The sequence below is a fragment of the Pseudomonas paraglycinae genome (genome assembly GCF_021601625.1).
Taxonomy (GTDB): domain Bacteria; phylum Pseudomonadota; class Gammaproteobacteria; order Pseudomonadales; family Pseudomonadaceae; genus Aquipseudomonas; species Aquipseudomonas paraglycinae.
The window spans coordinates 222,615-277,531 of record NZ_BQHR01000003.1 but is presented as its reverse complement, the minus strand read 5'-3'; the positions used below and the strand labels follow the sequence as shown (position 1 = coordinate 277,531).

The 54,917-nt window shown below is 62.4% G+C and carries 58 protein-coding genes and 1 riboswitch (2 of these 59 cut by a window edge); of the genes, 28 read left to right on the top strand and 30 right to left on the bottom strand.

The genetic code is table 11. The annotated features are described in order from the left end of the window. Together L6D82_RS05935 and L6D82_RS05930 are read right to left on the bottom strand one after the other, a co-directional pair. Positions 1–587, bottom strand: the 5' portion of a protein-coding gene (locus L6D82_RS05935) for a formate/nitrite transporter family protein (protein ID WP_102685756.1). The gene continues 301 nt to the left of window position 1, outside the view; the window shows 587 of its 888 coding nt (coding positions 1–587); its start codon is at positions 585–587; its stop codon lies beyond the left edge, outside the window. Positions 588–660: 73 nt separating this feature from the next. Further along, entirely contained in the window at positions 661–1,068 is a 408-nt protein-coding gene (locus L6D82_RS05930; protein ID WP_011336338.1) for an acyl-CoA thioesterase, read from the bottom strand. 197 nt (positions 1,069–1,265) lie between these two features. Then, positions 1,266–1,364, top strand: a riboswitch (S-adenosyl-L-homocysteine riboswitch). Between the two features lie 23 nt (positions 1,365–1,387). Between L6D82_RS05930 and ahcY the strand changes: the two genes are divergently transcribed. The 5 genes from ahcY to L6D82_RS05905 all read left to right on the top strand — a co-directional run bounded on the left by ahcY (position 1,388) and on the right by L6D82_RS05905 (position 7,986). Continuing rightward, a complete protein-coding gene (ahcY, locus tag L6D82_RS05925; RefSeq protein ID WP_007961892.1) occupies positions 1,388–2,797 on the top strand; it encodes an adenosylhomocysteinase in 1,410 nt (469 codons plus the stop codon). Positions 2,798–2,989: 192 nt separating this feature from the next. Beyond that, on the top strand, positions 2,990–3,835 hold the full coding sequence (gene metF / locus L6D82_RS05920) for a methylenetetrahydrofolate reductase [NAD(P)H] (protein ID WP_065261847.1): 846 nt from the start codon (positions 2,990–2,992) through the stop codon (positions 3,833–3,835). A 77-nt stretch (positions 3,836–3,912) separates the two neighbouring features. After that, entirely contained in the window at positions 3,913–4,995 is a 1,083-nt protein-coding gene (locus L6D82_RS05915) for a hypothetical protein (RefSeq protein WP_236188350.1), read from the top strand. An 87-nt stretch (positions 4,996–5,082) separates the two neighbouring features. After that, complete coding sequence (locus L6D82_RS05910) at positions 5,083–5,895, top strand: substrate-binding periplasmic protein (RefSeq protein ID WP_085746670.1); 813 nt, start codon at positions 5,083–5,085, stop codon at positions 5,893–5,895. 222 nt (positions 5,896–6,117) lie between these two features. Further along, positions 6,118–7,986 carry an RNA helicase RhlE2 gene (locus L6D82_RS05905; protein ID WP_236188348.1) on the top strand — a complete coding sequence of 623 codons (1,869 nt, stop codon included), beginning with the start codon at positions 6,118–6,120 and terminating at the stop codon, positions 7,984–7,986. A 138-nt stretch (positions 7,987–8,124) separates the two neighbouring features. Here the strand turns inward: L6D82_RS05905 and L6D82_RS05900 are convergent, their stop codons facing one another. The 3 genes from L6D82_RS05900 to L6D82_RS05890 all read right to left on the bottom strand — a co-directional run bounded on the left by L6D82_RS05900 (position 8,125) and on the right by L6D82_RS05890 (position 11,293). Then, positions 8,125–8,703, bottom strand: a complete 579-nt coding sequence (locus L6D82_RS05900) for a YceI family protein (RefSeq protein WP_045121911.1) — start codon at positions 8,701–8,703, stop codon at positions 8,125–8,127. Between the two features lie 32 nt (positions 8,704–8,735). Then, positions 8,736–9,287: a cytochrome b gene (locus L6D82_RS05895; protein ID WP_074692051.1), complete on the bottom strand. Its 552-nt coding sequence runs from the start codon at positions 9,285–9,287 to the stop codon at positions 8,736–8,738. A gap of 215 nt (positions 9,288–9,502) precedes the next feature. Further along, positions 9,503–11,293 carry a flavin monoamine oxidase family protein gene (locus L6D82_RS05890; RefSeq protein WP_236188345.1) on the bottom strand — a complete coding sequence of 597 codons (1,791 nt, stop codon included), beginning with the start codon at positions 11,291–11,293 and terminating at the stop codon, positions 9,503–9,505. 223 nt (positions 11,294–11,516) lie between these two features. On the opposite strand from L6D82_RS05890, the gene L6D82_RS05885 reads away from it, so the two are divergent. Both L6D82_RS05885 and L6D82_RS05880 read left to right on the top strand, forming a co-directional pair. Further along, positions 11,517–12,923: an adenosylmethionine--8-amino-7-oxononanoate transaminase gene (locus tag L6D82_RS05885; RefSeq protein WP_007953301.1), complete on the top strand. Its 1,407-nt coding sequence runs from the start codon at positions 11,517–11,519 to the stop codon at positions 12,921–12,923. A gap of 161 nt (positions 12,924–13,084) precedes the next feature. Beyond that, positions 13,085–13,804, top strand: a complete 720-nt coding sequence (locus L6D82_RS05880; protein WP_236188343.1) for a 16S rRNA (uracil(1498)-N(3))-methyltransferase — start codon at positions 13,085–13,087, stop codon at positions 13,802–13,804. A 4-nt stretch (positions 13,805–13,808) separates the two neighbouring features. On the opposite strand, the gene L6D82_RS05875 is transcribed toward L6D82_RS05880, so the two are convergent. Continuing rightward, on the bottom strand, positions 13,809–14,711 hold the full coding sequence (locus L6D82_RS05875; protein ID WP_236188342.1) for a transporter substrate-binding domain-containing protein: 903 nt from the start codon (positions 14,709–14,711) through the stop codon (positions 13,809–13,811). A gap of 41 nt (positions 14,712–14,752) precedes the next feature. Continuing rightward, the gene (locus L6D82_RS05870; RefSeq protein WP_236188341.1) at positions 14,753–15,994 is read right to left on the bottom strand and encodes a D-amino acid dehydrogenase; all 1,242 of its coding nucleotides are present in this window, start codon (positions 15,992–15,994) and stop codon (positions 14,753–14,755) included. Positions 15,995–16,102: 108 nt separating this feature from the next. Between L6D82_RS05870 and L6D82_RS05865 the strand changes: the two genes are divergently transcribed. Further along, complete coding sequence (locus tag L6D82_RS05865) at positions 16,103–17,014, top strand: LysR family transcriptional regulator (RefSeq protein WP_236188339.1); 912 nt, start codon at positions 16,103–16,105, stop codon at positions 17,012–17,014. Here the strand turns inward: L6D82_RS05865 and trhA are convergent. Continuing rightward, positions 17,011–17,628, bottom strand: coding sequence for a PAQR family membrane homeostasis protein TrhA (gene trhA, locus L6D82_RS05860; RefSeq protein WP_011336351.1), 618 nt, complete (start codon positions 17,626–17,628; stop codon positions 17,011–17,013). The genes L6D82_RS05865 and trhA overlap by 4 nt on opposite strands. Before the next feature lie 141 nt (positions 17,629–17,769). Here trhA and L6D82_RS05855 point away from each other — a divergent pair, with 141 nt between their 5' ends. Then, a complete protein-coding gene (locus L6D82_RS05855) occupies positions 17,770–18,684 on the top strand; it encodes a LysR family transcriptional regulator (protein ID WP_085689645.1) in 915 nt (304 codons plus the stop codon). 137 nt (positions 18,685–18,821) lie between these two features. Here L6D82_RS05855 and madM read toward each other — a convergent pair whose 3' ends face one another. The 15 genes from madM to pilG form a co-directional block, all read right to left on the bottom strand. After that, on the bottom strand, positions 18,822–19,586 hold the full coding sequence (madM, locus tag L6D82_RS05850; RefSeq protein WP_007953314.1) for a malonate transporter subunit MadM: 765 nt from the start codon (positions 19,584–19,586) through the stop codon (positions 18,822–18,824). Position 19,587: 1 nt separating this feature from the next. After that, positions 19,588–20,004, bottom strand: a complete 417-nt coding sequence (gene madL / locus L6D82_RS05845; RefSeq protein WP_064600048.1) for a malonate transporter subunit MadL — start codon at positions 20,002–20,004, stop codon at positions 19,588–19,590. Positions 20,005–20,068: 64 nt separating this feature from the next. After that, on the bottom strand, positions 20,069–20,989 hold the full coding sequence (gene mdcH, locus L6D82_RS05840; RefSeq protein WP_236188338.1) for a malonate decarboxylase subunit epsilon: 921 nt from the start codon (positions 20,987–20,989) through the stop codon (positions 20,069–20,071). Beyond that, on the bottom strand, positions 20,986–21,606 hold the full coding sequence (locus L6D82_RS05835; RefSeq protein ID WP_236188337.1) for a malonate decarboxylase holo-ACP synthase: 621 nt from the start codon (positions 21,604–21,606) through the stop codon (positions 20,986–20,988). Before L6D82_RS05835 ends, mdcH begins: the two co-directional genes overlap by 4 nt. After that, entirely contained in the window at positions 21,600–22,385 is a 786-nt protein-coding gene (mdcE, locus tag L6D82_RS05830; protein ID WP_236188336.1) for a biotin-independent malonate decarboxylase subunit gamma, read from the bottom strand. The genes L6D82_RS05835 and mdcE overlap by 7 nt, the downstream gene beginning before the upstream one ends. Beyond that, positions 22,382–23,233 carry a biotin-independent malonate decarboxylase subunit beta gene (locus tag L6D82_RS05825; protein ID WP_236188335.1) on the bottom strand — a complete coding sequence of 284 codons (852 nt, stop codon included), beginning with the start codon at positions 23,231–23,233 and terminating at the stop codon, positions 22,382–22,384. The genes mdcE and L6D82_RS05825 overlap by 4 nt, the downstream gene beginning before the upstream one ends. Then, complete coding sequence (locus tag L6D82_RS05820) at positions 23,226–23,525, bottom strand: malonate decarboxylase subunit delta (protein ID WP_039767948.1); 300 nt, start codon at positions 23,523–23,525, stop codon at positions 23,226–23,228. Before L6D82_RS05820 ends, L6D82_RS05825 begins: the two co-directional genes overlap by 8 nt. Then, positions 23,525–24,397 (bottom strand): triphosphoribosyl-dephospho-CoA synthase, encoded by an 873-nt coding sequence (locus tag L6D82_RS05815; protein ID WP_236188326.1) that lies wholly within the window; start codon positions 24,395–24,397, stop codon positions 23,525–23,527. The genes L6D82_RS05820 and L6D82_RS05815 overlap by 1 nt, the downstream gene beginning before the upstream one ends. Further along, entirely contained in the window at positions 24,397–26,067 is a 1,671-nt protein-coding gene (gene mdcA / locus L6D82_RS05810) for a malonate decarboxylase subunit alpha (protein ID WP_236188324.1), read from the bottom strand. Before mdcA ends, L6D82_RS05815 begins: the two co-directional genes overlap by 1 nt. Before the next feature lie 99 nt (positions 26,068–26,166). Further along, positions 26,167–26,637 (bottom strand): chemotaxis protein CheW, encoded by a 471-nt coding sequence (locus L6D82_RS05805; protein ID WP_085608864.1) that lies wholly within the window; start codon positions 26,635–26,637, stop codon positions 26,167–26,169. After that, the gene (locus L6D82_RS05800) at positions 26,630–32,545 is read right to left on the bottom strand and encodes an Hpt domain-containing protein (RefSeq protein ID WP_236188323.1); all 5,916 of its coding nucleotides are present in this window, start codon (positions 32,543–32,545) and stop codon (positions 26,630–26,632) included. Before L6D82_RS05800 ends, L6D82_RS05805 begins: the two co-directional genes overlap by 8 nt. 35 nt (positions 32,546–32,580) lie before the next feature. Continuing rightward, a complete protein-coding gene (locus L6D82_RS05795; protein WP_236188318.1) occupies positions 32,581–34,641 on the bottom strand; it encodes a methyl-accepting chemotaxis protein in 2,061 nt (686 codons plus the stop codon). Between the two features lie 13 nt (positions 34,642–34,654). Further along, entirely contained in the window at positions 34,655–35,194 is a 540-nt protein-coding gene (locus tag L6D82_RS05790; protein ID WP_007953327.1) for a chemotaxis protein CheW, read from the bottom strand. 10 nt (positions 35,195–35,204) lie between these two features. Further along, positions 35,205–35,570: a twitching motility response regulator PilH gene (pilH, locus tag L6D82_RS05785; protein ID WP_007953328.1), complete on the bottom strand. Its 366-nt coding sequence runs from the start codon at positions 35,568–35,570 to the stop codon at positions 35,205–35,207. Positions 35,571–35,630: 60 nt separating this feature from the next. Then, positions 35,631–36,035 (bottom strand): twitching motility response regulator PilG, encoded by a 405-nt coding sequence (gene pilG / locus L6D82_RS05780; RefSeq protein WP_007953330.1) that lies wholly within the window; start codon positions 36,033–36,035, stop codon positions 35,631–35,633. A 224-nt stretch (positions 36,036–36,259) separates the two neighbouring features. Here pilG and gshB point away from each other — a divergent pair, with 224 nt between their 5' ends. From gshB to L6D82_RS05745, 7 genes are all read left to right on the top strand, one after another. Then, on the top strand, positions 36,260–37,231 hold the full coding sequence (gshB, locus tag L6D82_RS05775; protein ID WP_236188317.1) for a glutathione synthase: 972 nt from the start codon (positions 36,260–36,262) through the stop codon (positions 37,229–37,231). Between the two features lie 106 nt (positions 37,232–37,337). Continuing rightward, positions 37,338–38,237: an energy transducer TonB gene (locus L6D82_RS05770; RefSeq protein WP_039767939.1), complete on the top strand. Its 900-nt coding sequence runs from the start codon at positions 37,338–37,340 to the stop codon at positions 38,235–38,237. A gap of 59 nt (positions 38,238–38,296) precedes the next feature. Continuing rightward, positions 38,297–38,869 carry a YqgE/AlgH family protein gene (locus tag L6D82_RS05765; RefSeq protein WP_039767938.1) on the top strand — a complete coding sequence of 191 codons (573 nt, stop codon included), beginning with the start codon at positions 38,297–38,299 and terminating at the stop codon, positions 38,867–38,869. Then, positions 38,869–39,306 (top strand): Holliday junction resolvase RuvX, encoded by a 438-nt coding sequence (ruvX, locus tag L6D82_RS05760; RefSeq protein ID WP_007953334.1) that lies wholly within the window; start codon positions 38,869–38,871, stop codon positions 39,304–39,306. The genes L6D82_RS05765 and ruvX overlap by 1 nt, the downstream gene beginning before the upstream one ends. Before the next feature lie 81 nt (positions 39,307–39,387). Beyond that, entirely contained in the window at positions 39,388–39,891 is a 504-nt protein-coding gene (gene pyrR / locus L6D82_RS05755; protein WP_039767937.1) for a bifunctional pyr operon transcriptional regulator/uracil phosphoribosyltransferase PyrR, read from the top strand. A gap of 27 nt (positions 39,892–39,918) precedes the next feature. Further along, entirely contained in the window at positions 39,919–40,923 is a 1,005-nt protein-coding gene (locus L6D82_RS05750) for an aspartate carbamoyltransferase catalytic subunit (protein WP_007913665.1), read from the top strand. Then, on the top strand, positions 40,920–42,191 hold the full coding sequence (locus L6D82_RS05745) for a dihydroorotase (protein WP_236188316.1): 1,272 nt from the start codon (positions 40,920–40,922) through the stop codon (positions 42,189–42,191). The genes L6D82_RS05750 and L6D82_RS05745 overlap by 4 nt, the downstream gene beginning before the upstream one ends. Before the next feature lie 36 nt (positions 42,192–42,227). Here L6D82_RS05745 and L6D82_RS05740 read toward each other — a convergent pair whose 3' ends face one another. Further along, positions 42,228–42,662 (bottom strand): NINE protein, encoded by a 435-nt coding sequence (locus L6D82_RS05740; protein WP_102716719.1) that lies wholly within the window; start codon positions 42,660–42,662, stop codon positions 42,228–42,230. A gap of 249 nt (positions 42,663–42,911) precedes the next feature. Here L6D82_RS05740 and L6D82_RS05735 point away from each other — a divergent pair, with 249 nt between their 5' ends. Continuing rightward, positions 42,912–43,529 (top strand): C40 family peptidase, encoded by a 618-nt coding sequence (locus L6D82_RS05735; RefSeq protein WP_236188315.1) that lies wholly within the window; start codon positions 42,912–42,914, stop codon positions 43,527–43,529. A gap of 47 nt (positions 43,530–43,576) precedes the next feature. On the opposite strand, the gene L6D82_RS05730 is transcribed toward L6D82_RS05735, so the two are convergent. After that, positions 43,577–44,611 carry a type IV pilus twitching motility protein PilT gene (locus L6D82_RS05730; RefSeq protein ID WP_039767934.1) on the bottom strand — a complete coding sequence of 345 codons (1,035 nt, stop codon included), beginning with the start codon at positions 44,609–44,611 and terminating at the stop codon, positions 43,577–43,579. A gap of 56 nt (positions 44,612–44,667) precedes the next feature. Between L6D82_RS05730 and L6D82_RS05725 the strand changes: the two genes are divergently transcribed. From L6D82_RS05725 to L6D82_RS05680, 10 genes are all read left to right on the top strand, one after another. Then, on the top strand, positions 44,668–45,354 hold the full coding sequence (locus L6D82_RS05725) for a YggS family pyridoxal phosphate-dependent enzyme (protein ID WP_236188314.1): 687 nt from the start codon (positions 44,668–44,670) through the stop codon (positions 45,352–45,354). A gap of 23 nt (positions 45,355–45,377) precedes the next feature. Then, on the top strand, positions 45,378–46,196 hold the full coding sequence (gene proC, locus L6D82_RS05720) for a pyrroline-5-carboxylate reductase (protein WP_236188313.1): 819 nt from the start codon (positions 45,378–45,380) through the stop codon (positions 46,194–46,196). A 10-nt stretch (positions 46,197–46,206) separates the two neighbouring features. Continuing rightward, on the top strand, positions 46,207–46,797 hold the full coding sequence (locus tag L6D82_RS05715) for a YggT family protein (protein ID WP_011336374.1): 591 nt from the start codon (positions 46,207–46,209) through the stop codon (positions 46,795–46,797). Further along, positions 46,794–47,081, top strand: a complete 288-nt coding sequence (locus tag L6D82_RS05710; RefSeq protein WP_039767931.1) for a DUF167 domain-containing protein — start codon at positions 46,794–46,796, stop codon at positions 47,079–47,081. The genes L6D82_RS05715 and L6D82_RS05710 overlap by 4 nt, the downstream gene beginning before the upstream one ends. A 189-nt stretch (positions 47,082–47,270) precedes the next feature. Beyond that, the gene (metX, locus tag L6D82_RS05705; protein ID WP_085605883.1) at positions 47,271–48,410 is read left to right on the top strand and encodes a homoserine O-succinyltransferase MetX; all 1,140 of its coding nucleotides are present in this window, start codon (positions 47,271–47,273) and stop codon (positions 48,408–48,410) included. A gap of 7 nt (positions 48,411–48,417) precedes the next feature. Continuing rightward, positions 48,418–49,038 carry a methionine biosynthesis protein MetW gene (gene metW / locus L6D82_RS05700; protein WP_007953362.1) on the top strand — a complete coding sequence of 207 codons (621 nt, stop codon included), beginning with the start codon at positions 48,418–48,420 and terminating at the stop codon, positions 49,036–49,038. A 26-nt stretch (positions 49,039–49,064) separates the two neighbouring features. Further along, the gene (locus tag L6D82_RS05695; protein WP_134022580.1) at positions 49,065–49,499 is read left to right on the top strand and encodes a DUF4426 domain-containing protein; all 435 of its coding nucleotides are present in this window, start codon (positions 49,065–49,067) and stop codon (positions 49,497–49,499) included. Continuing rightward, positions 49,496–50,092 carry an RdgB/HAM1 family non-canonical purine NTP pyrophosphatase gene (gene rdgB / locus L6D82_RS05690; RefSeq protein ID WP_011336379.1) on the top strand — a complete coding sequence of 199 codons (597 nt, stop codon included), beginning with the start codon at positions 49,496–49,498 and terminating at the stop codon, positions 50,090–50,092. The genes L6D82_RS05695 and rdgB overlap by 4 nt, the downstream gene beginning before the upstream one ends. Continuing rightward, on the top strand, positions 50,089–51,294 hold the full coding sequence (hemW, locus tag L6D82_RS05685) for a radical SAM family heme chaperone HemW (RefSeq protein ID WP_102685780.1): 1,206 nt from the start codon (positions 50,089–50,091) through the stop codon (positions 51,292–51,294). The genes rdgB and hemW overlap by 4 nt, the downstream gene beginning before the upstream one ends. 19 nt (positions 51,295–51,313) lie before the next feature. Next, positions 51,314–51,637, top strand: coding sequence for a DUF3392 domain-containing protein (locus tag L6D82_RS05680; RefSeq protein WP_074690154.1), 324 nt, complete (start codon positions 51,314–51,316; stop codon positions 51,635–51,637). A 135-nt stretch (positions 51,638–51,772) separates the two neighbouring features. Here L6D82_RS05680 and trmB read toward each other — a convergent pair whose 3' ends face one another. From trmB to L6D82_RS05660, 4 genes are all read right to left on the bottom strand, one after another. Next, positions 51,773–52,498 (bottom strand): tRNA (guanosine(46)-N7)-methyltransferase TrmB, encoded by a 726-nt coding sequence (trmB, locus tag L6D82_RS05675; RefSeq protein WP_236188310.1) that lies wholly within the window; start codon positions 52,496–52,498, stop codon positions 51,773–51,775. 9 nt (positions 52,499–52,507) lie between these two features. Further along, positions 52,508–53,302 carry a thiazole synthase gene (locus tag L6D82_RS05670; protein ID WP_236188304.1) on the bottom strand — a complete coding sequence of 265 codons (795 nt, stop codon included), beginning with the start codon at positions 53,300–53,302 and terminating at the stop codon, positions 52,508–52,510. Between the two features lie 60 nt (positions 53,303–53,362). Further along, positions 53,363–53,563, bottom strand: coding sequence for a sulfur carrier protein ThiS (gene thiS, locus L6D82_RS05665; RefSeq protein WP_007953386.1), 201 nt, complete (start codon positions 53,561–53,563; stop codon positions 53,363–53,365). Positions 53,564–53,635: 72 nt separating this feature from the next. Continuing rightward, positions 53,636–54,016: a DUF423 domain-containing protein gene (locus L6D82_RS05660; RefSeq protein WP_102685781.1), complete on the bottom strand. Its 381-nt coding sequence runs from the start codon at positions 54,014–54,016 to the stop codon at positions 53,636–53,638. A 74-nt stretch (positions 54,017–54,090) separates the two neighbouring features. Between L6D82_RS05660 and mtgA the strand changes: the two genes are divergently transcribed. After that, positions 54,091–54,813, top strand: coding sequence for a monofunctional biosynthetic peptidoglycan transglycosylase (gene mtgA, locus L6D82_RS05655; protein ID WP_085611980.1), 723 nt, complete (start codon positions 54,091–54,093; stop codon positions 54,811–54,813). Between the two features lie 70 nt (positions 54,814–54,883). On the opposite strand, the gene rpoH is transcribed toward mtgA, so the two are convergent. Then, positions 54,884–54,917, bottom strand: partial view of an RNA polymerase sigma factor RpoH gene (gene rpoH / locus L6D82_RS05650; protein ID WP_007953393.1) — the end only. Its footprint extends 821 nt past the window's final position; 34 of the gene's 855 nt are visible here — the last part of the coding sequence; the start codon falls outside the window, past its right edge; its stop codon occupies positions 54,884–54,886.

The window sequence follows — 54,917 nt, the reverse complement described above, 5'->3', positions numbered from 1 at the left end:
ATCATCCAGACCATGGTGGCGATCATCCAGCCGGAAACGATGCCCTTGGCAAACATCTGACTCGCGTGGTTCTCCATGACCTTGCGGCCGATTTCGAGGAAGGCCTCGTCGGTCTTGCTGTCGAAGATCGGCAGTTCGAGCATCACGTACGCCACCAGAATCGTCCCGCACAGGTTGCCGAACAGCACCACTGTCCAGAGCCGGATCAACCGACCGAAATTGGCCAGGGTCGGTTTAGTCATCACGGGCAGCACGGCGGTCAGGGTGTTTTCGGTGAACAGTTGCTGGCGGGCGAGGATCACCGCGAGAAAACCCGCGCAGTAGCCGAAGCTGGCGATCACCTTGAATTCGTCGCCCTCGGGCAGACGCGAGTTGAGCAGGCCCATGCCCATCAGCGACAGGCCCATGGTCAGCCCGGCCGCGAGCGCCGACCACCACAGCGCAGCGATGCTGCGCTCCAGTTCCTGGTCGCCCTGTTTGCGGATGATTTCATGCAGAACCGCCGCGCGGGGCGGCTGGTTTTTCTCGACTTCGTGCTGTTCCTTGGCCGAGAGATCGGGGGTCTTGCCGTCTGTAGGTGTGGTCATGGCGGGAAACCGGTGGCGGGGTCATAAGGCTACGACACGCGCCGCTCGGCTTCCGTTCGCCGGTGTGACGCGATTACTCGGTAACGGGCACGTCATCCTTGAACTGGTCTTTGACATACCTGATCTCGGTTCGCCCGTGCGGCGCCGGCAAGCCGTCTTCGCCGAGGTTGACGAAGACCATCTTCTCGACGGTCAGGATGCTCTTGCGGGTGATCTTGTTGCGCACTTCGCAGGTCAGGGTGATCGAGGTGCGGCCGAACTCGGTGGCGGTGATGCCCAGTTCGATGATGTCGCCCTGGCGCGAGGCGCTGACAAAGTTGATCTCGGAAATGTACTTGGTCACCACGCGCTGGTTGCCCAGTTGAACGATGGCGTAGATCGCCGCTTCTTCGTCGATCCAGCGCAGCAGGCTGCCGCCGAACAGGGTGCCGTTGGGGTTGAGGTCTTCGGGTTTTACCCACTTGCGGGTGTGGAAATTCATCTTCACTCCTGAGCGTCTTGCCGAATGATGGCGCCATCTTGGCAGACTGAGCGGTCATGCTCCATGAGGCTTCTACTATGGTCGCGATTGGCGATCTTCATCTGGCCGACAGAAACCCTTTGGAAGATCAGTCTAGACGGCTATAATCGCCCCCGTTTCAAAACGGTAACCTTCACTTGCTACCGTTTTCCCGCCACCTGTCCGAGGGGCGCTGCAGCAGGTTCAACCTGTCAGGCTCGGATGGGGCGTTGACCGGCTCAGGCCGGACACTAAACGCACAACGGCGCCCATTCGCATACATTACGAATGGAGGCTCTTCATGAGCGCTGTTATCACGCCTGCAGATTTTAACGATTACAAAGTTGCCGACATGTCCCTGGCTGCCTGGGGCCGTCGCGAAACCATCATCGCCGAGTCGGAAATGCCGGCCCTGATGGGTCTGCGCCGCAAGTACGCTTCCGAGCAGCCGCTGAAAGGCGCAAAAATCCTCGGCTGCATCCACATGACCATTCAGACCGCCGTGCTGATCGAAACCCTGGTTGCCCTGGGTGCCGAAGTGCGCTGGTCGTCCTGCAACATTTTCTCGACTCAGGATCAGGCCGCCGCTTCCATCGCCGCTGCCGGCATCCCGGTATTCGCCTGGAAAGGCGAGACTGAAGAAGAGTACGAGTGGTGCCTGGAGCAGACCATCCTGAAAGATGGCCAGCCATGGGACGCCAACATGATCCTCGACGACGGCGGCGACCTGACCGAGCTGCTGCACAAGAAATACCCACAGGTTCTGGACCGCGTTCACGGCGTGACCGAAGAAACCACCACCGGCGTGCACCGCCTGCTGGACATGCTGGCCAAAGGCGAGCTGAAAATCCCGGCCATCAACGTCAACGACTCGGTGACCAAGTCCAAGAACGACAACAAGTACGGCTGCCGACACAGCCTGAACGACGCCATCAAGCGCGGCACCGACCACCTGCTGTCCGGCAAGCAAGCGCTGGTCATCGGCTACGGTGACGTGGGCAAGGGCTCGGCCCAGTCCCTGCGTCAGGAAGGCATGATCGTCAAGGTTTCCGAAGTTGACCCGATCTGCGCCATGCAAGCCTGCATGGACGGTTTCGAACTGGTTTCGCCGTTCATCGACGGTATCAACGACGGCACCGAAGCAAGCATCGACAAAGCGCTGCTGGGCAAGATCGACCTGATCGTGACCACCACCGGTAACGTCAACGTTTGCGACGCAAACATGCTCAAAGCCCTGAAGAAGCGCGCCGTTGTCTGCAACATCGGTCACTTCGACAACGAAATCGACACCGCTTTCATGCGCAAGAACTGGGCATGGGAAGAAGTGAAGCCACAGGTACACAAGATCCACCGTACCGGCCCGGGCGCTTTCGACGCTCAGAACGACGACTACCTGATCCTGCTGGCGGAAGGCCGTCTGGTGAACCTGGGCAATGCCACCGGTCACCCAAGCCGCATCATGGACGGTTCGTTCGCCAACCAGGTTCTGGCGCAGATCTTCCTGTTCGGCCAGAAGTACGCCGACCTGTCGCCAGCCCAGAAAGCCGAGCGTCTGACCGTTGAAGTACTGCCGAAGAAACTCGACGAAGAAGTGGCCCTGGAAATGGTCCGCGGATTCGGCGGCGTGGTCACTCAACTGACCAAGCAACAGGCTGACTACATCGGCGTGACCGTCGAAGGCCCGTTCAAGCCGCACGCTTACCGCTACTAAGACAAGAGCAGCTGCGAGCTACAAGCTTCAAGCGGCAAGCAAGGTCAAAAGCCGGACTTGCCGTACGAAGCTTGAGAGCTCTGCCCCTATTTCAGAACAGTTTCAGGCAGTAGGTTTCACGCACGAGAGATCAGCGCACCTCCGCTTCTCTCGCAGCTTGTAGCTTGCCGCTCGTAACTGGAGGCTTCCTCCATGTCCCAAGAACGTCGCTACAGCTTCGAGTTCTTCCCGACCAAGACCGATGCTGGGCATGAAAAACTGCTCGCCACTGCCCGTCAGTTGGCCACCTACAACCCTGACTTCTTTTCCTGCACCTACGGCGCGGGCGGTTCGACCCGTGACCGCACGCTGAACACCGTTCTGCAGCTGGAAAGCGAAGTCAAAATCCCCGCCGCCCCGCACCTGTCGTGCGTCGGCGACAGCAAGGACGACCTGCGCGGCCTGCTGAACGAGTACAAGGCCGCCGGCATCAAGCGCATCGTCGCCCTGCGCGGTGACCTGCCATCCGGCATGGGCATGACCAGCGGCGAGCTGCGTCACGCCAATGAACTGGTTGAATTCATTCGTGAAGAAACCGGCAATCATTTCCACATCGAAGTCGCCGCCTACCCGGAGATGCATCCGCAAGCGCGCAACTACGAAGACGATCTCGCCAACTTCGTGCGCAAGGCCCGTGCCGGCGCCGACAGCGCGATCACCCAGTACTTCTTCAACGCCGACAGCTACTTCTACTTTGTCGACCGGTTGCAGGCGCTGGGCGTGGACATTCCGGTCGTTCCGGGCATCATGCCAATCACCAACTACAGCAAACTCGCACGCTTCTCCGATGCCTGCGGTGCGGAAATCCCGCGCTGGATCCGCAAGCAACTGGAAGCCTACGGCGATGACAGCCAGAGCATTCAGCGCTTTGGTGAACAGGTCGTCAGCGAGATGTGCGAACGCCTGCTGCAAGGCGGCGCGCCTGGCCTGCACTTCTATTCCATGAACCAGGCGGAACCGAGCCTGGCGATCTGGAATAATCTGAAGTTGCCGCGCTAAACGATTCAAGACAGTAAAAAGTGCCCTCTTCAGAGGGCCTTTTTACATTTAAAAGTACCAATGGAATATTGTCGTCAATGATCTGCGATTCTTCGAACCCACGCCCTCAACTCGTCTACCTGGTTTTTGGCTCTGAAACCTATCACCAGGAAGCCGTGTTCAGCATCGCGAGTGCCCTGGCCTGGCTTCGTGAATCACCAGATGTGACGATTGATATCCAGGTGTTCAGTGACAATCCGCAGCCTTACGAAAAACTCCCGGTACGAGTGCGTCCCCTCGATGCTGCCACCCGTCAGCGCTGGAGCGAACCTCACGGCTACCACTTCCGCACCAAACACGTTGCTTTGCGAACGGTGCTCGAAGAGTCCGAGACAGCCTTGCTGATCGACACCGACACTTTTTTTCATTGCTCGCCAGTCAAACTGTTCGAACGGGTGCAACCCGGCACGCTGCTGTGCAATGACTACTACTTGCAATACGGCACCAACAAGGAAAACCTGCTCTACAGCGCTCTGTCGAAAACCCTGCTGGAGAGAGGCCTGGCTGACGATCAAATGATGCTGCTCAACTCTGGCGTCATCGGCCTGCATCGCCAAGATGCGCAAGTGCTTGATCGCTCGATTGCGCTGATCGACGAGCTGTTCCCGCTCGCCCAAGGTGCCTACACCCTGGAAGAGTTCTGCCTGTCAGTGGCAGCCTATCGCACACTGGACATCAAGAAGTGTCCGGAGCTGATTCATCACTACTGGAGCCGCAAGCAGCTGTTCAGGGCCAAGGTTCAGGCCTGGGTCGCCAAGCATGGCGACAACCCGACCTGTCAGGCTGCACTGGATGACACCCGTCTCGTTTCCGCGCGACTGCCACGTCCGCCACGTATGCAGCGCATGCTTTACAAAGTCATCACCCTGATGCTGCCCGCGCACCTTCGCCAGTTCATTCGCGAAATTCTCTACGGTTGCTATAAGCACCCCAACGAATTCGACCAGGCCTGCGCACCGGTGTGGTGGGAAAAGGCACTGAAAAACCAGCAGGAAAGGATTGGCAAGAAAGTTTGTCAGCATTTGCTGGAAGAATGGTTCAGCAGAAGACTGGTCAGACTGGTTCTGGGCTCGCGCTACACGACAATTCATCAGCACCTGCTCAATTCATCCGGCAAATAGCGGCATCGCATCGAAACTCTTCGCTTGCAGCGTTAAACATGCATGCCAGAGCTTCTCATCAGGCGATTCGCGTACTAACCTCAGGCCATGCCTGTCATTGTCCAGTTGCTGAGCGTTTTGCTGTTTACTTGCCTGAGCTTCGCTGCTCGGGGCGAGAAGTTGCGCATTGTCACCGAGCCATGGGCACCGTATGTCTATGAACAAGGCGGCAAGAATCTCGGGCTGGACTACGAAACCACCGCCATCGTATTCAAGCGCTTGGGCATCGAAGTCGAATGGCAGTTTTTGCCCTGGAAACGCTGCCTGTCGATGCTCGAAACCGGCCAGGCCGACGGCGCGCTGGACATCTTCCACAGCGACGAACGCGACGCCACCCTGCTCTACCCTAGCGAACCGCTGTCGGACGTCGAGTTCGTGATGTTCTACGCCAACGAGCGTCCGCACCCTTTTCACAGCCTTGAAGACCTCAAAGGCCTGACGGTCGGCACCTCGCCGGGCTATCTGTACAGCCCCGACTTTCGCGAATCGACGCTGTTCACCCGCGAGCCGGCCCCGACCCACGAAGCCAATTTCGGCAAACTGGTGCGCGGGCGCATCGACCTGCTGATCACTGATCGCCGCGTGGGTCAGCATTTGCTCGATGAACTGGGCATTCGCGACAAGATCACGGAAAACCCCACGGTCATCAGCCGCCAGAGCCAGTTTCTGGCCGTGCGGCGCAATGCCGGGATGGATTTGCTGGTGCAGCGCTTCGGCGCCGAACTCAAGCGTTTCAAGCGCGAACCGGCCTATGCCGAGCTCAGCGCCCGCTACGGCGCGGCCCCCGCCCTGACGGCGCCACTGGGCAGTGCAACCGCCAGCGGCAAAACCGTTGAGCAGCAGGAAAGCGGCGCGCAGTGATTGCTCTGTTATACTCCGGCGTTCCCGCCAGGCTCACGCCCGGACGCCCGGAACCGTAACAGGCCTCCCGACCCGCTACAGCGCAGCTTTTCAGCCCGCGCGAGCGCTCCGGACGTGCCTTCGGAACCGCAGCAGGACCGGACGGGATTGCGTCCTCTTAAACGCCATTCGCGCCAGGCAAGACTCCCATTGGGCCAAGCCCTAACTGAAACAGGATTACTCATGTCCTTTGCTTCCCTCGGTCTCTCCGAGGCTTTGGTCCGCGCTATCGAAGATGCGGGCTATACCGAGCCTACTCCGGTGCAACAGCGGGCCATTCCCGCCGTGTTGCAAGGTCGCGACCTGATGGTTGCGGCACAGACAGGTACCGGTAAAACCGGCGGTTTCGCCCTTCCGATCCTGGAGCGGCTGTTCCCCAACGGCCACCCGGACAAATCCCAGCGTCACGGCCCGCGCCAACCGCGCGTGCTGGTCCTGACCCCGACCCGCGAACTCGCGGCCCAGGTTCACGACAGCTTCAAGATCTACGCCCGTGACCTGAAATTCGTCAGCGCCTGCATCTTTGGCGGCGTCGGCATGAACCCGCAGGTTCAGGCCATGTCCCGTGGCGTGGACGTCCTCGTTGCCTGCCCGGGTCGTCTGCTCGACCTGTGCGGCCAGGGCAGCGTCGATCTGTCCCACGTTGAAATCCTCGTGCTCGACGAAGCCGACCGCATGCTCGACATGGGCTTCGTCCACGACGTGAAGAAAGTCCTCGCGCGTCTGCCGGCCAAGCGTCAGAACCTGCTGTTTTCGGCGACCTTCTCCAAAGACATCACGGATCTTGCCGGCAAGCTGCTGCACAACCCGGAACGCATCGAAGTGACGCCGCCGAACACCACGGTCGAGCGCATCGAACAACGCGTATTCCGCCTGCCAGCCAGCCACAAGCGTGCGCTGCTGGCCCACCTGATCACCGCCGGCGCGTGGGAACAGGTGCTGGTGTTCACCCGCACCAAGCACGGCGCCAACCGTCTGGCCGAGTACCTGGACAAGCACGGCCTGCCGGCTGTGGCGATCCACGGCAACAAGAGCCAGAACGCCCGCACCAAAGCTCTGGCCGACTTCAAGGCCGGTGAAGTGCGCATCCTGGTTGCCACCGACATCGCGGCGCGCGGTCTGGACATCGACCAGTTGCCACACGTGGTCAACTTCGAACTGCCGAACGTCGATGAAGACTACGTGCACCGTATCGGCCGTACTGGCCGTGCCGGTCGTTCGGGCGAGGCGATCTCGCTGGTCGCACCGGACGAAGAAAAACTGCTGAAAAGCATCGAACGCATGACCAAGCAGAAAATCGCCGACGGCGACCTGATGGGCTTCGATGCCAGCACCATCGAGGCCGAGAAGCCCGAAGCCCGTGAGCGTCCGGACATGCGCAACCCGCGCAATGCCCGTGGCCCACGCGGCGACGGCCCGAATGGCGGCGGCGGTGGCGGCGGTCGTAAAGACAAAGGCAAAGACAAGGGCAAGGAAAAACCGGCCGGCGATCGTGGCGAGCGTCCAGCCCGTCAACAAAAGCCGCGTGAAGGCACCCCGGCCCGCGAACAGCGCCAGCCAAGCCAGCCGCCACGCGCCGCTGCTGACCGTGCTCCGGACGAATTCCTCGACGACGATATCGATAACTTCGGTAACCGCGTCGATTACGTGCCGAAGCAGGCTCCGGCCGGTGGTCGCAACCGTCGTCCAGGCGCTCCGGCGCAAGGCGCAGGTTCGGGCGCACCCCGCGGCGGTCAGCCACAAGGTCGCCAGAACGGCCCACGCAACAGCAACGGTTCGAGCACCGGCACTCCGCCAGGCAAGCGCAGCGGCCCACGCAACGGTGCTCCGCGTGACGGTCAGGGTCGTCGCGATGAAAACCCGCGCAACCGCCGCCCGGCCCGTGACGATCAGCAACGCGCTGAACCGGCCGTGCAGAACCCGCGCAGCAGCGGGCCGAAGATCATGCACAAGGAATCGAAAGCCGACCGCTTCCCGACGCCTGAGCAGCTGGATCAACTGCCAAGCCGCCCACGCGGTGAAAAACCGGCCTTGCTGACCCGCAATCGCTGAGTTTTCGACTGCAATGAAAAATGCCCCGGTCTGAAAACCGGGGCATTTTCTTGTGCGCCGCCGAGACGAGGGTTGCGACAGGCAATAAAAACGCCCCCGATCGCAAGACCGGGGGCATTTTTGTGTGGCCGGCGAAAATTACTTCGCTTTCACACCTTCAAACGAAACGTACAGCTCGACCGCGTCGGACTTCGGACCCAGGTCTTTCTGCTTGCCGAAATCGGAACGCTTGATGGTGGTGGTGCCTTCGAAGCCGGCACGGTAGCCACCCCATGGATCCTTGCCTTCGCCCAGGAAGGTCGCCTTCACGACCACTGGCTTGGTGACGCCCAGGATGGTCAGGTCGCCGGTCACGTCAGCGGTGTTGGCACCGGTGGACTTGACGCTGGTGGAGACGAAGGTCGCCTTGGCAAACTTGCTGGCGTTCAGGAAGTCAGCGCTGGCGATGTGCTTGTCGCGCTCGGCGTGGTTGGTGAACACGCTGGCGGTGTTCACGTTGAACTCGATCTTGCTGTCTTCAGGCTTGGCAGCGTCGAAGCTGAACTTGCCATCGATGTCCTTGAAGGTACCGGTGATGAAGCTGTAGCCCAGGTGGCTGATCTTGAAGTCGACGAAGGCGTGCTGGCCTTCTTTGTCAACCACGTAGTCAGCGGCCATCACGTTGGCGGACAGGACGGCAGAGCCGATTGCCAGAGCGGCCAGAGTCTTTTTCAACATGCTTTGTTTTCCTTTGGAGTCGAGGTTGAACATCAGGCTTTGCGTCCCAGCATTCGTGTCAGGGTCGCATCACGATCGATAAAGTGGTGCTTCAATGCTGCCAACGCATGAAGGCCGGAAAAAATTACCAGCGCCCATGCCAGCCAGAGATGAATCACACCGGCGGTATCTGCCTGATCCGGTAGTCCGGAAACCAGTGCAGGAACTTCAAACAGGCCAAACACCGGGATCCCGACACCGTCTGCGGTGGAAATCAGGTAACCGGCAATCATCACGGCGAACAGCGCAAGGTACAGAAACCCATGGCCAAACTTCGCACCGATGCGGGTCATGCGGCTGTAGCTTTGCAACGTTGGCGGCGGTGGACTGACAAAGCGCCACAACACCCGCAACACCATCACACCCAGCAGCACCAGACCGATGCTCTTGTGCAGATCCGGCGCGTCTTTGCGCCAGGTGCTGTAGTAATCCAGCCCCACCATCCACAGACCCAGCGCGAACAGCCCGAAGACCGCCAGCGCCACACCCCAGTGCATGAAGATGCTGACCCAACCGTAGCGCGAAGAAGAGTTACGTAGCTGCATTGCCCAAATCCTGTGAGAACTGCGAACCAAGACTAGCGAGTTATCTATCGAATTAAAGCGGAAAATTTCGCTTTGAAATATCGAGAAATACGATCAAGAGTCTTGAACAGGGGAGTTAAGGAAAGATTAAAGACAAAAGTGTGGCGGGATGTTGTGAATCACGGGCAAAAAAAAGCGCGGCCTGAAAGCCGCGCTTTTTCATTTACCGCAAAGCCTTACTGCGCTTTGGTCTCGGTGGTTGCCGCCGGTTTAGCCGCTGGCTTCTTCGCCGGTTCAGCTTTTTTCGCCGCTGGTTTGGCCGGAGCTTTTTTCGCTTCGGTCTTCGCCGCCGGTTTCTTCGCTGCTGGCTTGGCTGCCGCTTTCTTGGCTGGCTCGGCTTTTACCGGAACTGCTGGCTTCGGTGCTTCCACCGGGGCTGGCGCAGGAGCCGGGGTCGGTGCAGGCGCTGGAGCGGCTGGAGCAGGTGCCGGCTCTGGCGCTTTCACTGGCTCTGGCTTCTTATCGTCGTCCGAACCGCCGAACAGGTTGGTGAAGAAGTTGCCTTTCTTCGCCGCCACTGCCGCACCCGCTGCACCCGCTGCACCTGCCGCTGCGGCGGTGGCTGCTGCCGGGCCGACTTTGGCCGGTTCGAAGGATTTGCCCGCCGCCAGGTCTTCAACCTGACTGGCCGCGCGCTGACCGGTGCGCAGTGCGCCCTCCAGGGTGCCCGGGTACAAGGTGTCGGTGTGTTCGCCGGCAAACGCTACGCGCTGCAGCGGACGCTCCCACAGGCGCCAGAATTTGCTGATCTGGCCAGGGCCGAAGGCCAGGTAGGAACCACCGGTCGATGGATCGGTGCTGTAGCGACGGATTTCATAACCGGTGAACGAGCCACGGGCCTGTGGATAAAACGTGTGCAGACGAATCAGCACCTGATCGACCATCTGCTTGTCGCCGAAGGCCTGCATGACGCGGGCGTTGTCGCCGGACAGGTTGATCACCACGTTCGCGCCGCCCTTCAGGGCTGGCTCGATCCACAACATGCCCAGGCCGGTGTTGCTATAGATCTCGCCGGACATCCGCGCCTTGCTTTCCCATACCGGCGTCTTGAACTTCAGCATGATCTGGTCGCGCCAGCCGTAGTTGGTGCCTTTGATCGCGGCCAGGTGCTGGGCGTCCAGCGCCGGAGTCAGCTGGATCTTGTTGAGGGCGCGCAACGGCACCGCCAGCACAACGTAATCGGCCTGGTAGCCAACGCTGCCGACCTTGACGGTCACGCCGTCCTTGTCCTGGGTGATGGCAGATACTGGCGAGTTGGTCTTGATGGTTTTCAGCTGTTTGACGAAGGCCTGAGCCAGCACCGGGCTGCCACCGACCAGACGCGAAGCGCGCAGGTCACGGTCGGACACGCCGCGATACACCCGGCTCTGCTGTGCGAAGTACAGCAGCGACAGGCGCGAAGGCTCGTCGTAGTGGGTGCGGATGTCCTGGTTGATCAGCTGACGTGCGGTGGCCGGCAGGTTCTGCTTGTCGAGCCAGCTCGAGACGTTGATCTGGTCCAGAGCGTGCAGGGTGTTGGTCGCCGCCGGGTTCTGCGGATCGTCGATCGAGCGCGCCAGATCGTCACGGGTTTTCTCGTAGCGCTTGAGCGCTTCGGCCGTGGCAGGCTGTTTGGCGGTCAGGTCGGCGGCGGAAAAATACTCGCCGTCGATCAGGTAACCCGGAGTCCGTACGAATTCAGGCGCCGGCGTGGTGTTCAGCTTGAAGGTCGATACGTATTTGTTCAGCACCGGTTGAGTCTTGTCGTTGCCGATCCACTCGCTGGTGGCCATGCCCGAGCGACCGCCCAGGCTCGGTTTGGCTTCGAGCAGCGTGACCTGCCAGCCCTTGTTCTGCAGTTCGTAAGCCGCCGTCAGGCCCGACAGGCCGCCGCCGATCACGATTGCGGTTTTATCCTTGGCCAGCGCCGTAACGCTAAACAGCCCCAACACCACTAGCGCACAGGCGCGCAGCCAACCGACAGACATTCAGCGAACTCCGGATAAACACGTAGGAAAATGCAGTTTTGCGGGTCAGACGACCCAAAGAACCGCGAAGAATACGTCAGCCATCAAAACGCCGCCAGCGACGTCTATCGGCCCATACAAAGTAGCTCAATCGACACAATGGGTTGTCCCGGCGCGACGCATTGCATAGGCTTGCGCGATTGTTTGCCCGCGCCTGACGCGAGCCGCCTCGAGGAGACTGAACATGGGCTTGAACAACCAGTGGATGCAACGCGATCTCGCGGTGCTGTGGCATCCCTGCACCCAGATGAAAGACCACGAACAGCTGCCGCTGATCCCGATCAAGCGCGGTGAAGGCGTCTGGCTGGAAGACTTCGAAGGCAAGCGTTATCTGGATGCGGTCAGCTCCTGGTGGGTCAACGTGTTCGGCCACGCCAACCCGCGCATCAACCAGCGCATCAAGGATCAGGTCGATCAGCTGGAACACGTGATTCTGGCCGGTTTCAGCCATCAGCCGGTGATCGAGCTGTCCGAGCGTCTGGTGAAGATGACGCCGGAAGGCCTGAACCGGGTGTTCTACGCCGATAACGGTTCGTCCTGCATCGAAGTCGCGCTGAAAATGAGCTTTCACTACTGGCTCAACCGCGGCCAGCCGAACAAGAAGCGCTTCGTCACCCTGACCAACAGCTATCACGGCGAAACCATGGCGGCGATGGCGGTCGGTGACGTGCCGTTGTTCACCGAAACCTACAAAGCCCTGCTGATGGACACCATCAAGGTGCCGAGCCCGGATTGTTACCTGCGCCCGCAGGGCATGAGCTGGGAAGAGCATTCGCGCAACATGTTCGCGGCCATGGAACAGACGCTGGCCGAGAACCACGACAGCGTCGCTGCCGTGATCGTCGAGCCGCTGATCCAGGGCGCCGGCGGCATGCGCATGTACCACCCGGTCTATCTCAAGCTTTTGCGCGAAGCCTGCGACCGTTACGGCGTGCATCTGATTCACGACGAAATCGCCGTCGGCTTCGGCCGCACCGGGACGATGTTCGCCTGCGAGCAGGCCGGCATCCGCCCGGACTTCCTCTGCCTGTCGAAAGCCCTGACCGGCGGTTATCTGCCGTTGGCGGCGTGCCTGACCACCGACGAGGTGTACAGCGCCTTCTACGACGATTACCCGACCCTGCGTGCCTTCCTGCATTCGCACAGCTACACCGGCAACCCGCTGGCCTGTGCGGCGGCATTGGCGACCCTGGATATTTTCGAGCAGGACAACGTGATCGAGAACAACCGGGCGCTGGCCCAGCGCATGGCGTCGGCGACAGCGCATCTGGTGGATCATCCGAATGTTTCGGAAGTGCGTCAGACCGGCATGGTGCTGGCGATCGAGATGGTCAAGGACAAAGCCACGAAAGAGGCTTATCCGTGGCAGGAACGTCGCGGTCTGAAGGTGTTCCAGCATGCGCTGGAGCGTGGCGCGTTGCTGCGTCCGCTGGGCAGCGTGGTGTATTTCCTGCCGCCGTACGTGATCACCCCGGAGCAGATCGACTTCCTCGCCGAAGTCGCCAGCGAAGGCATCGACATCGCCACCCGTGACAGCGTCAGTGTGGCGGTGCCGAAGGATTTCCATCCCGGGTTCCGTGATCCGGGCTGATCTAACTTACTTGAGTTGAAGGCTCGTTCCCACGTCGAGGCGTCGAACCGTCTGCGTGGGAATGCCTCACCGGACGCTCTGCGTCCGCTCTTGGGACGCAGAGCGTCCCGAGCTGCATTCCCACGCGGAGCGTGGGAACGATCTAATCAGAGAGACCCGAAATGAGACTGTCCCGCTTCTTTATCGACGCCCCGCTCAGCACCGGCGAACACGAACTGCCGGAAGCCCAGGCGCATTACATCAGCCGCGTGCTGCGCATGGCCGAGGGCGATGCGGTGCAGTTGTTCGACGGTTCCGGCCACGAGTTTCGCGGATCGCTGGTTGAAGTCGGCAAGAAACGCGTGGTGGTGCAGATCGACGAGCAGTTCGCCGGTCAGGTCGAATCACCGCTGCAAATCCACCTCGGCCAGGGCCTGTCCCGGGGCGAGCGGATGGACTGGGCAATCCAGAAAGCCACCGAACTGGGCGTGACTGAAATCACCCCGATCTTCAGCGAGCGCTGCGAAGTCCGCCTCAAGGACGAACGCGCCGACAAACGCCTGCTGCACTGGCGTCAGGTGGCGATCAGCGCTTGCGAGCAATGCGGTCGTTCGCGAGTACCGGTGATTCATCCACCGGTGCTGCTGGCCGACTGGCTGAAGCAGACCGAAGCCGAGCTGAAACTGGTGCTGCACCCGGTGGCCGAGCCGCTGGTCAGCCACACCAAACCATCGACCCTGGCGTTCCTGATCGGCCCGGAAGGCGGCTTGTCCGACGCCGAAGTCGAGCAAGCCAAGGCCGGCGGCTTCCACGCCGCCCGCCTCGGCCCGCGCGTGCTGCGCACCGAGACTGCGCCGGTTGTGGCGCTGGCGGTGGCGCAGCAACTGTGGGGTGATTTCTAACCCGTCACTGCACCGGATCACTGGTTGGTCTGGCAATGATTGCCTTGAGTTCGCTGGTCATCGGGAACTCAAGGTTCAGGCCCTTCGGCGGGATCGGTTGTTCGAACCACTTGCGGTAGATGCCGTTGATCTCCCCCGAGCTGTACAGGTCGGCCAGCACACCGTTGACCAGCGCGAGAAATTGCGGATCATCCTTGCGCACCATGCAGCTGTAGATTTCCCGCGATTGCTCCTCCCCCACCACGACCCAGTTATGCGGGTCGCGCGCCTTGGCCCGTTCGCCGTAAAGCAGCGCATCGTCCATGTAGAACGCCGCCGCACGTCCCGATTGCAGCATCTGGAACGCCTCGCCGTGATCCTTGGCGCTAATCACGAACATGTTCAGTTTGTGGTCGAGGTTGTAGCTCTTCAGATAACGCTCGTTAGTGGTGCCGGCGGTGGTCACCACGTTCTTGCCGCGCAGGTCGTCGAAGCTGTGGATGCCGCTGTCCCTGGCGGTCAGCAGCTGCCCTTTGACGTAGATGAAACCGTAGGAAAACGCGACCTGTTTCTGCCGTTCGGCGGTCACTCCGGTGGAGCCGCATTCAAGGTCGACCGTGCCGTTCTGCACCAGCGGAATCCGCGTCTGCGACGTCACCAGGTTGTACTTCACCTTCAGCTCCGGCAACGCCAGTTGCTGCTGGATGCGCTCGACGATCTTGTCCGCCAGTTCCACCGAATACCCCATTGGCTGGCCGGTGTGATCGCCCACATACGAGAACGGCACCGACGCATCGCGATAACCCAGGGTGATGCTGTTGGCGCTGGCGATCTTGCCGAGCGTACCGGTCAGCGGCACTTCATTGGCCTGCGCCTGAGCGCCGAAAACCAGCGCCAGAGTGCAGCCGAGCAACGTGATTTTTTGCATTGTTATTCTCCGTTGTGGGTGGGGTGTTTTAGCAGAAACCGTCACGCCGCACGGGGATTGAACCCGTGCAGATCAATGGATGTGCGCTGCTGGCCAATCAGCTCGCTGAGCAACTGCCCGCTGCCGCAGGCCAGGGTGAAACCCAGCGAGCCGTGGCCGAGGTTGAGCCACAGATTGCGATACGCCGTGGCGCCCAGCAACGGAACGCCGGTGGGCGTGGCCGGTCGCATGCCGGCCCACTCCACGGCCGCGTCGTAGTGGCCGGCGTCGGGAAAGGTGTCGCGGGCCTGGCGCTTGATCAGCGCCAGCCGCTCGGGGTCCACCGCCGGGTCGAAACCGACGATGTCGACCATCGCCGCCACGCGCAGTTGTTCGCCGATGCGCGCGTAGACGATCTTGCGGTCGTAGTCGGTGATGCTCACATCTGGTGCCCGGTGTTCGTTGCCGATCGGCACGGTCAGGCTGTAGCCCTTCAGCGGATACAGCGGCAGGCGCAGGCCGGGCAGCGCCAGCAACGGGCTGCGATGGCCGGCGGCGATTACCAGTTGTTCGACCGGCAGCGTTTCGTCGCCAAGTTCAATGGCTGTGACCGCGCCGTGGCTGTGACGAATGCGGGTGACTGCCTGACCGAGGTGAAACTCGCAGCGACCCGACGCCTTCAATCGCGCCGCCAACTGCTGGCAGAAACCGTGACAATCGCCGACTTCTTCATCCGGCGTGTAGATCGCGCCTACAAACGGCGCATCGGCCAGTGCCGGTTCCAGTTGCGCACATTCGGTGGCGGACAAAACCTGCTGTTGCTGCGGATCGGCCAGGCCTTTGCGTGCATGCTCGAAGCTGGAGGCGTTGCGGAAGGTCACCAGTTTGCCGTTGCGCCGCCAGTTGAAACCGACCAGCCCGTCGTCCTCGCGCCAGCGTTTCAGGGTGCTCTGGCTGAACAACGCCAGACGCAAAAGATGCGCGGCGTTTTCGCGGTTGACCGAGGTGCGGCACGCGGCGAGAAACGAGGCCATCCAGCGCCATTGCACCGGGTCCAGGCGCGGGCGCAGCTTGAGCGGTGAATCGCCGCGCAGCATCCAGCCGATCGCCTGCAACGGCACGCCGGCATCGGCCAACGGGGCAACGTAGCGGTAGGACAACTGGCCGCCGTTGGCGAAGCTGGTTTCGCTGCCCAGCGACTGCCGCGCCTCGACCACTGTCACTTCGAAACCGTCGCGCACCAGCGCCCAGGCCGTTGCCAACCCGATCACGCCGCCGCCAATGATGCACACACGCTGAGCCATGTCCGTCCTTAACAGTTCTTGAAGACGAGGCCGAGGTTAGGGTGAGGTGACAGGCGCCGAACAATGAATAAAGATGCCAGACCTATAAACAAAGGTTATGGGATCGTCATGCGCCTTCGTCATATCGAGATTTTCCAGGCCATTCGCCAGACCGGCTCGGTCAGCGCTGCTGCGCAGTTGCTGCATGTCTCGCAACCGGCGGTGACCAAGGTGTTGCAGCACGCCGAGCAGCAGTTGGGTTTTCCATTGTTTCTGCGAGTGCGCGGAAAGTTGCAGGCGACCCCGGAAGCGCTGGAGCTGGAGCGCGAAGTCGACAAGGTCACCGAAAGCCTGCAAGGCGTGCGGCGTCTGGCCCAGAGCCTGCGCCGCGAACCCGGTCACAGCCTGCGGATCGGCGCGACCCCGGCGCTGGCGCTGTCGTTGCTGCCGCCGGCGATCCGGCAATGGACGGCGCAGTTCCCGGACATCGCCTGCGAACTGTCGAGCGCCCACAGCCGCGAGCTGATGCAGAACCTGCTGATGCGCGAAGTGGACGTGGCGCTGACGTTGCAGTTGCCGGACCATCCGGGGCTGAAGGCCCAGGCTTTGGCCTCGGGGGTTTTGGTGGCGCTGGCGCCGAAAGGTTATTGGCCGGAGGAAGATGCCGGTCAGCCGTTGCCGCTGATGGCTCTGGCCGGGGCGCCGCTGATCGGCCTGTCTAGCGCCGATCCATTGGCCGCCCGCCTCGATAGTTATCTCGAAGCGGTCGAACCGCCGCCGCGGGTGCGGATCGCCGTGCAGACGTATTCACTGGCGCGAGCGATGGTGGAGTCCGGCGCCGGGGTGGCCGTGATCGATCCGTTCACCGCCCTCGGTGCCTCGCCGACCAGCACCGTGATTCGCCCACTCGCCCCGCCGCTGCCGATCACGCTGTACGCCGTGACCCGCGCCACCGAGCCACCGCCGCATACGCTGCATGATTTGCTGCAGATCTTCAGTCAGCGCGCCGGCGAACAACTCGGTCGGCTGATGGGCGCTTAAAGGACGTAAAACAGAATCGCCACAAAATGCAGCAGGCTCCCGGCGATCACGAACAGATGCCAGATCCCATGGGCATGCCGCAACCGATGGTCGAGGGCAAAAAAGATGATCCCCACGGTGTACAGCACACCGCCCGACGCCAGCCAGGCAAACCCCGCCGTCCCGAGCGCCGCGATCAGCGGCTTGACCGCCACCAGCACGATCCAGCCCATCACCGCGTAGATCACGATCGACAGGATCCGCGCCTCCGAGCGCGGCTTGATCTCTTGCAGAATGCCTATCAGCGCCAGCCCCCAGACAATCCCGAACAACGTCCAGCCCCACGGCCCGCGCAAAGTCACCAGGCAGAACGGCGTGTAACTGCCGGCGATCAGCAAGTAGATCGAAAAGTGATCGACCTTCTTCATGATCGCTTTCTTGCGCCCCCGCACGCTGTGGTAAACGGTGGACGCGCTGTAGAGCACCAGCAAGGTGAAGGCGTAAATCGCCACGCTGACGATCTTCCACGGGCTGCCGTCGAGGCTGGCAATCACCAGCATCCAGACGCCCCCGACAAACGCCGCTACCGCACCGACCAGATGCGTCCAGGCGTTCAGTTTTTCTCCGTGATACATGTGTCGCACACCTCGATTTCGTTACCGCAACACGCAAGGCTCGGGCCTTGAGCGTAAAAGCGCAATGTTTCCGTTCAACGCAGGCAGGCACCTGTCCTGATATTTGGGCACAATCGACCGATACCAAGAAGAGTCCGCGCCATGCTGATCGACGAAGAATTGACCCTGAAGAAACTCGAGGTGTTCCTCGCCTTCATGCGCACCGGCAACCTCGCCCGCGCCGCCGCCGAGTTGCAGACCAGCAACGTCAGCGTGCACCGCGCGATCCATTCGCTGGAAAGCGCCCTGCGCTGTCCGCTGTTCAAACATGAAGGGCGTAACCTGACGCCGCTGGAAAGCGCCTACGTGCTCGAAGAGCGGGCGCAGAAGCTGATTCAGGACGTGGTCGAAAGCGTGCGCCTGACCCGCGAAGCCGCCGGGTTCTCGGCCGAGCGCTTCAAGCTTGGCTCGCTGTATTCGCTGACAGTGAAAACCGTGCCGCAGCTGATCATGGGTTTGAAGATCCGCCGCAGCGAACTCAATATCGACCTGATCCTCGGCTCGAACATCGACCTGCTCTACAAGCTGAAAAACATGGAAGTCGACGCGATCCTGGTGTCGCTGGACGACACCGTCAACGACCCGGACTGCGAGCAGATTCCGCTGTTTTCCGACGACATTTTCCTCGCCACCCCGGCCGATTCCCGCTTCGCCCAACGCAGCGAAGTGGATCTGGCGGAGGTGCGCGACGAAACCTTCATCACCCTGACCCAAGGCTTCGCCACCCACCAGGACGGCATCCGAGTGTTCCGGCAGGCGGGGTTCGAGCCGAAGGTAGCGATGCAGGTCAACGACATCTTCACCCTGCTGAGCATGGTCAGTTCCGGGGTCGGTTACGCGTTGCTGCCGGGGAGGATTGCGGCGGTGTACGAGAACCGGGTGAAGCTGATTCCGTTGCAGGAGAAGTACCGGTTGCAGCAGCACATTGGCGTGGTGTTCTTGAAGGCCAAGGAGCGGGATCCGAATTTGCTGGCGTTGCTGGCGGAGTGTCGGATGTACGCCAATCGCCAGACCTGAAACCGAGTCGCCTGCATCGCTGGCAAGCCAGCTCCCACAGGGATTTGTGCTGATTCGGAAATCTTCTTACAACACAAAACCTGTGGGAGCTGGCTTGCCAGCGATGGCGTCAGACCCGACAACCCAGAATCCGAAAATCAGCCCACAATCCCACGAACAATGAAGAACAGCAGCGAAGGCCCAAGCAAACACCCAAGTCCGGTGTGAAACGTAGCCGTCAACGCCCCATAAGGCACCAACCGCCGATCCGTCGCCGCCAGCCCCGCCGTCACGCCGCTCACCGTCCCGGCCAGCCCGCCAAACACCATCGCCGAGCGCGGGTTATCCAGGCCCATCCAGCGCGCCGCCACCGGCGTGCCGACCATCACCAGAATCGCCTTGATCAACCCGGTGGCAATCGACAGCGCCATCACATCCGACGTCGCGCCAATCGCCGCACCGGTCACCGGCCCGACGATGTAAGTCACCGCACCCGCGCCGATGGTGGTCATGCTCACCGCATCGCGATAACCGAACGCGTAAGCCATGCACGCGCCGACAATGAACGGCAGGATCGTGCCCAGCAGCAGCGCAATCACGCCGATCATCCCGGCCTTCTTCGCCTCGGTCGCCTGCACTTCAAATGCTGTGGCAACGATGGCGAAATCCCGCAGCATCGCGCCGCCCATCAGACCGATGCCGGAGAACAGCGTCAGGTCCGCCAGCCCCTTCTGCCCGCCGGTCATCGTCCCGCCGACCCAGGCCAGCACCAGGCCAATGACGATGGCAATCGCCGAGCCGTGAATCCGCCCGAACGTCAGCCGCTTGGAGAGGATCACCGAAACCCACATGATCACGCCGACGAAGGCAAAGGCAGTGATCAGACCGTTGTGTTCCAGACCTTTCTCAATGAGATCCCACATGTCAGCGACCTCCTACCGGTGTGCCGACCGGGGAGATTTCCGCCGGTTCGTCGGGCAATGGCTCGCCCTTGTGGGTGCGGCTGATCAAGGCAATCGTGCAGCCACAGACCAGCACCGAACCGATTGCCGCCAGCACCGCCACCGGGCCGCCGTGCAGGGCGGTGACGACGTTCTGTTGCGCGGCCATCGCCACCACCACCGGAATGTACATGGCGCCCCAGAAGCCGACGCCCATTTCGCAATCCTTGGTCATGCCGCCGCGTTTCTGCATCCACAACCGCGCGCAGATCAACAGGATCATGGCGATGCCGACCCCGCCGACGTTGGATTTGACCCCCAGCAGCACGCCGAGCAGGTCACCCATGATCACCCCTGCCAGCGTACAGATCGCCAGCAGCGCCACACCGTAAATAATCATTGTTGTAGTCCTCAAAGTGCATCGTCGAATGTTGTTTTTGTTGTTCGAAGCCTGAGTCGGTGATTTAGGGTCGTCGGCCCTCCTCTTCACGCAACAGCGCCTGCAAGGTGTCGAGCCGGGCACTGTCGAAGGCAGTGACAGTCCCCTGTTCGAACACCCGGCGCGCCAGCCCGGTCAGCACCGCACCGGGCGGCAGTTCGATCTGTAGACGTACGCCGCGCTCGTAAGCGCTTTGCACGGTGCCGCGCCAGTCCACCACGCGGCACATGTTGAAGGCGAGGTCGTCGCGCAGCGGTTCTACCTGGGTCACAGGCCTTGCGCGACTGCCGCTCAGGTAAGCGATTTTCGGTGTTTTCAGTTCTACCCTGGCGAACGCTTCGGCGAGGGTTTGCGCAGGCTCATCCAGTAACGGGCAGTGCGACGGCACGCTGACCGCCAGACGTTTTGCCAGACCGGCGCCACGACCGCGCGCCAGCTCGGCGACCGCTTGCATCGCCTGGTCACTGCCGGCAATCACCACCTGGTTATCGGCGTTGATGTTGGCCAGGTACACCGGTGTTTCTGCGCCGTGCACCTGCGCCAGCAGCGTTTCGACTGTGGATAATTGCAGACCGATGATCGCGGTCATGCCGAAGCCCTGTGGATAAGCCTGCTGCATCAACTCACCGCGCAGACTGACCAGCTGCAACGCATCGCTGAAGCGCAACGCTCCGGCGACCACTGCTGCCGGGTAGGCACCGATGGACAGACCGGCGACGTAATCTGCGGTGAGTCCGTCCCGCAGCAACTGCCGCGAGGCTGCGACCCCGGCGATCAGCAGGCAGAGCTGAACCGCTCGGGTGCTGCGCAACGCTTCGCTGGAATCCAGCCGCAAGACATCTTCACCGAGCACATCGCTGGCCTCGATCAGCGTTTCCCGAGGCAAACGCTGGAGCATGCCGGGCTGCTGCGCGCCCTGACCGGGAAACACCAGCAGACTGCTCACGCTGCCTGCTCCTGCGGGTTCCACGGATCAGACACCAGACAGGCTTCATGGGCGTTTTTCAGCAGCACCCGCGAAGCGTTTCCGGCCCACTCGCGCAGGGCGACGGCACCGAATGGTGTCTGCAATTGCAGGTCGACCCGGCAGATCGCCTGATCAAAAACCGCGACCAATTTACGCGCCTGATTACGGGTGATGAGTTGCGGCGTACGCAGGATCAGATCGAGATCACTGGCCTCGTGCATTGCTTTAAAACCGCTCGCCAATTCAAACCCGGCACTGCCACTGACGCCCCAGATCCAACCGCAATCATCGAGCACCGGCCGCAGTTGCCGGAGCGCGTGCATGACCGGCAAATCACGCTCGCTCTCGACCTGACAAAGCGCTTCCGGGCTGACCCGGCAAGCAATCGAATCGACAGACATAAACGCCGCCAGCCGCTGCTCGCGCAACAGACCGCGCACGCCCACCGCCACGAATCCGTCTTCACTCAACGCCCGCCGCACCACCACCGGTTGCCCGGCAGCCAGCGAATCAATCGCCCACTGCGGCGCATCCGCCGGCAACTGCGCCGGCGTCATGCCCCACAGCAGGTCGTGGGCCAGAGGCGTGTTCACCACTGCGCCCTCAGCAATTCACGCACGCGGCTGGAGGCTTCGCGATTTTTCGCGCCGAGACGATTGCTCAAATCAGTCGCCGAAATATCGCCGATGGCTTGCTTCAGGCATTCGCTGACTCGCGCCAGATCCTCCGCCGTCGGCTGTTCGATCTGCTGCACCGACAGGGTTTCCCAGAGCAATCCGAGGCTGGCGTAGCTGTCGATGTCATAGGCCATCGGCGGCACGCTGGACGCCAGGGCTTCCAGTTCTTCGACGCTGCGCAAGGTCACCCGCGCCGCCGAAGCCTTGCCCATCGCATGCACCATCACCCCCGGATCACGCAGGGCGATCAAGCGATTGGCCTGATATCCGTGAGCGAGAAACGCCCCGGACATGGCCTTGCCCACCAGCAGCGCAATCACCGGATGCCCGGCCAGACGCGCGCGGGCATAAGCGTCCGCCGCACCGGCCAGAGCCTGATGAATGCCGAGGGCTTCTTCGCGGCGACCGTAGGCCTGGCTCGGCACATCGACGATTGCGATCAAGGGCCGTTTTTGCGTTTTGTCACGGTCGGCGGTGATAGCGTCATCCACAGCCTTCGCCAGCCCCCAGCCTTCGAGCAAACCGACTTCGCCATTGCGAGCGCGAGGGAAACGGTTTTGCGGATCGGCGACCACGGCGATAAAGCGCCCAAGTGGCCCGTCGGCAACCCTCAGCGATGGCGGCAAACCTTCAACCGCATTCGCGCCAGCGCTCAAGGCGTTGAACCAGTTCAAACCGCGCACGGAATAACCACTCATGAGCGCTCTCCTTGATACAGATCGCGAACCACCGAAGGCTCGATTTGCTTGTCAGTGTCCAGGCTCGTCAGGCGTTGCAGGAACCACTCGGCCCGTTGACTGCGCGGTTGCGCCGGCAAGCCTTGTTGCAGCAACTCGCCGACCTGCTGGCGAATCTGCGCCACGTCATCGGCGACATAACGATCCACCAGACCACTGGCAAACCGTTGCTCGCCACCGGTCAGGCTCCAGATGAAGGGCCGGTCGCGGGAGTCGTATTCCTCGATCCCGGCTTCCTGCTCGATCACCTGCGGGCCGTTCAGGCCGAGGCGTGCTTCCTGGGTCACCAGCAAATAGCTGCACAGCGCAGCGGCAATCGACATCCCGCCAAAGCAACCGACGCTGCCGGCCACCACGCCGACCACCGGTTGGTACTGCTGCAGATCGACAATCGCCGCGTGGATATCGGCAATCGCCGCCAGCCCGAGGTTGGCTTCCTGCAAGCGCACGCCGCCGGTTTCCAGCAGCAGGATGGCGCGGGTCGGAATGCCTTTGCGGTTGTCCTCGGCGGCCAGTTCCAGCGCGCCGGCGATCTTCGCGCCGCCGACTTCGCCGAGGCTGCCGCCCTGAAACGCGCCTTCAATCGCCGCGATCACCACCGGCAAACCATCGAGGCGGCCCTTGGCGATCACCACGCCGTCATCGGCCTGCGGCACGACGCCCTGACGTTCCAGCCACGGCGACATGACGCGTTGAAACGGGTCGAGCAATTCGCGGAAGGTGCCGGCGTCGAGCAAGGCTTTCGCCCGCTGCCGGGCGCCGAGTTCGACGAACGACTGTTTGTGCAGAAGCGCTGAGGTGTCAGTCATGGCCGATCTCCTCGAAGCCTTGTTCCAGCCGCAGGCGCACTACGCCCGGGGTCGCGCCAAAATCGTGGATATCGATGGCCATCGCCGGCGGCGTGGTGCCGTCGAACATCCGCGCGAACAGATGCTGCCAGCGCTGCTCGGCGCCATTGACCGAGGTCTGCACATTGATCGTCAGCTTGCCGGCCAGGCCCGGTTCGATCAGCACTTCCAGATCACCGGAACCGACACAACCGACCAAAGCCCGACCGCGCGGCGGCTGCCCGGCGGGGAATTCAAAGGATAAGGTTTCCATCAAAACGCTCCCTGAAGGATGCCGTCGCGCTCGATTCGATCAAGCAGCAGAGTGGCGGCGAGCAAGTCGGCGGCGCCACCGGGCGAGGCATTCAATGCAATGAGTTGTTGATCCAGTTCGTGCAGGCGGCGGCGACCGGTAAGGCTGGCGCTGCCACCGGCGTCGAGCACTGCCTGGGCGCCGTGTTGCATGGCGTGCAGGCCCGGTTCGCCGGCGCGGTACAGCACGCAGGTGTCGGCGAGGTCGGTCATGATTGCGAGCAAGGCGTCGAGCCTAGCGTTCTGTTCGCCATGGCCGGCGGCGCGGCTTCGCTTGAGTTGCGGCAGACCGCGTTGCACCACGGACGGGAAGCCGAGTTGCGCTTCTTCCCGGGCACCGCGAGCGCCGTAGCGTTGGGCGACTTGGGCGCCGTGGCTCAGCGGACGCGGCGCATAACGGTCATCGAGCAATGCCAGACGCGCAGCGCGCAGAGTGACGGCGCTGGCACTGGTGGATTTGGTGTCCAGCGCAGCAGCCGTGACCAGCAGGCCCAACGCCCAGATCGCCCCGCGATGGGTGTTCACGCCGTGGGTGGTGGCGAGCATCGCCTGTTCACCTTCTCGTCCGATGCGGCCGATGGCTTCGCGCAGCGGCAAGCCGATTTCGCCGAACTCAAGCGCGGCCTCGGCCATTTCCTTGAACGCCGGCCACAACGCCAGCGCCGAGGCATGCATCAATCCGAGGTGCAGATCGGTGTGCGCACCGTTGCCGCGACGGTCGACCAGCGCCGGTTTCGGCGACAGGTCGGCTTCGTCGATCAGCGCGTCCACGGCCAGATCCGCCAGCCGTTCGGCGAGGGTGATGGTTTTGGGTTGCAGGTTGAGTGCGTGCATTACCAGCTCCTGAACTTGGCGGGCGGGTTGTAGAGGCCGCCGGACCACTCGACCAGATCGGCCACGCTTTTCGCCGCGAGCAATTCACGGGTGGCGTCGGTGCGACGGATGCCGAGGTCTTCGGGCAAGGCGATCAGGCCTTCACGGCGCATGCGTTCGGTGTCTTTCGGGTTGTGGCGCAGGCCGATGGCGGTGACGCCGGCGACCGCAGCGATCATTGCCTGACGCTCTTCCAGCGAGCGCGCCTTGTACAGGTAGGCGATGCCTTCTTCCGTCAGCAGGTGGGTGACGTCGTCGCCGTAGATCATGATCGGCGCCAGCGGCATCCCGCTTTTCTTCGCCACCTCCACCGCGTCGAGGGTTTCGACGAAGGTCGGTTTGCCGCCCTCCTGGAAGGTCTCGACCATTTGCACCACGAGTTTCTTGCCGCGCTCGAGCATCGGTTGCTGCGAATCATCGTGGCGCATGTCGAGCCACGCCGGGGTGCCGTGACGGCGGCCGCGCGGGTCGTGGCCCATGTTCGGCGCGCCACCGAAACCGGCGAGGCGGCCTCGGGTGACGGTGGAGGAATGGCCATCGCCATCGACTTGCAGGGTCGCGCCGATGAACAGGTCTACCGCGTACTGCCCGGCCAGTTGGCAGAACATCCGGTTGGAACGCAGCGAGCCGTCACGGCCGGTGAAGAACACGTCCGGCCGGGCGGCAATGTAGTTTTCCATGCCCAGTTCGGTGCCGAAGCAATGCACGCTTTCGACCCAGCCGCTTTCGATGGCTGGGATCAGGGTCGGGTGCGGATTGAGCGTCCAGTTACGGCAGATCTTGCCCTTGAGGCCGAGGGATTCACCGTAGGTCGGCAGGATCAGTTCGATGGCGGCGGTGTTGAAACCGATGCCGTGGTTCAGCGACTGCACGTTGTGTTTTTCGTAGATCCCGCGGATCGCCATCATCGCCATCAACACGTGCACAGGCTTGATGTGGCGCGGGTCGCGAGTAAACAGCGGTTCGATGTAGAACGGCTTGTCCGCCACCACCACGAAATCCACCCACGATGCGGGGATGTCCACGCGAGGCAGTTCGCTGACGTCGTCCACCAGCTGATTGACCTGGACGATGACGATGCCGTCGCTGAACGCGGCTGGTTCGATCAGCGCCGGGGTGTCTTCGGTGCTCGGGCCGGTGTAGATGTTGCCGGCACGGTCGGCCATGAACCCGGCCGAGAGCACGACGTTGGGGATCAGGTCCACCACCAGCCGGGCGTAAAGCTCGATGTAGGTGTGGATCGCACCGACTTCCAGCAGACCGTCTTCGAGCAACTGGCTGATGCGCAGGCTCTGGGTGCCGGCGAAGGAGAAATCGAGCTTGCGGGCGATGCCGCGTTCGAACAGGTCGAGATGTTCGGAGCGACCAACGCTGGGCATGATCATGTGCAGGTCGTGGAGCTTTTCAGGATCGGCCTTGGCCAGCGCACGCGAAAGGAAATCCGCCTGCTTCTGGTTGTTGCCCTCCAGCACCACACGGTCGCCCGGATGAATCAGCGCTTCGAGTGCCGCAACGATTTTGTCGGTGGGCAACACCGCACCGTCGGCCAGCCCGCGCACCTTGTCGAGGCGCCGCTGCTTCTCGTCACGCCGCCGCGTCCAGCGCGAGTCGGGGGAATTGGTTGTTGTCATGCTCACTCCACGGGGTTCGCTGTCGTGGAGCTACCTTAGGAGTGTGATCGAGGGGCATCAATCAAGCGCAGTGGCGAACCGTTACGGTGAGCGTAACGATCAGTGGACCAGCCCCGCATCTACCAACAACGTCTCCAATGCCAACAGATCCGGCACCTTCGCCACCTGCTCCCCGACCTGCACCGCCGCCTGCTCCAGCGCACACAACGGCACATCGACATAACTCAACTGGCTGTCGAGCTTGTACGAGCGCGGAATCCCCTGCACCAGCAGCGCGATGAACTTCAACTCCGGCCGCCCGCCCAGGGCGTTGAGGATGACGATCCGTGCTCGTTCGCCGATGACGATCTTGTTGCCGCACGCCGACTCGAAACTCAGCAGCGGAATCTGCCGCTCGCGCCAGGTCACCCGACCGAGATACCACGGCGGTGTATCGAGATCGAAGGCGCTCGACTGGTAGTCGATCAGCTCGGCGACGGCGACGTTGGGCAGGATCAGGTTGCGATCCGCCAGCGGCAGCAGCAGCCCGGTGAGCTGGCTGGCGCGTTGATTGTGCTGGCGCTCATGCATGTTTTTTGCTCCACAGGGCGATGCTTTCGAGCAGCACCGATTCCTGGTACGGCTTGCCGAGGTAGTCGTTGACGCCGATGGCCATCGCGCGGTCGCGGTGTTTCTGGCCGGTGCGCGAGGTGATCATGATGATCGGCAGGTGTTGCAGGCGTTCGTCGCGGCGTACCTGGGTCGCCACTTCGAAGCCGTCCATGCGCGGCATTTCGATGTCTAGCAGCATCAGGTCCGGCATGTGTTCTTCCAGCAGCAACATCGCATCGACCCCGTCCTTGGCGGTCAGCACGTTCATGCCGTGGCGTTCGAGCAGACGGCTGGTGACCTTGCGCACCGTGACCGAATCGTCGACCACCATCACCAGCAGCGGCTTCTGCGGTTCGCTCTCGATTTCGTGACTGGCCGGACGCTGCGGCAACCGCGCCTGCATCGCACGGATCGGCGCCAGCAGGTCGAGAATCAGCACCACCCGGCCATCGCCGAGAATTGTCGCCCCGGACACGCCCTGCACCGATGCGAACTGCGGGCCGAGGCTCTTGACTACGATTTCGCGGGTGCCGGCCATCGTGTCGACCTGCACCGCGATGTGCCGGTCGTTGCACTGCACCAGCAAGACCGGCACCGGCAGGCTCTGGCCGGACAGTTTTGGCCGGGGAGCGGTTTTCAGCAGCTCGCCGAGGTAGCACAGTTCATAACGCTGGCCGCCGTACTGATAACTCGGTGGGTCGAGACGGAAATGTCCGTCCAGTTCATTCGGCAGTACGCGGACGATGCCGTCGATGGTGTTCAGCGGAATCGCGTATTGATCTTCACCACACTGCACCATCAGCGCACGGTTGACCGACACGGTGAACGGCAGGCGAATGCGGAAGTGCACGCCCTGCCCCGGCACTGAGTCGATGCTCATGGTGCCACCCAGTTGCCGGACTTCTTCGTGGACCACGTCCATGCCCACGCCGCGCCCGGAAATCTGGGTGATTTTCTCGGCCGTGGAAAAGCCTGGCTGGAGGATGAACTGCAACACTTCGCGGTCGCTGATGTCGGCGTCCGGCGCCAGCAGGCCACGCTTGATCGCCTTGCGCCGCACGGCGTCCAGCGGCACACCGGCGCCATCGTCGCGGATGTCGAACACAATGTCGCCGCCCTCGCGGGACAGGTCGAGGCTGATCTGCCCTTGTGCCGGTTTGCCCGCCGCCAGCCGGACTTCGGCGGACTCCAGACCATGGTCGACGGCATTGCGCAGCATGTGTTCCAGCGGTGCGGCCATGCGTTCGAGGACGTTGCGGTCCATCTCGCCTTCGGCGTTGCCGACGCTGAACGCGACGTCCTTGCCCAACTCTTCGGCGACCTGCCGGACGATGCGTTTCAAACGCGGCAACATGCGCTCGAACGGCACCATGCGCGTGCGCATCAGGCCTTCCTGCAATTCGGTGTTGATCCGTCCCTGCTGCTGCAACAGGTTCTCGGCGTCGTGGGTGCGCCGGTCGAGGGTTTCCTTCAAATCCAGCAAGTCGGAAGCGGATTCGAACAGCGCCCGTGACAACTGCTGCAACTGCGAATGGCGGTCCATTTCCAGCGGGTCGAAATCTTCGTAGCCGAGGCGTTCGGCGTCCACTTGCTGACGGCTGAGGATCCGTCCCTGAGTTTCGGTGTCGAGCCGGCGCAACTGGTCGCGCATCCGCTCGATGGTGGTTTCCATCTCGTGCAGGGCGGTCTGCGCATCGCTGACTTGCTGTTCGATACGCCCACGGAAAATCGAGGTTTCGCCGGCGAGATTGACCAGGTCATCCAGCAACTCGGCGGAGACCTTGACCATGTCCGCCCCGGCCTCGGGCGCCGGGGCGGCAGGCTCGACCTTGACCGCCACCGGCGGGACGGGCGCCGGGGTTTGCACGACCAGCGGATGGCTGAAATTCTGGATCGCGCTGATCAACCGGTCTGCCGGTGGGCACGGCTGGCCGGCGCGCACCGCGTCGAGCATCTGCGCCAAGCGGTCCTGGCCGCGCTGCAACAGCGCGAACAGTTCGGCGCTGCCTTGCAGGGTGCCGGCGGACAAGCTTTCGTAAAGGTTTTCCAGCTCATGAGCGAGGTCGCCAATCGGCCCGATTTCCACCATCCGCGCGCCGCCCTTGAGGGTATGCAGGTCACGCAGCAGGGTTTCCACTTCCTGGCGATTGCCGGGCTCGGCCTGCCAGCGCAGCAGCGCGGCACCGGAGTTTTCGATGATGTCGAAACCTTCCTCGAGGAAGATCTCCAGCAGCTCCGGATCGTGTCCGGGGCCGTCCTGCGTGACAGTGGCTGATGGCGTTTCGGGACTGGCGCTCGGACCCTGGCGAAAGCGACGGATCGCCTCGATCAGGTCCTGTGCCGGATCCAGCGGCTGGTGCCGGTGCAACTGTTCGAGGAACTGCGCCAGACGCTCGTGGCTCTGGCGCAACAACCGACCCAGAGCTTCGCTGTGGCTGTAACGACGATCCACCAGCCCTTGGTAAAGGCCTTCCAGCTCATGGGCCAGATCGCCGACCGCTGCAACCTCGGCCATCCGCGCACCGCCCTTGAGCGTGTGCAGATCCCGTTGCAGCGACGACAGCGGCGCGCCGTTTTCCGGGTCCTTCAGCCAGCGCTGCAAGGCTTGGCCGGCGCTGTCGAGAATGTCGACCGCCTCTTCGAGGAAGATCTCGACGATCTCGTCGTCCGGCCCGCTGTCGGCATTGTGTTGCTGCAGTTCGGCAGTGGCGCTGCCCAGTTCGCGGATGCTCAAAGTACGGCTGCCGTCGCTGCGGATCAGGCCCATGGCCGACGGATCGAGGCTCTCGTCGAGCAGTTCGTGCAAGGCGCGGATGCGTTGCGGTTGCGGGGTGATTTCCTGGCCGGCCGCCAGTTCGTCGAGCATGTTGATCAGCGCTTCGTGGGCCTGCTGCGCTTCATGGAAAAACCGCTCGCTGACCGCCAGGCTGCTCTCTTCGACGGCGCCGTACAGGTCGAGCAAGGCTTCACACAGCACATCCACCGGCAGCAGATCTGCGAGGTGCGCGCCTTCGCCCAGGGTGGTCAGCTCATCCAGCAATGCACTGAGTTCCTGACGTTCACCGGGGTGCTGCTGCCAGCGCTGCAAGAGGTTTTCGGCGTCGAGCAGGATGTCCATGCCCTGGGCCAGGAAGTTGTTGATCAGTTGCGGATCGCGCTTGACCCGCACCGCACTGCTCGGGGCATTGAGGATCGATTCCAGACGCTCGCCGAGCAGGGTTTCGGTGCGTTTGATCAGTGACTGCGCACCGACAATCGGCGCCAGTGGATCGTGTTTGAGCTGACGCAGACCGACACGGAACAGGCCCTCGGCTTCGAGCAGCAGTTCCACTTCGTCCAGATCCAGCGCCAGCTGATGGGCCTTGAATTCCCGGGCCAGCTTATCGAGCGGCGCCGCCAGTTCGGCAATCGGCGACACCCCCGCCATCGAGGCGCTGCCCTTGAGGGTGTGCAGCGCTCGCTGCAATTCGTCGCTGGCCTGTAACGGCACATGCTCGGCAGCCTGATCGAGAAAACGGTTGAGACTGGCGAGGTGGGTTTCGGCTTCGTTGCGGAAAATCTCCAGCAACAGCGGATCGAGGGCCGCGACGTCTTCCACGTCTTCGGCCGGCAGCGGCGTGTCGCCCTTGGCCAGCGCGTGGGCGCGAGCCGCCAGTTGATCGACATCGTGGCGCTGACGCTGGCCGTTGGTGGCGAATTCTCCGATCAGGTCCGGCAACAGCAGCAGCGTGTCGGCCAGCAACTGGCGCACCGCCGGGCCGGGTTCAACGCTGTGTTCCAGCACGCGGTTGAGCAGGTTTTCCACCGCCCAGGCCAGCTCGCCGAGGACCAGCGCGCGCACCATCCGGCCGCTGCCCTTGAGGGTGTGGAAAGCGCGGCGCAGTTCACTCAAGGCGGCGCGGTCATCGGGCTCGGCAGACCAGCGCGGCAGGTATTCGCTCAGCACTTCGAGCACTTCCCCGGTCTCTTCGAGGAACACTTCGCGCAGCTCGTCATCCACCGGTTCTTCATCGGCCGGTGGCGGCAGCAGGCTGCCCGGCGTGGTCTGCGCCGGCGGGTTGACCGCCGACACCGGACTGGCCAGCACTTCGGCCAACGACTGCACGATCTGCGGGTCGTCCAGCTCCTGCAAATCCTGCATCACCAGCGCTTCGCTGGGGTTGAGCACATCATCGAGCACCGGCACATGCGGCTCGCCGGGCTGTTCGTCAGGAAAGAAGCCGAGACTGGCGAGGCTTTTCTGCGCGATATCCAGCAAGTGTTCGCTGGGTGCCTGCGGGTCGTCGGTCAGGCGTTCGAGGTAGTACTCGAGGCTGGTGATGGCGTCGGCGAGGCTGTCGAGTTGCTGCCAGCCCGGCTCGTGCGGGTCGAGCAACAGATGCTCGCGGATAAATCCGTTGCAGGCTTCGAGCAGACTTGCCGCCCGCGCCAGCGGAATCATCGCCAGCGCGCCCCGAACTTGGGTCAGCAGTGCCGGCAGGCTTTGCAGTTGCTGGCGATCCCAGTCGGCGTCGATGTAGTCGACGATCATGTCCTTGGCCTGTTGCAGGCAGATGCGCGCTTCCTTGATCACGATCTGATGGATCTGCGTCAGGTCGGTGGTCGGCAGGCGCGAGTCTTCCGGGCTCTCCGGTTCCACCGTGCCGACCATCCCGGCCAGCGTCGCTTCGACGTAGAGCAAGGCGCCGGCGACGTCCATCAGCGTGGCGTCGTTCGGTTCGCGCTGGCCCTGAGCGAGGCTGAGCACTACCGCCAGTTGATCGATGATCACCTTGCGCGGCTGACCGAAACCAAGCACCGCGAGGGTGTCGGCGATCTGCCGCAGCGGCGCCAGCAGGCTGTCCAGATCCGAGGCGTGCTGGCGGTCGCTGCGCACGAACAGGTCGAGGCGTTCCTTGACCCGCACCAGCTCTTCGCACAGCGCCGCGAGTACCGAGCGCATGGCATCGCGGTCGGGGCCGGCCAGGCGCGCGCGTTCTTCGTCGACCATCGCGCTGTCGGGCAGCGCGTCGTCCAGGGAGTAGCGATCTTTCATGGTCAGCATCTGCCCGGTGGGATGTTCGGCTTTGGCGATATAAAACAGCAGGCTTTTCAGCAGTTCAGGCGGTGGCGGCTGGTTGAGGCCGGGCATGCCCTGTTCGAGCAGGCGCTTGAGTTCCTTGTCGGCGTCCTTGAACAGGCTGCGCAGGGCCGGGCTGTTGGCGATCCGGCCTTCGCGCATGCCTTCGACCAGCGCCGAAGCGACCTGCCACAACGGGCTCAGCGGCGAGTTATCGCTGAGTGCTTCAAGCCGGGTAAACACCTTGGCCAGATAAGCGAGGTGCGTCTGGTCGTCCTGTTCGCGGAGCAATCCGACCAGCGCCATTTGCAGCATCTGGCGCAATTTGCGCAGCACGTTCGGCAGCTCCGCCGGTTCCAGCAGCGCCAGGGTTTCCTCGCCCAAAGGCGCAAGCTCAGGCAACTGCGGGCTGAACAGGCTGGTTTCCGACAACAGGCTTTCGCCCCGGGCGCTGCGCAAGTCGTTGATCAGCGGCAGCACCACCAGCGGCAGATCACGGCGGGCGCCCTGCACGCGGTCGAGGTAGATCGGCAACTGACCCAGCGCCTGCAACAGCAAGTGCAGCGCTTCGTCGCGGTGGCTGACGCGGTCGTTCTGCAACGCTTCGACCAGGTGTTCCATTTCTTCGGCGAGCAATGCCGCGCCGTAGAACTCGACCATCTGCAGGCTGCCGTGCACCTGATGGATGCAGGCCAGGCATTCGTCCAGCCCGGGCACCGACTGCGGATCGTCGAGCACGGCTTCGATGGCCTGATGCGCCTGCCTCAGCGTCTCGGCGATTTCACCCTTGACCCATTCGAGGGCCACGTAATCGTGCCGGTCACCCATAACCACTCCGCTCGACATTGCCTCGCCCGCAGGCCTCACGCCTTGTCCGCGACGGGCGCAGGCGCCGCCGGCAAGGTGAACCCGGACACCGAGCGACGCAACTGGCTGGCCATTTTCGCCAGGTTGCCGATGCTCTCGGCGGTGGCCGTGGAGCCGGACGAAGTCTGCGAGGTGATCTGCTGGATCACGTTCATCGTCAGGGAAATCTGCCCGGCCGAAGACGTCTGTTGCTGCGCCGCGTTGGAAATGCTCTGGATCAGCGCCGCGAGGGTCTTGGACACGCCTTCGATTTCTTCCAGGGCCACACCGGCATCCTGCGCCAGCCGCGCGCCGCGCACCACTTCGGTGGTGGTCTGCTCCATGGAAATCACGGCTTCGTTGGTGTCGGTCTGGATCGCCCGCACCAGCGTCTCGATCTGCCGGGTCGCGGCGGACGAGCGCTCGGCCAGCCGCTGCACTTCGTCGGCCACCACGGCAAAACCGCGCCCGGCATCACCGGCCATCGACGCCTGAATTGCCGCGTTGAGGGCGAGGATGTTGGTCTGGTCGGCAATGTCATCGATCAGGCTGACGATGTCGCCGATTTCCTGGGACGACTCGCCCAGGCGTTTGATGCGCTTGGCGGTGTCCTGGATCTGTTCGCGAATGTTGTCCATGCCGTGGATGGTGTTGTGCACCACCTCGTTGCCCTTGTTGGCGATCTCCACCGACCGCTCGGCAACCGCCGAGGATTCAGCGGCGTTGGCCGACACCTGATCGATCGACTGGGCCATGTCGCTGATCGCGGTCGAGGCTTCGGAAATCTGCTGGGCCTGATGCTCCGAGGCCTGGGCCAGGTGCATGGCGGTGGCCTGGGTTTCCTGCACCGCAGCGGCCACCTGGCCGGCAGTGAGGTTGATGGTGGCGACCAGATCGCGCAGCTGGTCGACCGAATAGTTGATCGAGTCGGCGATGGTCCCGGTGAAGTCTTCGGTCACCGAGGCGGTCACGGTCAGGTCACCGTCGGCGAGGTCTTCGATCTCGTCGAGCAGGCGCATGATCGCGTTCTGGTTGCGCTCGTTCTTCTCGGCGGTCTCGCGCAACTGACGGTTGGTTTCCCGGACCATGACCATGCCGATCAGGATGATCGAAGCCAGCGCCAACAGACCCAGCACATAACCGCCAATGGTGTCGGTATTGCGCCCGCCGGCGAGGTTTTCGAAACGGCTGGCCAGGTGCGAGGCTTCGTCGAGCAGGGTCTGCGACAGGCTGAAGATATTTGTGGCCGACTCACGGACCTTGAACAGCTCAGGCGAGGTTTCGAGGATTTCATCCACGGAACCTGAGACAAACTGGAACAGTTCGGAAATCTCGCTCAAGCGAGCGCGGGCGTCGCGGTCTTCGACCTGGCTGATCTTCAGCGCCGTGTTGCCCTGCAGCATGCCGTTAAGCACCTGACCAAAGCGTGCGGCATCGCGACCGAAGGCATCGGCGGCCTGCTGCGAGTTTTCATCGCCCGAGAGCACGGTGTTCACCGCGCCGAGAATCCGCTCGGCCAGCAGCGACTGACGCTGGGCCATCGCCACCTGCGCCGCCGGAGCGCCGCGTTGCAGGAGAATCTCGACGACTTTTTCGTATTCGATCTGCAACTGCGGCACGGTTTCGGCCAGGGTCGCGGCCACCTGATGCAGGGACAGCACGGTCTGTTCGCTGGAGAGAATCGCGTCGGTGTTTTTCAGCAGGCGTTCCCAGTCCAGCTGCACGGCGCGCATTTCCGGGCGCACGACGGATGGAGCCGGCGGCAGGCCGGTGGCCGGGTCGCCTTTCTTCAGGTAGCCCCAGCGCTGGGCGAAGTCGTTGCGCGCATCGCTCAACAGTTTGAACGCGGCGGCCTTGCCGGCGGCAGCTTCGGTGGCGTTCTTGGCGATCCGCTGCGACAGCACCCGCAGCTCGCCGGCGTGGCCGATGTACTGCTTGTCGTAGTTGGCCTGGGTGTTGAGGTAAGCGAAGTTGGCGAACAGCAGCATGATGAACACGATCAGTGCGATGAACAGCACGATGATCTGTGAGCGGCTGCGCGAGCCTTCTGCGGGCTTGCCTGTTTTTGCTTTGATCATCGGTCCTCGCCTGTTAAACCGCGACGTGCATGAAACTCGGTGACTGCGCCAGCGCAAACAGGCTGAACACCCGCCAGTTCTGCTCGCGCCGGAAATAGCCCTTGATGAACTCGCCCTTGGAGCCTTGCCGTTTACTGATCGAGACGGATTCGAAACTGTCCTGCTCGAAGTGCTGCAGGCCGAAGACTTCATCGACCAGCAAACCGGCAAACACGTCCTGATGCTCTACCACCAATACCCGCCGCTGTTTGCGCATCGGTGACAGCTCATGGCCGAAGAAGCCGCACAGGTCCATGACCGGCAACAGCCGCCCGCGCAGATTGGCCACACCCTTGACCCACGGCTTGACGCCCGGCAGCTGGGTGACGCGCAGTTCGGGCAGCACTTCGCTGACTTCGCCCATCGGCGTGACGTACCAGTGCTCGCCCAGACGAAAGCCGATGCCGCTCCAGCGATCCTGGCGCGCCGGTTGCGACGGCAGGTCCGCCGCCAGCAGGCGACAGCGCTGGTCGATCTGCCACAACAGTTCGAACGCGGTCAGCGACTCGCTCATGGCGGCGCGATCAACCGGCCAGCACGTTGTTCAGGGTCTTGATCAGCGTGTCTTCGTCGACCGGTTTGGTCAGGTAGTCCTTGGCGCCCTGGCGGGTGCCCCAGACCTTGTCGGTCTCCTGATCCTTGGTAGTAATGATGATCACCGGGATGTGGCTGGTTTCCGCATCCTTGGTCAACTGACGGGTGGCCTGGAAGCCGTTGAGGCCGGGCATGACGATGTCCATCAGTACCGCATCGGGTTTTTCCTGACGGGCCAGGGCCACGCCGTCGGCGCCGTTTTCGGCTTTCAGCACTTCGTGCCCGTGCTTTTCCAGCATGCCGGTGAGTTTGTACATTTCGGTCGGCGAATCATCGACGATCAGGATACGTGCCATGGTCTTCCCCATTTTTCTTGTCGACACCGGGCCCGCTGGCCGAGCGTCTCTGTGCGTGTCTTACTGCGGCAAAGCGGCAGCGAAGCCCGGAACATGGGCCGAAATCGCGTCGAGCAGTTCTTCCTTGCTGAAAGGCTTGGTCAAAAATTGATCGGAACCGACAATCCGCCCCTTGGCCTTGTCGAACAGCCCGTCCCGGGACGACAGCATGATCACCGGCGTGCCCTTGAACGCATTGTTGTTCTTGATTAAAGCGCAGGTCTGATAACCATCCAGACGCGGCATCATGATGTCGACAAAGATGATCCCGGGGTGGTGGTCGGCGATCTTCGCCAGGGCGTCAAAACCGTCGATCGCGGTGATGACTTCGCACCCTGCATTTTTCAACAGGGTCTCGGCGGTGCGACGAATCGTTTTCGAGTCGTCGATCACCATGACCTTCAAGGCGCTGGACTGCTGTTCCATAAGGGGGCTCTACCGTCGCCTTTGCGAATCAATTTGTCCGTTTTGCGATGACTGATGGCTGGAAACCCTTGATGCTCAAGGGCCAGCGCGGCTGGGAGCCTTTTTAGCACAGTCTCCAGACGCAATCTATCGACGGGTTTTTCCTTGACCGAAAACCCGCCCGGCGCCACTCTGGCGGCACTTTTTTCATACCGATCCGGTAGCCAATTTTCGAGGAAAACCCAATGAGCGTTCGCGTCGGGATTGTCATGGACCCTATCGCCAGCATTTCCTATAAAAAGGATAGCTCGCTGGCCATGCTGCTGGCGGCGCAAAAGCGCGGCTGGGAACTGTTCTATATGGAACAGAAAGACCTTTATCAGGGTGAAGGCCAGGCACGGGCGCGGATGAATCCGCTGAAAGTCTTCGCCAACCCGGAAAAATGGTTCGAACTGGGGGCCGAACAGGATTCGCTGCTGAGCGACCTGAACGTGATCCTGATGCGCAAGGATCCGCCGTTCGACATGGAGTTCGTCTACTCCACCTACCTGCTCGAACAGGCCGAAGCCGCCGGGGTGCTGGTGGTCAACAAGCCGCAGAGCCTGCGCGACTGCAACGAAAAACTGTTCGCCACCCTGTTCCCGCAGTGCACGCCGCCGACCGTGGTCAGCCGCCGCGCCGACGTGCTGCGTGAATTCGCCGCCAAACATGGCGACGTGATCCTCAAGCCGCTGGACGGCATGGGCGGCACCTCGATCTTCCGTCACCGCGCCGGCGACCCGAACCTGTCGGTTATCCTGGAAACCCTGACCGCAATCGGCGCCCAGCAGATCATGGGCCAGGCCTACCTGCCGGCGATCAAGGACGGTGACAAGCGCATCCTGATGATCGACGGCGAGCCGGTGGATTACTGCCTGGCGCGGATTCCGGCCCAGGGCGAAACCCGTGGCAACCTCGCGGCTGGCGGTCGTGGCGAAGCCCGTCCGCTGACCGACAAGGATCGCTGGATCGCCGCTCAGGTCGGCCCGACCTTGCGCGCGAAGGGCCTGCTGTTCGTCGGCCTGGACGTGATCGGCGAGCACCTGACCGAAATCAACGTCACCAGCCCGACCTGCATCCGCGAAATCGACAATGCCTTCGGCACCGACATCGGCGGGATGCTGATGGATGCGATCGAAGGCAAGCTGCAAGCGTCGAGCCGCAAGCCGCAAGCTTAAAGCCAGTGGTGTGCAGCTTGTCGCTTGAGACTTCAAGCTTGCAGCTAAAAACCAACATTGCGTTATCATGCCGAGCCCGTAAAAACGCGATGTTGGTTTTTCTCGAATGACACTTCCGTCCGATCTGCCCGCTGAACTCGCCCATAAAGGCGTGCGCCCGGTCGATCGCCTCGGATTTACCCTGTTTCTCGCGGCGCTGATCCATTTGGCGCTGCTGCTCGGCGTGGGTTTCACCATGGTCGAGCCCAAGCAGATCAGCAAAACCCTGGAAATCACCCTCGCTACCTTCAAGAGCGAAAAGAAGCCGGCGAAGGCCGATTTCCTCGCCCAGGAAAACCAGGAAGGCAGCGGCACCCTCGACAAGAAGGCGATCCCCAAGACCACCGAGGTCGCGCCGTTTCAGGCAAACGAAGTCAAGAAAGTCACCCCGCCACCGGCCGCCAAGCCGGAGGTGCAGGAAGCCGCGCCCAAGGCGGCCGTGACCACCGTCGCGCCGAAACCGAAAAAGGCGCCGACCAAGAAAGAAGAAGCCAGGACCGAGACCAAACCGACGGTCGACGCCCCGACCTTCGACAGTTCGCAGCTCTCCAGCGACATCGCCAGCCTTGAAGCCGAACTGGCCAACGAACAACAGCTGTACGCCAAGCGCCCGCGTATCCACCGCCTCAGCGCCGCCTCGACCATGCGCGACAAGGGCGCCTGGTACAAGGACGAGTGGCGCAAGAAGGTCGAGCGCATCGGCAACCTCAATTACCCCGACGAAGCCCGGCGCAAGCAGATCTACGGCAATCTGCGCCTGATGGTGTCGATCAACCGCGACGGCTCGCTGTATGAAGTGCTGGTGCTGGAGTCTTCCGGCCAGCCACTGCTGGATCAGGCGGCGCAGCGGATCGTGCGTCTGGCGGCACCGTTTGCACCGTTTACCGGGGACCTGTCGGACATCGACCGTCTGGAAATCATCCGCACCTGGAAATTCGCCCGGGGCGACCGGTTGTCCAGTAACTGAGTCGATCTTTTGCCCGCTCCAGCTTGTCAGTTCGCCCCCCGAACGCCACACTAGCGCACATGAAAAACGTCAGCCCCAGCTACCTCAAGCATCACTTCCTGATCGCCATGCCACACATGGCCGACCCGAACTTTGCCCACACCTTGACCTACATCGTCGAGCACACGGCCAATGGCGCCATGGGGCTGGTGGTCAACCGACCGCAAGAGCTGAATCTGGCCGACATCCTCGAACAACTGCGCCCGGACATCGATCCGCCGGCGCTGTGCCAGCATGTGCCGATCTTCATCGGCGGCCCGGTGCAGACCGATCGCGGTTTTGTCCTGCACCCGGCGGGCAAGACGTTCCAGGCTACCGTTGAGCTGGAGGGCGATCTGGCCCTGTCCACCTCGCAGGATGTGCTGTTCGCCATCGCCGACGGCGTGGGCCCGGCCAAAAGCGTCATCACCCTCGGTTATGCCGGTTGGGAAGCCGGTCAGCTGGAGGCCGAACTGGCCGACAACGCCTGGCTGACCTGCCCGTACGACGCCGACATCCTGTTCAACACCAGCAGTGAACTGCGCCTGGAAGCGGCGGCCAAGCACCTGGGAATCAACCTCAGCCTGCTGACCAGCCAGGCAGGACACGCCTGATGGCCCTGCGCCTGATCCTCGGCTTCGACTACGGCACCAAACAGATCGGCGTGGCGGTCGGCCAGGTGATTACCGGCCAGGCCCGCGAACTGTGCACCTTGAAGGCGCAAAACGGTGTGCCGGACTGGAATCAGGTCGAAGCCCTGATAAAGGAATGGAAGCCCGACGCCGTGGTGGTCGGCCTGCCGCTGAACATGGACGGTACGCCCAGCGAGATGTGCGCCCGCGCCGAGAAATTCGCCCGCCGCCTCAACGGCCGCTTCAACCTGCCTTTCTATACCCACGACGAACGCCTGACGACCTTCGAAGCCAAGGGCGAGCGACTGGTGCGCGGTGGGCAGAAAGGCAGCTACCGCGACAACCCGGTGGACGCCATCGCCGCCGCCCTGCTGCTGCAAGGCTGGCTCGACGAAAACACCGCACTATTTGAATCCTGACAAGCGCTACGGCGCTTTTCTTTTGGTTACAACCCGAGCTCCGGTTCGCGAGAACCGGCTCGACCCCAAGAAGGAGCAACCATGAGCCTGCCCAATCCTGCCGATCTGATCAGCCAGATGGCGACCCGCCTCAAGGCGCACCTTGCCCAGCGTGATATCAGCGAACCGCGTTACATCGGCATCCGCACCGGCGGCGTCTGGGTCGCCCAGGCCCTGCTCAAAGAGCTGGGCAGCGACGCGCCATTGGGCACGCTGGATGTTTCCTTCTACCGCGACGACTTCAGCCAGAACGGCCTGCACCCGCAGGTGCGCCCGTCCGCCCTGCCCTTCGAAATCGAAGGCCAGCATCTGGTGCTGATCGACGACGTACTGATGAGCGGCCGGACCATCCGCGCCGCCATGAACGAACTGTTCGACTACGGCCGCCCGGCCAGCGTGACGCTGGTCTGCCTGCTGGACCTGGACGCCGGCGAATTGCCGATCCGCCCGAACGTGGTCGGCGCGACCCTGTCGCTGGCCGCCCACGAGCGGGTCAAGCTGTCCGGGCCGGAGCTGGCCCTCGAACTGCAAGACCTTGCCCTTTAATCCGCCCTATTGAGAGTCCCCCTCGCGATGACGCCTCTAGATACCAAGCGCCCGCTGCAGCTCAATGATCAGGGCCAGCTGCGCCACTTCCTCTCGCTCGACGGCCTGCGCCGCGAGTTGCTGACGGAAATCCTCGACACCGCCGACTCGTTCCTCGAAGTCGGCGCCCGGGCCGTGAAGAAGGTCCCGTTGCTGCGCGGCAAGACCGTGTGCAACGTGTTCTTCGAAAACTCGACCCGCACCCGCACCACCTTCGAACTGGCGGCCCAGCGGCTGTCGGCGGACGTGATCACCCTGAACGTGTCGACCTCGTCGGCCAGCAAGGGTGAAACCCTGCTCGACACCCTGCGCAATCTGGAAGCCATGGCCGCCGACATGTTCGTCGTGCGCCATGGCGACTCGGGCGCGGCGCACTTCATCGCCGAGCATGTCTGCCCGCAAGTGGCGATCATCAACGGCGGCGACGGCCGGCACGCGCACCCGACCCAGGGCATGCTCGACATGCTGACCATCCGCCGCCACAAGGGCGGTTTCGAGAACCTCTCGGTGGCCATCGTCGGCGACATCCTGCACTCGCGGGTGGCGCGCTCGAACATGCTCGCCCTGAAGACCCTCGGCTGCCCGGACATCCGCGTGATCGCGCCGAAGACCCTGCTGCCGATCGGCATCGAGCAATACGGCGTGAAGGTCTACACCGACATGACCGAAGGCCTGAAAGACGTCGACGTGGTGATCATGCTGCGCCTGCAGCGTGAGCGCATGACCGGCGGCCTGCTGCCGAGCGAAGGCGAGTTCTACCGCCTGTTCGGCCTGACCACCGCGCGCCTGGCCGGCGCCAAGCCCGATTGCATCGTCATGCACCCGGGGCCGATCAACCGTGGTGTGGAAATCGAGTCGGCGGTGGCCGACGGCCCGCACTCGGTGATTCTCAATCAAGTCACCTACGGCATCGCGATCCGTATGGCCGTGCTGTCGATGGCCATGAGCGGGCAAACGGCGCAACGTCAATTCGAGCAGGAGAACGCCCAGTGAAGCTCAGCATTCTCGGCGCCCGCGTCATCGATCCAAGCAGCGGCCTGGATCAAATCACCGATATTCACGTTGAAGCCTGCAAGATCGTCGCCCTCGGCGCTGCACCGGCCGGCTTCACCGCCGTCGAAACCATCGACGCCCAAGGCCTTGTCGCCGCTCCAGGCCTCGTAGACCTGAACGTCGCCCTGCGCGAGCCGGGCTACAGCCGCAAAGGCACCATCGCCAGCGAAACCCGCGCGGCTGCAGCCGGCGGCGTGACCAGCCTGTGCTGCCCGCCGAAAACCAAACCGGTGCTCGACACCTCCGCCGTGGCCGAACTGATCCTCGACCGCGCCCGCGAGGCCGGCAACACCAAGGTGTTCCCGATCGGCGCGCTGAGCAAAGGTCTGGATGGCGAGCAGCTTGCAGAACTCGTTGCCCTGCGCGACGCCGGTTGCGTGGCGTTCGGCAACGGCCTGGAAAGCTTCCGCAACACCCGCACCCTGTGCCGGGCGCTGGATTACGCGGCAACGTTCGACCTGACGGTGATTTTCAACTCGCAGGATCACGACCTGGCTGACGGCGGCCTGGCCCACGAAGGCGCCACCGCCAGCTTCCTCGGCCTGCCGGGCATTCCGGAAACCGCTGAAACCGTGGCGCTGGCCCGGGATCTGCTGCTGGTCGAGCAGACCGGCGTGCGCGCGCACTTCAGCCAGCTGACCAGTGCTCGCGGCGTGGCCCTGATCGCTCAGGCCCAGGCCCGTGGTTTGAAAGTCACGGCGGATGTCGCCCTGTATCAATTGATCCTGACGGACGAAGCGCTGATCGACTTCAGCAGCCTGTATCACGTGCAACCGCCGCTGCGCACCCGCGTCGACCGCGACGGTCTGCGTGAGGCGGTGAAGTCCGGCGTTGTCTCGGCGATTTCCAGCCATCACCAGCCTCACGAGCGCGATGCCAAACTGGCACCGTTCGGCGCGACCGAGCCGGGCATCAGCAGCATCGAACTGCTGCTGCCGCTGGCGATGACGCTGGTGGAGGACGGTCTGCTGGACCTGCCGACCCTGCTGGCCCGCCTGAGCGCCGGCCCGGCCGAGGCCCTGCGCCTGCCGGCGGGCAAACTGGCAGTGGGCGGCGCGGCGGATATCGTGCTGTTCGATCCGAAGGCCTCGACCGTTGCCGGCGAAACCTGGCTGTCGAAGGGCGAGAACTGCCCGTTCCTCGGCCATAGCCTGCCGGGTGTGGTGCGTTACACGCTGGTGGATGGCCGGATCAGCCACCAGGCGTAACAAAAATGGCGAGGGAGCCAGCTCCCTCGCCATCACTTACTGAAAGGCACCCCGCCCTTCGGCGTTACGCACCGACACCTGATCGTTCAGCGTCCAGAAGTCATACAGCACCCCCAGAAAGAACAACCCGCCGGTCAGCAGGTACAGCAAACCTGTGATCCACTTGCCCTGATACATCCGGTGCACGCCGAACGCGCCGAGGAAGGTCAGCAGAATCCACGCCACGTTGTATTCAATAGGGCCCGCCACGAAACGCAGGTCGGCTTCTCGATCCATCGCAGGGATCAGGAACACGTCGATCAGCCAGCCGATCCCCAGCAATCCGAAGGTGAAAAACCAAATCGTGCCGGTCACCGGCTTGCCGTAATAGAAGCGGTGTGAGCCTGTGAAACCGAAAATCCACAACAGGTAGCCGATCACCTTGCTATGGGTGTCTTTTTCCTTCACACGGGGCAGCTGATAGCCGTTCATTAAGACCTCGATTCACGCGATAGATAAATATTCTTTAATTCTTTGTGACTTTTTTACAGGTAGCCGACGTATGGCAAATGCTACCGTGTGTCCCGTCAAAGCCTTATAGCACCGGACTTCTGTCCGACAATTGCGTCTTTTTGCCGCTTATTTGGTTCCGTTGGCACCCGATTGAATCGACCAACGGCCTCGGAAGTGACAAAAAAGCTGTTATAAAGTTGCGCGCTAACACACCAAGAGCCCTGCCTAATGCGTCCATTTTTCAAGACATGGCTAACCATTTGCCTATTAATGCCACTGGCCGCCCACGCCACCAATCGTGAGCAACGTCTTCCAAACGTTAACGGCTTCACCCCTAAATCCCATGCCTCTGCTCCTTCGAACAAAGGCAAACAGGTCAAACACACCACGCTGAGCAGCAACGGCCGCAGCAAGCTGGTGCCACCGATGGCGACCAAGGAAAGCAGTAACGTCCTCAGTCGCGCGGTAAACGTCCTCGGTACGCCATACCGTTGGGGCGGCAGCAGCCCGAGTAAAGGCTTCGACTGCAGCGGTCTGGTGAAATACGCGTTCAACGACGCCACGTTCGACCTGCCACGCACCTCGAACGCCATGGCCAGCGGTCACGGCGAGAAAGTCGAACGCAAGGATCTGAAGCCGGGCGACCTGATTTTCTTCAACATCAAGAGCCGTCGGGTCAATCACGTTGCCATCTACCTGGGCAACGATCGTTTCATCCATGCGCCACGGCGCGGCAAGTCGGTGAGCATCGACACACTGAACAAGCCGTACTGGGAAAAGCATTACGTGGTGGCCAAACGCGTATTGCCGAAAGAAGAGGGGCAGATGCGCGTCGTTCAGCGCTGATTGTTCAGGTACAAAAAAACGCAGCCCAAGGGCTGCGTTTTTTTTGCCTAAAAGTTATCCGGCGTGCGCGCCTTCTCCCGCGCATGTTCGCGGCTGATCAAGCCTTTGGTCACCAGATCCTTCAGGCACATGTCGAGTGTCTGCATCCCCAGCGACCCGCCGGTCTGGATCGCCGAATACATCTGCGCCACCTTGTCCTCGCGGATCAGGTTACGGATTGCCGACGTCCCCAGCATGATCTCGTGCGCCGCCACCCGGCCACCGCCGATCTTCTTGATCAGCGTCTGCGAGACTACCGCCAGCAACGACTCCGACAGCATCGAGCGCACCATGGATTTTTCGTCCCCGGGGAACACATCCACCACCCGGTCGATGGTCTTGGCTGCCGACGTGGTGTGCAAGGTACCGAACACCAAGTGCCCGGTCTCGGCCGCGGTCAGCGCCAGGCGGATGGTTTCCAGATCACGCATCTCGCCCACCAGGATCACGTCCGGGTCTTCGCGTAGCGCTGAACGCAATGCGGTGGCGAAACTGCGGGTATCGCGATGGACTTCGCGCTGATTGATCAGGCATTTGCGCGATTCGTGGACGAATTCGATCGGATCTTCGATGGTCAGGATGTGGTGATGACGATGGGTGTTGAGGTAATCGATCATTGCCGCCAGGGTCGTGGACTTGCCGGAGCCGGTCGGCCCGGTAACCAGTACCAGCCCGCGCGGCGCATCGGTGATCTTGCGAAAGACGTCACCCATGGCCAGGTCTTCCATGGTCAGCACTTTTGACGGGATGGTCCGGAACACCGCCCCGGCGCCCCGGTTCTGGTTGAAGGCATTGACCCGAAAGCGCGCCACGCCGGGGACTTCGAAGGAAAAGTCGGTCTCCAGATGTTTCTCGAAGTCCACCCGCTGGGTGTCGTTCATGATGTCGTAGATCAGCTCGTGCACCTGTTTGTGATCCAGCGCCGGCAGATTGATCCGCCGTACATCGCCATCCACGCGGATCATCGGCGGCAGACCGGCCGACAGGTGCAGGTCGGAAGCGCCCTGTTTGGCGCTGAAGGCCAGCAGTTCAGTGATATCCATAGCGTCCCTCAATTCCAGTAGAATGCCGCGAACCTTCAGACCGCTGGCGCCTCTTGATGTCCACGATAGCAGACAACATCCAACTGGTTAGTTCGCGAATCCAGGCAGCCGTCAAAGCCGCCGGACGCGATGAAAACAGCGTCCAGCTGCTGGCCGTGAGCAAGACCAAACCGGCACAAGCCCTGCGCGAAGCGTATGCCGCCGGCCTGCGCGACTTCGGCGAGAACTACCTGCAAGAAGCCTTGGGCAAACAGCTCGAGCTGGCCGACCTGCCCTTGATCTGGCACTTCATCGGCCCCATTCAGTCGAACAAGACCCGCTCGATTGCCGAGCATTTCGCCTGGGTGCACTCCGTGGATCGTCTGAAAATCGCCCAACGCCTGTCCGAACAACGCCCGGCGGATCTGCCGCCACTGAACATCTGCATTCAGGTCAACGTCAGCGGTGAGGCCAGCAAGTCCGGCTGCACGCCGCAAGACCTGCCGGCGCTGGCCCAGGCCATCAGCGCCCTGCCACGCCTGAAGCTGCGCGGGTTGATGGCGATTCCCGAACCGACTGAAGATCGCGCCGAGCAGGATGCTGCATTCGCCGCCGTTCAGAAGTTGCAGGCCAGCCTCGATCTGCCGCTCGACACACTTTCCATGGGCATGAGCCACGACCTCGAGTCGGCCATTGCCCAGGGCGCGACCTGGGTCCGTATCGGTACGGCCCTGTTCGGCGCCCGCGACTACTCCCAATCTTGAACATTTCCAGATAAGGACCTGACATGAGCAACACGCGTATTGCCTTTATCGGTGCCGGCAACATGGCCGCCAGCCTGATCGGCGGCCTGCGGGCCAAGGGTCTGGAAGCTGCACACATTCGCGCCAGCGATCCGGGTGAAGAAACCCGCGCCAAAGTCAGCGCCGAACACGGCATCGAAACCTTCGCCGACAACGCCCAGGCCATCGACGGCGCCGACGTTGTCGTGCTGGCAGTCAAGCCACAGGCCATGAAAGCCGTGTGCGAAGCGATTCGCCCGAGCCTGAAACCGAATCAACTGGTGGTCTCCATCGCCGCCGGCATCACCTGCGCCAGCATGACCGCATGGCTTGGCGAGCAACCGATCGTGCGCTGCATGCCGAACACCCCGGCGCTGCTGCGTCAGGGCGTTAGCGGTTTGTACGCTACCGGCGAAGTGAGTGCCGAACAACGCCAGCAGGCTGAAGAACTGCTGTCCGCCGTGGGCATTGCCCTGTGGCTGAACGAAGAGCAGCAACTGGACGCCGTCACCGCCGTCTCCGGTTCCGGCCCGGCGTACTTCTTCCTGCTGATCGAAGCCATGACCGCCGCCGGCGTCAAACTCGGCCTGCCGAAGGAAACCGCCGAGCAGCTGACCTTGCAGACCGCGCTGGGAGCCGCGCACATGGCGGTGTCCAGCGACGTCGACGCTGCCGAACTGCGCCGCCGCGTGACCTCGCCGGCCGGCACCACGGAAGCCGCGATCAAATCGTTCCAGGCCAGCGGCTTCGAAGCCCTGGTGGAAAAAGCACTCGGCGCCGCCGCGCACCGCTCGGCCGAAATGGCCGAACAACTGGGCAAATAAGGAGCCTTACATGATTGGATTGAACACCGCAGCGGTCTACGTGCTGCAAACCCTCGGCAGCCTGTACCTGCTGATCGTGCTGCTGCGCTTCGTCCTGCAACTGGTGCGGGCGAACTTCTACAACCCGCTGTGCCAGTTCGTGGTCAAGGCCACCCAGCCGCTGCTCAAGCCACTGCGCCGGATCATCCCGAGCCTGTTCGGCCTCGACATGTCATCGCTGGTGCTGGCGATCCTCGTGCAACTGGCGCTGATGGCGCTGACCCTGCTGCTGACCTACGGCACCACCGGCAACCCGCTGCAACTGCTGATCTGGTCGCTGATCGGCGTGACGGCGCTGTTCCTGAAAATTTTCTTCTGGGCCATGATCATCAGCATCATCCTGTCCTGGGTCGCACCGGGCAGCCACAATCCGGGCGCCGAACTGGTGAACCAGATCTGCGAACCGGCCCTGGCGCCGTTCCGCCGCATCCTGCCGAACCTCGGTGGTCTGGACCTGTCGCCGATCTTCGCCTTCCTCGTGCTGAAGCTGATCGACATGCTGGTGATCAACAACCTCGCGGCGATGACGATGATGCCGGAAATCCTGCGCCTGCTGATGTGAGCTGGTTTCGCTGGGACGGTGACGACCTGATTCTGGAATGTCACCTGCAACCGGCCGCCCGCAGCGATGATTTCTGCGGGCTGCACGGTGATCGCCTGAAGATCCGCCTGACCGCCCCGCCGGTCGAGGGCAAGGCCAATGCGTACCTGATGGGGTTTCTGGCCAAGGCTTTTGGGGTTTCCAAAAGCCAGGTCAGTTTGCTCAGCGGCGAGTTGAACCGGCAGAAGCGGGTGAAGATCTGCTCGCCGAAGAAGTTGCCGGATCTGCCCGGACTAGTCAGCTGATCGTTCCCACGCTCTGCGTGGGAATGCATCCCGGGACGCTCCGCGTTCCCCGCCGAAGCGGACGCGGAGCGTCCAATGAGGCGTTCCCACGCGGAGCGTGGGAACGAGCGCAAATCAGGCCTGATCGTTGCTTGCCGCTAACCCCACCGGTCTTTAGACTTACGCCTCATTTCAACGAGAGCAGGGTCGATGCCAGCTGCCTTTCCCCCCGATTCTGTTGGTCTGGTGACGCCGCAAACGGCGCACTTCAGCGAACCGCTGGCCCTGGCCTGCGGCCGTTCGCTGGCCGATTATGACCTGATCTACGAAACCTACGGCACGCTGAACGCGCAAGCGAGCAACGCCGTGCTGATCTGCCACGCCTTGTCCGGCCACCACCACGCTGCGGGTTATCACAGCGTCGACGACCGCAAGCCCGGTTGGTGGGACAGCTGCATCGGCCCCGGCAAACCGATCGACACCAACAAGTTCTTCGTGGTCAGCCTGAACAACCTCGGCGGTTGCAACGGCTCCACCGGCCCGAGCAGCCTCAACCCGGAAACCGGCAAGCCGTTCGGCGCCGACTTCCCGGTGCTGACCGTGGAAGACTGGGTGCACAGCCAGGCACGTCTGGCCGACCTGCTCGGCATCAGCCAGTGGGCCGCAGTGATCGGCGGCAGCCTCGGCGGCATGCAGGCGCTGCAATGGACCATCACGTATCCGGATCGCGTGCGCCACTGCCTGGCCATCGCCTCGGCCCCGAAGCTGTCGGCGCAGAACATCGCCTTCAACGAAGTGGCGCGCCAGGCGATCCTCACCGACCCGGAATTCCACGGCGGCTCGTTCCAGGAACAGGGCGTGATCCCCAAACGCGGCCTGATGCTGGCGCGGATGGTCGGGCACATCACCTACCTGTCCGACGACTCCATGGGCGAGAAATTCGGCCGTGGCCTGAAGAGCGAAAAGCTCAACTATGACTTCCACAGCGTCGAGTTCCAGGTCGAAAGCTACCTGCGTTATCAGGGCGAAGAGTTCTCCGGGCGCTTCGATGCCAACACTTATCTGTTGATGACCAAGGCGCTGGACTACTTCGATCCGGCAGCGAACTTCAACGATAACCTGGCGAAAACCTTCGAAGGTGCGAAAGCCAAGTTCTGCGTGATGTCGTTTACCACCGACTGGCGCTTCTCCCCGGCCCGTTCGCGGGAACTGGTGGATGCGCTGATGGCTGCGCGCAAGGACGTCAGCTACCTGGAAATCGACGCGCCGCAGGGCCACGACGCCTTCCTGATTCCGATCCCGCGTTATTTGCAGGCGTTCGGCAATTACATGAACCGCATTACGTTGTGAGAAAGCCATGAGAGCTGATCTGGAAATCATCCAGGAATGGATCCCCGCCGGCAGCCGCGTGCTCGACCTCGGCTGCGGTGACGGCGAGTTGCTGACCTGGCTGCGCGACCACAAGCAGGTCACCGGCTACGGCTTGGAAAACGACGCCGACAACATCGCGCAGTGCGTGGCCAAGGGCGTCAACGTCATCGAGCAGGATCTGGACAAGGGCCTGGGCAACTTCGCCAGCAACAGCTTCGACATCGTGGTGATGACCCAGGCCCTGCAAGCCGTGCACTACCCGGACAAGATCCTCGACGAAATGCTGCGGGTCGGTCGCCAGTGCATCATCACCTTCCCGAATTTCGGTCACTGGCGCTGCCGCTGGTACCTGGCGAGCAAGGGCCGGATGCCGGTGTCGGAATTTCTGCCGTACACCTGGTACAACACGCCGAACATTCACTTCTGCACCTTCGAAGACTTTGAAGAACTTTGTCGCGAACGTGAGGCAAAGGTCATTGATCGGCTTGCCGTGGATCAACAGCACCGCCACGGGTGGGCCAGTAAGCTATGGCCTAATCTGTTAGGTGAGATCGGTATCTACCGCGTCAGCAGCCCGGGGCTTGCGGATCACAGAATCGCGGTCTGAACCACGACATTGCGAGGAGAACGAACATGGGACGCTTGATTACCGCGCTATTGGCCGCCTTCCTGAGCCTGTCGGCCGTGGCCGCCGATGCCATCAAGGGCGAACGCAAGGAAGTGTTCGGTGATGTCACCGTGCATTACAACACCTTCAACTCGACCTTCCTGACGCCGGACATCGCCAAGGCAGCCGAGCTGATCCGCAGCAAGAACCAGGGCGTGATCAATGTCTCGGTAATCAAGGACGGCAAACCGCTGATCGCCCAGGTCACCGGCACCGTCAAAGACCTGACCAGCCAGAGCGTGCCGCTGACCTTCCGCCAGATCACCGAACAAGGCGCGATCTACTACATCGCCCAATACCCGGTGGAGCAGCAGGAAACCCGCACCTTTGAAATCAAGGTGCAGACCGGCGACAAGATCAACACCCTCAATTTCAACCAAGAGCTTTTCCCTGGCCAATGATCAATCTCAAGCAACTCGTACTGGCCAGCCATAACGCCGGCAAACTCAAGGAACTCCAGGCCATGCTCGGCGATTCGGTGCAACTGCGCTCGATCGGCGAATTCAGCAGTGTGGAGCCGGAAGAAACCGGCCTGTCGTTCGTCGAGAACGCGATCCTCAAGGCGCGCAATGCCGCTCGCATCTCCGGGCTGCCGGCGCTGGCCGACGATTCGGGCCTGGCGGTCGATTTCCTCGGCGGTGCGCCGGGCATCTACTCGGCGCGCTACGCCGACGGCAAGGGTGACGCGGCGAACAACGCCAAACTGCTCGACGCCTTGAAGGACGTGCCGGAAGCCGAGCGTGGCGCGCAGTTCGTCTGCGTGCTGGCGCTGGTGCGTCATGCCGACGATCCGCTGCCGATCCTCTGCGAAGGTCTGTGGCACGGGCGCATCCTGACCGCCGCCAGCGGTGAGCACGGTTTCGGCTACGACCCGCTGTTCTGGGTACCGGAGCGTAACGTGTCCAGCGCCGAGCTGAGCCCGAGCGACAAGAACCAGATCAGCCACCGCGCCCGTGCAATGGATCTGCTGCGCCAGCGTCTGGGCTTGAAATGACCGATAGCTCCTGCGCGTCGTCGCTGATTATCGGCGGCGCCGCCTCCTCGCCTCGGGCACCGTTACCGACGCTGCCGCCCCTGGCGCTGTACATCCACATCCCGTGGTGTGTGCGCAAATGCCCCTATTGCGACTTCAACTCCCACACCGCCAGCCCGGTGCTGCCGGAGCAGGAGTACGTCGACGCGATGCTGGCAGACCTCGATCAGGATCTGCACGCGGTGTATGGCCGTGAGTTGAGTTCGATCTTCTTTGGCGGCGGCACGCCGAGCCTGTTCAGCGCCGAAGCCCTTGGTCGACTGCTGGAAGGCGTGAAACAACGCATTCCGTTTGCCGACGATATCGAAATCACCCTGGAAGCCAACCCCGGGACCTTCGAGCAAGAAAAGTTCGTCGCCTACCGCAAACTGGGGATCAATCGCCTGTCGATCGGCATCCAGAGCTTCCAGCAGGAAAAGCTCAAGGCTCTCGGCCGTATCCACAATGGCGATGAAGCCGTGCGGGCGGCAGGCATGGCGCGTCAGGCCGGGTTCGATAACTTCAACCTCGACTTGATGCACGGCTTGCCGGACCAGTCGCTGGAAGATGCCCTGAGCGATCTGCGCCAGGCGATCGAGCTGAAGCCGACGCACATTTCCTGGTATCAGCTGACACTGGAGCCGAACACCGTGTTCTGGAACCAGCCGCCGGTGCTGCCGGAAGACGACACGCTGTGGGACATTCAAGAGGCCGGACAGGCGCTGCTGGCCGAGCACGGTTACGCGCAGTACGAAGTTTCGGCCTACGCGCAACCCGGTCGCCCGGCGCGGCATAACCTCAATTACTGGAGCTTCGGCGACTTCATCGGCATCGGCGCCGGCGCCCACGGCAAGCTCAGCCATCCGGACGGGCGCATCGTGCGCACCTGGAAGACGCGCCTGCCGAAGGACTACCTCAACCCGGCCAAAAGCTTCCAGGCCGGCGAGAAAGCCCTGACCAACGACGAGATGCCGTTCGAATTCCTGATGAACGCCCTGCGCCTGACCGCCGGCGTCGAATCGCGCCTGTACCCGGAGCGCACCGGCCTGCCGCTGGAGAGCCTCGACGAACACCGGCGCGAGGCCGAACAAAGCGGTCTGTTGCAGGTCGAACCGTCACGTCTGGCGGCCACCGAGCGCGGACAACTGTTCCTCAACGACTTGCTGCAGAAATTTCTGAGCTGACCGCTCTTAAGGAAACCGCATGGATTTGATACTCGACCTGCTCGCCACCGTGTCCCGCTGGAGTCGCAGCAACCTCTCGGAAATCGCTCTGGCCCTGGTGGGTTGCCTGCTGGTGCTGTTCGGCGCTGACTTCAAAGGCTGGGTCGAGCAACGCCTGGGCAGCATCGCCGGCGCTCTGCGCGTGCCGCTGATGGCCCTGCTCTGCCTGATCGGCAGCGGCGCAGCACTGATCTACGCGACGCCGTGGGTAGTGAAGGGGCTGAGCCAGTTCAACAACTACAGCCTGGCGCCAGTGTTGTTGGTGGTGCTGGTGTTGATTGGCGTGGTCGCCGACCGCCGCTGATCTCCACGTGCTCGTCCCCACGCTCCGCGTGGGAATGCAGCCCGGGACGCTCTGCGTCCCTGAAGCGGACGCGGAGCGTCCATTGAGGCATTCCCACGCAGACGGTTCGACGTGGGAACGATCACTGCGCAGTACTTACGACTGTTTTTCGAACTTCAGATCCCACACGCCATGCCCAAGACGTTCGCCGCGGCGTTCGAACTTGGTGATCGGGCGTTCGGCCGGACGCGGTACGCACTTGCCGTCTTCGGCGAGGTTGCGATAACCCGGGGCGACGTTCATCACTTCCAGCATGTATTCGGCGTACGGCTCCCAGTCGGTGGCCATGTGCAGAATGCCGCCGACTTTCAGCTTGCTGCGCACCAGTTCAGCGAAGGACGCCTGAACGATGCGGCGCTTGTGGTGGCGGCTCTTGTGCCACGGATCCGGGAAGAACAGCATCAGGCGATCGAGGCTGTTGCCGGCGATGCAGCGGTTGAGCACTTCGATCGCGTCGCAGTCGTAGACCCGCAGGTTGGTCAGGCCCTGAGTCAGCACGCCGTTGAGCAGCGCGCCGACACCCGGACGGTGAACTTCGACACCGATGAAATCCTGTTCCGGCGCAGCGGCGGCCATTTCCAGCAGCGAGTGGCCCATGCCGAAACCGATCTCCAGCGAACGCGGCGCGGAGCGGCCGAACACCTGGTCGTAATCCACCGGCGCATCGGCCAGCGGCAGCACGAACTTCGGCGCGCCCTGATCCAGGCCGCGCTGCTGGCCTTCGGTCATGCGCCCGGCGCGCATCACGAAACTCTTGATGCGGCGGTGTTGGCGCTCGTCGCCTTCTTCCGTCTGGATTGGCGTGTCGTTCGATTCAGTCATCAATAGCTCTTACTTGATCAGACCATCCAGCGGCGAAGAGGCGCTGGCATAGAGTTTTTTCGGCATGCGGCCGGCGAGGTAGGCCAGGCGGCCCGCGACGATCGCGTGTTTCATGGCTTCGGCCATCATGATCGGCTGCTGGGCGTGGGCGATGGCCGAGTTCATCAGCACGGCGTCACAGCCCAGTTCCATCGAGATGGTGGCGTCGGAAGCGGTGCCGACACCGGCATCCACCAGCACCGGGATCTTGGCTTCTTCGAGGATGATCTGCAGGTTGTACGGATTGCAGATCCCCAGGCCCGAACCGATCAGACCGGCCAGCGGCATGACCGCGATGCAGCCGATTTCCGCCAGTTGCCGGGCGATGATCGGGTCATCACTGGTGTAAACCATCACGTCGAAGCCTCCCTTGACCAGCACTTCGGCGGCCTTGAGGGTTTCGATCACGTTGGGGAACAGGGTTTTCTGGTCGGCCAGCACTTCCAGCTTCACCAGATTGTGGCCGTCGAGCAGCTCACGGGCCAGGCGGCAGGTGCGCACGGCTTCGACCGCGTCGTAGCAACCGGCGGTGTTCGGCAGGAAGGTGTAGCGATCCGGCGACAGCACTTCGAGCAGGTTCGGCTCGCCTTCGATCTGGCCCAGATTGGTGCGGCGCACGGCGAAGGTGACGATCTCGGCACCCGAGGCTTCGATGGCCAGGCGGGTTTCTTCCATGTCACGGTACTTGCCGGTACCGACCAGCAAACGCGACTGGTAAGTACGACCGGCCAGAACGAAAGGCTTGTCGCTACGAACGATGCTCATGGGGAATCCTCTGTTGGGGTGAGGGTCTTGCAGAATTCTCGGCCCATGCAGGCCTGGCGATCAGCCGCCGCCGATCGCGTGCACGACTTCGACATTGTCGCCGTCGTTCAAAGTGGTGTCGGCATGCTGGCTGCGCGGGACGATATCCAGATTGAGTTCGACCGCGACGCGGCGTCCGGTCAGATCCAGACGCGTCAGCAGGGCCGCAACGGTTTCACCGTCGGGCAGTTCAAAGGATTCACCGTTCAACTGAATGCGCATGCGCAACGCCGCCATCACTTTTTAGGGGGTGGCATTCTAGCCCGATCATGACCTAAAGGTCAGCACCAAGCGTCAAGCGGTTGGGTGCAGGCGCCAGGCGGTGAGTCCGAGGCACAGCCAGCCGATCAGGAACGCCAGGCCGCCGAACGGGGTGATGATGCCGAGTTTGCCGATGCCGAGGGTGGTCAGCAGGTACAGACTGCCGGAGAACAGCAGAATACCGACGGTGAACGAGATGCCGGCCCAGGCGACCAGACGCCCCTGAAGCTGCGTCGCCAGCAGCGCCACGCCGAACAGCGCCAGCGCGTGCACCAGTTGATAGGTGACGCCGGTGTGGAAGATCGCCAGATACTCCGGGGTCAGGCGGTTTTTCAGGCCATGGGCGGCGAATGCGCCGAGGCCGACGCCGGTAAAACCAAAGAAGGCGGCCAGCATCAGAAAGCTACGCAGCATGTAGAACTCCAGTCAGACTCGATCGGCAGGGTCTGTATAATGGCCCGCTCAACCGGTTCGGCCAAGCCATCTCTATGCTGCGTTTATTTCTCCGTCGTTTCACGAAGGCCCTGCTCTGGTTCGCGGGCGGCAGCGTATTGCTGGTGTTGGTGTTTCGCTTTGTGCCGCCACCGTTCACGGCGCTGATGGTCGAGCGCAAGATCGAATCCTGGGTCGACGGCGAGCCGATCGATCTGCAACGCACCTGGAAACCGTGGGACGAGATCTCCGATGACCTGAAGGTCGCGGTGATTGCCGGCGAAGACCAGAAATTCCCCGAGCACTGGGGTTTTGACCTGAGTGCGATCAAGGCCGCACTGGCCCACAACGAACTCGGCGGTTCGATTCGCGGCGCCAGCACCTTGAGCCAGCAAGTGTCGAAGAACCTGTTCTTGTGGTCCGGTCGCAGTTATCTGCGCAAGGGCCTCGAGGCGTGGTTTACTGCACTGATCGAAGTGTTCTGGCCCAAGCAGCGGATTCTTGAGGTGTACCTGAACAGCGTCGAGTGGGATGACGGCGTGTTTGGTGCCGAAGCGGCGGCAAGGCATCACTTTGGCGTAGGCGCCAGGTCGCTGTCCCGGCAACAGGCGAGCTATCTGGCGGCTGTGCTGCCGAATCCGCGGGTCTGGAGCGCCAGTCATCCGACCGCTTATGTGTCGCGTCGGGCCGGCTGGATTCGCCAGCAAATGAGCCAGCTGGGTGGCGACAGCTATTTGTTGACACTCAATGATTCGCGCCGCGCGCCCTGGGCCCAATGACTGCCTGACAGGCAAACAAAAACGCCCCGATCATCACTGATCGGGGCGTTTTTTATTGCCAGACTGCCGGTTATGCGGCAATCGACAACTTGAGCTTGTTCATC

What these genes read in the sequence shown, in the direction of transcription:
- L6D82_RS05805 (WP_085608864.1), bottom strand. Translation starts at nt 26,637, where the DNA reads ATGCATGAGCGCCAGCACAATCAACGCGCCAGCCAGCTCACCGGGCTG.
- L6D82_RS05905 (WP_236188348.1), top strand. Translation starts at nt 6,118, where the DNA reads ATGTCCTTTGCTTCCCTCGGTCTCTCCGAGGCTTTGGTCCGCGCTATC.
- L6D82_RS05725 (WP_236188314.1), top strand. Translation starts at nt 44,668, where the DNA reads ATGTCCACGATAGCAGACAACATCCAACTGGTTAGTTCGCGAATCCAG.
- pilG (WP_007953330.1), bottom strand. Translation starts at nt 36,035, where the DNA reads ATGGAACAGCAGTCCAGCGCCTTGAAGGTCATGGTGATCGACGACTCG.
- L6D82_RS05795 (WP_236188318.1), bottom strand. Translation starts at nt 34,641, where the DNA reads ATGATCAAAGCAAAAACAGGCAAGCCCGCAGAAGGCTCGCGCAGCCGC.
- L6D82_RS05890 (WP_236188345.1), bottom strand. Translation starts at nt 11,293, where the DNA reads ATGTCTGTCGGTTGGCTGCGCGCCTGTGCGCTAGTGGTGTTGGGGCTG.
- L6D82_RS05915 (WP_236188350.1), top strand. Translation starts at nt 3,913, where the DNA reads ATGATCTGCGATTCTTCGAACCCACGCCCTCAACTCGTCTACCTGGTT.
- L6D82_RS05875 (WP_236188342.1), bottom strand. Translation starts at nt 14,711, where the DNA reads ATGCAAAAAATCACGTTGCTCGGCTGCACTCTGGCGCTGGTTTTCGGC.
- L6D82_RS05695 (WP_134022580.1), top strand. Translation starts at nt 49,065, where the DNA reads ATGGGACGCTTGATTACCGCGCTATTGGCCGCCTTCCTGAGCCTGTCG.
- L6D82_RS05910 (WP_085746670.1), top strand. Translation starts at nt 5,083, where the DNA reads ATGCCTGTCATTGTCCAGTTGCTGAGCGTTTTGCTGTTTACTTGCCTG.
- L6D82_RS05855 (WP_085689645.1), top strand. Translation starts at nt 17,770, where the DNA reads ATGCTGATCGACGAAGAATTGACCCTGAAGAAACTCGAGGTGTTCCTC.
- metF (WP_065261847.1), top strand. Translation starts at nt 2,990, where the DNA reads ATGTCCCAAGAACGTCGCTACAGCTTCGAGTTCTTCCCGACCAAGACC.
- L6D82_RS05735 (WP_236188315.1), top strand. Translation starts at nt 42,912, where the DNA reads ATGCGTCCATTTTTCAAGACATGGCTAACCATTTGCCTATTAATGCCA.
- trmB (WP_236188310.1), bottom strand. Translation starts at nt 52,498, where the DNA reads ATGACTGAATCGAACGACACGCCAATCCAGACGGAAGAAGGCGACGAG.
- ruvX (WP_007953334.1), top strand. Translation starts at nt 38,869, where the DNA reads ATGGCCCTGCGCCTGATCCTCGGCTTCGACTACGGCACCAAACAGATC.
- L6D82_RS05670 (WP_236188304.1), bottom strand. Translation starts at nt 53,302, where the DNA reads ATGAGCATCGTTCGTAGCGACAAGCCTTTCGTTCTGGCCGGTCGTACT.
- L6D82_RS05740 (WP_102716719.1), bottom strand. Translation starts at nt 42,662, where the DNA reads ATGAACGGCTATCAGCTGCCCCGTGTGAAGGAAAAAGACACCCATAGC.
- L6D82_RS05715 (WP_011336374.1), top strand. Translation starts at nt 46,207, where the DNA reads ATGATTGGATTGAACACCGCAGCGGTCTACGTGCTGCAAACCCTCGGC.
- L6D82_RS05885 (WP_007953301.1), top strand. Translation starts at nt 11,517, where the DNA reads ATGGGCTTGAACAACCAGTGGATGCAACGCGATCTCGCGGTGCTGTGG.
- L6D82_RS05900 (WP_045121911.1), bottom strand. Translation starts at nt 8,703, where the DNA reads ATGTTGAAAAAGACTCTGGCCGCTCTGGCAATCGGCTCTGCCGTCCTG.
- L6D82_RS05865 (WP_236188339.1), top strand. Translation starts at nt 16,103, where the DNA reads ATGCGCCTTCGTCATATCGAGATTTTCCAGGCCATTCGCCAGACCGGC.
- L6D82_RS05880 (WP_236188343.1), top strand. Translation starts at nt 13,085, where the DNA reads ATGAGACTGTCCCGCTTCTTTATCGACGCCCCGCTCAGCACCGGCGAA.
- L6D82_RS05730 (WP_039767934.1), bottom strand. Translation starts at nt 44,611, where the DNA reads ATGGATATCACTGAACTGCTGGCCTTCAGCGCCAAACAGGGCGCTTCC.
- L6D82_RS05815 (WP_236188326.1), bottom strand. Translation starts at nt 24,397, where the DNA reads ATGCACGCACTCAACCTGCAACCCAAAACCATCACCCTCGCCGAACGG.
- thiS (WP_007953386.1), bottom strand. Translation starts at nt 53,563, where the DNA reads ATGCGCATTCAGTTGAACGGTGAATCCTTTGAACTGCCCGACGGTGAA.
- ahcY (WP_007961892.1), top strand. Translation starts at nt 1,388, where the DNA reads ATGAGCGCTGTTATCACGCCTGCAGATTTTAACGATTACAAAGTTGCC.
- trhA (WP_011336351.1), bottom strand. Translation starts at nt 17,628, where the DNA reads ATGTATCACGGAGAAAAACTGAACGCCTGGACGCATCTGGTCGGTGCG.
- madL (WP_064600048.1), bottom strand. Translation starts at nt 20,004, where the DNA reads ATGATTATTTACGGTGTGGCGCTGCTGGCGATCTGTACGCTGGCAGGG.
- L6D82_RS05825 (WP_236188335.1), bottom strand. Translation starts at nt 23,233, where the DNA reads ATGACTGACACCTCAGCGCTTCTGCACAAACAGTCGTTCGTCGAACTC.
- pilH (WP_007953328.1), bottom strand. Translation starts at nt 35,570, where the DNA reads ATGGCACGTATCCTGATCGTCGATGATTCGCCGACCGAAATGTACAAA.
- L6D82_RS05820 (WP_039767948.1), bottom strand. Translation starts at nt 23,525, where the DNA reads ATGGAAACCTTATCCTTTGAATTCCCCGCCGGGCAGCCGCCGCGCGGT.
- L6D82_RS05790 (WP_007953327.1), bottom strand. Translation starts at nt 35,194, where the DNA reads ATGAGCGAGTCGCTGACCGCGTTCGAACTGTTGTGGCAGATCGACCAG.
- L6D82_RS05930 (WP_011336338.1), bottom strand. Translation starts at nt 1,068, where the DNA reads ATGAATTTCCACACCCGCAAGTGGGTAAAACCCGAAGACCTCAACCCC.
- L6D82_RS05750 (WP_007913665.1), top strand. Translation starts at nt 39,919, where the DNA reads ATGACGCCTCTAGATACCAAGCGCCCGCTGCAGCTCAATGATCAGGGC.
- hemW (WP_102685780.1), top strand. Translation starts at nt 50,089, where the DNA reads ATGACCGATAGCTCCTGCGCGTCGTCGCTGATTATCGGCGGCGCCGCC.
- gshB (WP_236188317.1), top strand. Translation starts at nt 36,260, where the DNA reads ATGAGCGTTCGCGTCGGGATTGTCATGGACCCTATCGCCAGCATTTCC.
- mdcE (WP_236188336.1), bottom strand. Translation starts at nt 22,385, where the DNA reads ATGAGTGGTTATTCCGTGCGCGGTTTGAACTGGTTCAACGCCTTGAGC.
- pyrR (WP_039767937.1), top strand. Translation starts at nt 39,388, where the DNA reads ATGAGCCTGCCCAATCCTGCCGATCTGATCAGCCAGATGGCGACCCGC.
- metW (WP_007953362.1), top strand. Translation starts at nt 48,418, where the DNA reads ATGAGAGCTGATCTGGAAATCATCCAGGAATGGATCCCCGCCGGCAGC.
- proC (WP_236188313.1), top strand. Translation starts at nt 45,378, where the DNA reads ATGAGCAACACGCGTATTGCCTTTATCGGTGCCGGCAACATGGCCGCC.
- L6D82_RS05660 (WP_102685781.1), bottom strand. Translation starts at nt 54,016, where the DNA reads ATGCTGCGTAGCTTTCTGATGCTGGCCGCCTTCTTTGGTTTTACCGGC.
- L6D82_RS05770 (WP_039767939.1), top strand. Translation starts at nt 37,338, where the DNA reads ATGACACTTCCGTCCGATCTGCCCGCTGAACTCGCCCATAAAGGCGTG.
- L6D82_RS05870 (WP_236188341.1), bottom strand. Translation starts at nt 15,994, where the DNA reads ATGGCTCAGCGTGTGTGCATCATTGGCGGCGGCGTGATCGGGTTGGCA.
- L6D82_RS05895 (WP_074692051.1), bottom strand. Translation starts at nt 9,287, where the DNA reads ATGCAGCTACGTAACTCTTCTTCGCGCTACGGTTGGGTCAGCATCTTC.
- mdcA (WP_236188324.1), bottom strand. Translation starts at nt 26,067, where the DNA reads ATGACAACAACCAATTCCCCCGACTCGCGCTGGACGCGGCGGCGTGAC.
- metX (WP_085605883.1), top strand. Translation starts at nt 47,271, where the DNA reads ATGCCAGCTGCCTTTCCCCCCGATTCTGTTGGTCTGGTGACGCCGCAA.
- rdgB (WP_011336379.1), top strand. Translation starts at nt 49,496, where the DNA reads ATGATCAATCTCAAGCAACTCGTACTGGCCAGCCATAACGCCGGCAAA.
- mtgA (WP_085611980.1), top strand. Translation starts at nt 54,091, where the DNA reads ATGCTGCGTTTATTTCTCCGTCGTTTCACGAAGGCCCTGCTCTGGTTC.
- L6D82_RS05765 (WP_039767938.1), top strand. Translation starts at nt 38,297, where the DNA reads ATGAAAAACGTCAGCCCCAGCTACCTCAAGCATCACTTCCTGATCGCC.
- madM (WP_007953314.1), bottom strand. Translation starts at nt 19,586, where the DNA reads ATGTGGGATCTCATTGAGAAAGGTCTGGAACACAACGGTCTGATCACT.
- L6D82_RS05800 (WP_236188323.1), bottom strand. Translation starts at nt 32,545, where the DNA reads ATGGGTGACCGGCACGATTACGTGGCCCTCGAATGGGTCAAGGGTGAA.
- L6D82_RS05680 (WP_074690154.1), top strand. Translation starts at nt 51,314, where the DNA reads ATGGATTTGATACTCGACCTGCTCGCCACCGTGTCCCGCTGGAGTCGC.